The sequence below is a fragment of the Flavobacterium sp. TC780 genome (genome assembly GCF_056783245.1).
On the sequence record NZ_JBXBAV010000102.1, the window covers coordinates 1 to 46821 of the forward strand.

At 32.6% G+C, this 46821-nt stretch carries 46 protein-coding genes and 17 pseudogenes; 61 read left to right on the forward strand and 2 right to left on the reverse strand.

Going from position 1 to position 46821, the window contains the following annotated elements:
• Nucleotides 1-278: 278 nt before the first annotated feature.
• Nucleotides 279-1067, reverse strand: coding sequence for a hypothetical protein (locus AC1RYN_RS10750; RefSeq protein ID WP_481806987.1), 789 nt, complete (start codon nt 1065-1067; stop codon nt 279-281).
• Between the two features lie 501 nt (nt 1068-1568).
• Here AC1RYN_RS10750 and rpsL point away from each other — a divergent pair.
• From rpsL to ctlX, 37 genes and pseudogenes are all read left to right on the forward strand, one after another.
• Nucleotides 1569-1952 (forward strand): 30S ribosomal protein S12, encoded by a 384-nt coding sequence (gene rpsL / locus AC1RYN_RS10755; protein ID WP_022828353.1) that lies wholly within the window; start codon nt 1569-1571, stop codon nt 1950-1952.
• A 22-nt stretch (nt 1953-1974) separates the two neighbouring features.
• Nucleotides 1975-2451 (forward strand): 30S ribosomal protein S7, encoded by a 477-nt coding sequence (gene rpsG, locus AC1RYN_RS10760; protein ID WP_007803600.1) that lies wholly within the window; start codon nt 1975-1977, stop codon nt 2449-2451.
• Nucleotides 2452-2461: 10 nt separating this feature from the next.
• A pseudogene (gene fusA / locus AC1RYN_RS10765) lies at nt 2462-4615 on the forward strand (elongation factor G).
• Nucleotides 4616-4626: 11 nt separating this feature from the next.
• A complete protein-coding gene (rpsJ, locus tag AC1RYN_RS10770) occupies nt 4627-4932 on the forward strand; it encodes a 30S ribosomal protein S10 (protein ID WP_011963470.1) in 306 nt (101 codons plus the stop codon).
• A 154-nt stretch (nt 4933-5086) separates the two neighbouring features.
• Entirely contained in the window at nt 5087-5704 is a 618-nt protein-coding gene (gene rplC, locus AC1RYN_RS10775; protein ID WP_481806988.1) for a 50S ribosomal protein L3, read from the forward strand.
• A pseudogene (gene rplD / locus AC1RYN_RS10780) lies at nt 5704-6334 on the forward strand (50S ribosomal protein L4). The gene rplC and the pseudogene rplD overlap by 1 nt, the downstream one beginning before the upstream one ends.
• A 7-nt stretch (nt 6335-6341) precedes the next feature.
• Nucleotides 6342-6632 carry a 50S ribosomal protein L23 gene (gene rplW, locus AC1RYN_RS10785; RefSeq protein ID WP_039111739.1) on the forward strand — a complete coding sequence of 97 codons (291 nt, stop codon included), beginning with the start codon at nt 6342-6344 and terminating at the stop codon, nt 6630-6632.
• A gap of 9 nt (nt 6633-6641) precedes the next feature.
• Nucleotides 6642-7490 (forward strand): 50S ribosomal protein L2, encoded by an 849-nt coding sequence (rplB, locus tag AC1RYN_RS10790; protein WP_481806989.1) that lies wholly within the window; start codon nt 6642-6644, stop codon nt 7488-7490.
• Nucleotides 7475-7753 (forward strand): 30S ribosomal protein S19, encoded by a 279-nt coding sequence (gene rpsS, locus AC1RYN_RS10795; RefSeq protein ID WP_481806990.1) that lies wholly within the window; start codon nt 7475-7477, stop codon nt 7751-7753. Before rplB ends, rpsS begins: the two co-directional genes overlap by 16 nt.
• A 6-nt stretch (nt 7754-7759) precedes the next feature.
• A pseudogene (gene rplV, locus AC1RYN_RS10800) lies at nt 7760-8175 on the forward strand (50S ribosomal protein L22).
• A 5-nt stretch (nt 8176-8180) separates the two neighbouring features.
• Nucleotides 8181-8956 (forward strand): annotated as a pseudogene (gene rpsC / locus AC1RYN_RS10805) (30S ribosomal protein S3).
• Between the two features lie 6 nt (nt 8957-8962).
• On the forward strand, nt 8963-9391 hold the full coding sequence (gene rplP / locus AC1RYN_RS10810) for a 50S ribosomal protein L16 (RefSeq protein WP_481806991.1): 429 nt from the start codon (nt 8963-8965) through the stop codon (nt 9389-9391).
• Nucleotides 9392-9404: 13 nt separating this feature from the next.
• Nucleotides 9405-9597 (forward strand): annotated as a pseudogene (gene rpmC / locus AC1RYN_RS10815) (50S ribosomal protein L29).
• 16 nt (nt 9598-9613) lie between these two features.
• A pseudogene (gene rpsQ, locus AC1RYN_RS10820) lies at nt 9614-9871 on the forward strand (30S ribosomal protein S17).
• Nucleotides 9872-9873: 2 nt separating this feature from the next.
• Nucleotides 9874-10242 (forward strand): annotated as a pseudogene (gene rplN, locus AC1RYN_RS10825) (50S ribosomal protein L14).
• An 11-nt stretch (nt 10243-10253) separates the two neighbouring features.
• Nucleotides 10254-10568 carry a 50S ribosomal protein L24 gene (gene rplX, locus AC1RYN_RS10830; protein ID WP_481806992.1) on the forward strand — a complete coding sequence of 105 codons (315 nt, stop codon included), beginning with the start codon at nt 10254-10256 and terminating at the stop codon, nt 10566-10568.
• 2 nt (nt 10569-10570) lie between these two features.
• Nucleotides 10571-11122, forward strand: coding sequence for a 50S ribosomal protein L5 (gene rplE / locus AC1RYN_RS10835; RefSeq protein WP_035619635.1), 552 nt, complete (start codon nt 10571-10573; stop codon nt 11120-11122).
• Nucleotides 11123-11125: 3 nt separating this feature from the next.
• Nucleotides 11126-11395 (forward strand): 30S ribosomal protein S14, encoded by a 270-nt coding sequence (rpsN, locus tag AC1RYN_RS10840; RefSeq protein ID WP_007803655.1) that lies wholly within the window; start codon nt 11126-11128, stop codon nt 11393-11395.
• Between the two features lie 104 nt (nt 11396-11499).
• Nucleotides 11500-11898 carry a 30S ribosomal protein S8 gene (gene rpsH, locus AC1RYN_RS10845; protein ID WP_195735572.1) on the forward strand — a complete coding sequence of 133 codons (399 nt, stop codon included), beginning with the start codon at nt 11500-11502 and terminating at the stop codon, nt 11896-11898.
• Between the two features lie 18 nt (nt 11899-11916).
• On the forward strand, nt 11917-12459 hold the full coding sequence (rplF, locus tag AC1RYN_RS10850; protein ID WP_481806993.1) for a 50S ribosomal protein L6: 543 nt from the start codon (nt 11917-11919) through the stop codon (nt 12457-12459).
• Between the two features lie 11 nt (nt 12460-12470).
• Nucleotides 12471-12821: a 50S ribosomal protein L18 gene (rplR, locus tag AC1RYN_RS10855; RefSeq protein WP_229988493.1), complete on the forward strand. Its 351-nt coding sequence runs from the start codon at nt 12471-12473 to the stop codon at nt 12819-12821.
• 3 nt (nt 12822-12824) lie between these two features.
• Nucleotides 12825-13349, forward strand: coding sequence for a 30S ribosomal protein S5 (gene rpsE / locus AC1RYN_RS10860; protein ID WP_085950271.1), 525 nt, complete (start codon nt 12825-12827; stop codon nt 13347-13349).
• Between the two features lie 12 nt (nt 13350-13361).
• Entirely contained in the window at nt 13362-13544 is a 183-nt protein-coding gene (gene rpmD, locus AC1RYN_RS10865; RefSeq protein ID WP_017495010.1) for a 50S ribosomal protein L30, read from the forward strand.
• A gap of 11 nt (nt 13545-13555) precedes the next feature.
• The gene (gene rplO / locus AC1RYN_RS10870) at nt 13556-14008 is read left to right on the forward strand and encodes a 50S ribosomal protein L15 (protein WP_481806994.1); all 453 of its coding nucleotides are present in this window, start codon (nt 13556-13558) and stop codon (nt 14006-14008) included.
• A 12-nt stretch (nt 14009-14020) separates the two neighbouring features.
• A pseudogene (secY, locus tag AC1RYN_RS10875) lies at nt 14021-15360 on the forward strand (preprotein translocase subunit SecY).
• Nucleotides 15361-15367: 7 nt separating this feature from the next.
• Entirely contained in the window at nt 15368-15583 is a 216-nt protein-coding gene (gene infA / locus AC1RYN_RS10880) for a translation initiation factor IF-1 (RefSeq protein ID WP_007136545.1), read from the forward strand.
• Between the two features lie 12 nt (nt 15584-15595).
• Entirely contained in the window at nt 15596-15712 is a 117-nt protein-coding gene (gene ykgO, locus AC1RYN_RS10885) for a type B 50S ribosomal protein L36 (protein WP_072945378.1), read from the forward strand.
• A gap of 2 nt (nt 15713-15714) precedes the next feature.
• Nucleotides 15715-16091 (forward strand): annotated as a pseudogene (rpsM, locus tag AC1RYN_RS10890) (30S ribosomal protein S13).
• 8 nt (nt 16092-16099) lie between these two features.
• On the forward strand, nt 16100-16483 hold the full coding sequence (rpsK, locus tag AC1RYN_RS10895) for a 30S ribosomal protein S11 (protein ID WP_007803677.1): 384 nt from the start codon (nt 16100-16102) through the stop codon (nt 16481-16483).
• Nucleotides 16484-16572: 89 nt separating this feature from the next.
• A pseudogene (gene rpsD / locus AC1RYN_RS10900) lies at nt 16573-17179 on the forward strand (30S ribosomal protein S4).
• 21 nt (nt 17180-17200) lie between these two features.
• Nucleotides 17201-18194: pseudogene (locus AC1RYN_RS10905) on the forward strand (DNA-directed RNA polymerase subunit alpha).
• A gap of 36 nt (nt 18195-18230) precedes the next feature.
• Complete coding sequence (gene rplQ / locus AC1RYN_RS10910; protein WP_035619618.1) at nt 18231-18719, forward strand: 50S ribosomal protein L17; 489 nt, start codon at nt 18231-18233, stop codon at nt 18717-18719.
• A gap of 195 nt (nt 18720-18914) precedes the next feature.
• Nucleotides 18915-20018, forward strand: coding sequence for a glutamine-hydrolyzing carbamoyl-phosphate synthase small subunit (carA, locus tag AC1RYN_RS10915; RefSeq protein ID WP_481806995.1), 1104 nt, complete (start codon nt 18915-18917; stop codon nt 20016-20018).
• 116 nt (nt 20019-20134) lie between these two features.
• Nucleotides 20135-21425: pseudogene (eno, locus tag AC1RYN_RS10920) on the forward strand (phosphopyruvate hydratase).
• A gap of 154 nt (nt 21426-21579) precedes the next feature.
• Nucleotides 21580-22858 (forward strand): annotated as a pseudogene (locus AC1RYN_RS10925) (citrate synthase).
• 68 nt (nt 22859-22926) lie between these two features.
• Nucleotides 22927-23842 (forward strand): annotated as a pseudogene (locus AC1RYN_RS10930) (dimethylarginine dimethylaminohydrolase family protein).
• Nucleotides 23843-23918: 76 nt separating this feature from the next.
• On the forward strand, nt 23919-24854 hold the full coding sequence (ctlX, locus tag AC1RYN_RS10935; protein WP_481806996.1) for a citrulline utilization hydrolase CtlX: 936 nt from the start codon (nt 23919-23921) through the stop codon (nt 24852-24854).
• A gap of 64 nt (nt 24855-24918) precedes the next feature.
• Here ctlX and AC1RYN_RS10940 read toward each other — a convergent pair whose 3' ends face one another.
• Nucleotides 24919-25548: a MarC family NAAT transporter gene (locus AC1RYN_RS10940; RefSeq protein WP_129539779.1), complete on the reverse strand. Its 630-nt coding sequence runs from the start codon at nt 25546-25548 to the stop codon at nt 24919-24921.
• 155 nt (nt 25549-25703) lie between these two features.
• Between AC1RYN_RS10940 and AC1RYN_RS10945 the strand changes: the two genes are divergently transcribed.
• The 24 genes and pseudogenes from AC1RYN_RS10945 to AC1RYN_RS11060 all read left to right on the forward strand — a co-directional run bounded on the left by AC1RYN_RS10945 (nt 25704) and on the right by AC1RYN_RS11060 (nt 46760).
• On the forward strand, nt 25704-26069 hold the full coding sequence (locus AC1RYN_RS10945) for a CoA-binding protein (RefSeq protein ID WP_229988482.1): 366 nt from the start codon (nt 25704-25706) through the stop codon (nt 26067-26069).
• A gap of 227 nt (nt 26070-26296) precedes the next feature.
• On the forward strand, nt 26297-26917 hold the full coding sequence (gene recR, locus AC1RYN_RS10950) for a recombination mediator RecR (RefSeq protein ID WP_481806997.1): 621 nt from the start codon (nt 26297-26299) through the stop codon (nt 26915-26917).
• Nucleotides 26918-26990: 73 nt separating this feature from the next.
• The gene (locus tag AC1RYN_RS10955) at nt 26991-27788 is read left to right on the forward strand and encodes a polysaccharide biosynthesis/export family protein (protein ID WP_481806998.1); all 798 of its coding nucleotides are present in this window, start codon (nt 26991-26993) and stop codon (nt 27786-27788) included.
• Between the two features lie 15 nt (nt 27789-27803).
• Nucleotides 27804-30212, forward strand: coding sequence for an exopolysaccharide transport family protein (locus tag AC1RYN_RS10960; protein WP_481806999.1), 2409 nt, complete (start codon nt 27804-27806; stop codon nt 30210-30212).
• Between the two features lie 58 nt (nt 30213-30270).
• Entirely contained in the window at nt 30271-31248 is a 978-nt protein-coding gene (locus tag AC1RYN_RS10965) for an SDR family oxidoreductase (protein WP_481807000.1), read from the forward strand.
• Between the two features lie 54 nt (nt 31249-31302).
• Entirely contained in the window at nt 31303-32694 is a 1392-nt protein-coding gene (locus AC1RYN_RS10970; RefSeq protein ID WP_481807001.1) for a UDP-glucose 6-dehydrogenase, read from the forward strand.
• Nucleotides 32695-32762: 68 nt separating this feature from the next.
• On the forward strand, nt 32763-33227 hold the full coding sequence (locus AC1RYN_RS10975; RefSeq protein ID WP_481807002.1) for a UpxY family transcription antiterminator: 465 nt from the start codon (nt 32763-32765) through the stop codon (nt 33225-33227).
• Nucleotides 33228-33530: 303 nt separating this feature from the next.
• Nucleotides 33531-34814, forward strand: coding sequence for a nucleotide sugar dehydrogenase (locus tag AC1RYN_RS10980; RefSeq protein WP_481807003.1), 1284 nt, complete (start codon nt 33531-33533; stop codon nt 34812-34814).
• Between the two features lie 43 nt (nt 34815-34857).
• Nucleotides 34858-35865: a mannose-1-phosphate guanylyltransferase gene (locus AC1RYN_RS10985; RefSeq protein WP_481807004.1), complete on the forward strand. Its 1008-nt coding sequence runs from the start codon at nt 34858-34860 to the stop codon at nt 35863-35865.
• Nucleotides 35866-35874: 9 nt separating this feature from the next.
• Nucleotides 35875-36921, forward strand: a complete 1047-nt coding sequence (gene rfbB / locus AC1RYN_RS10990) for a dTDP-glucose 4,6-dehydratase (protein ID WP_481807005.1) — start codon at nt 35875-35877, stop codon at nt 36919-36921.
• A gap of 69 nt (nt 36922-36990) precedes the next feature.
• Complete coding sequence (locus AC1RYN_RS10995) at nt 36991-39459, forward strand: SLBB domain-containing protein (RefSeq protein ID WP_481807006.1); 2469 nt, start codon at nt 36991-36993, stop codon at nt 39457-39459.
• Between the two features lie 15 nt (nt 39460-39474).
• On the forward strand, nt 39475-39798 hold the full coding sequence (locus AC1RYN_RS11000) for a Wzz/FepE/Etk N-terminal domain-containing protein (RefSeq protein WP_481807007.1): 324 nt from the start codon (nt 39475-39477) through the stop codon (nt 39796-39798).
• A gap of 189 nt (nt 39799-39987) precedes the next feature.
• On the forward strand, nt 39988-40545 hold the full coding sequence (locus AC1RYN_RS11005; RefSeq protein ID WP_481807008.1) for a hypothetical protein: 558 nt from the start codon (nt 39988-39990) through the stop codon (nt 40543-40545).
• A gap of 176 nt (nt 40546-40721) precedes the next feature.
• Nucleotides 40722-41576: pseudogene (locus AC1RYN_RS11010) on the forward strand (lipopolysaccharide biosynthesis protein).
• Between the two features lie 13 nt (nt 41577-41589).
• Nucleotides 41590-41751: a hypothetical protein gene (locus AC1RYN_RS11015; RefSeq protein WP_481807009.1), complete on the forward strand. Its 162-nt coding sequence runs from the start codon at nt 41590-41592 to the stop codon at nt 41749-41751.
• Nucleotides 41752-42153: 402 nt separating this feature from the next.
• Nucleotides 42154-43235 (forward strand): annotated as a pseudogene (locus tag AC1RYN_RS11020) (DegT/DnrJ/EryC1/StrS family aminotransferase).
• A gap of 1 nt (nt 43236) precedes the next feature.
• Nucleotides 43237-43497: a WbqC family protein gene (locus AC1RYN_RS11025; protein WP_481807010.1), complete on the forward strand. Its 261-nt coding sequence runs from the start codon at nt 43237-43239 to the stop codon at nt 43495-43497.
• Nucleotides 43476-43900 (forward strand): annotated as a pseudogene (locus tag AC1RYN_RS11030) (WbqC family protein). The gene AC1RYN_RS11025 and the pseudogene AC1RYN_RS11030 overlap by 22 nt, the downstream one beginning before the upstream one ends.
• Before the next feature lie 82 nt (nt 43901-43982).
• On the forward strand, nt 43983-44138 hold the full coding sequence (locus AC1RYN_RS11035; protein WP_481807011.1) for a hypothetical protein: 156 nt from the start codon (nt 43983-43985) through the stop codon (nt 44136-44138).
• A 227-nt stretch (nt 44139-44365) separates the two neighbouring features.
• Nucleotides 44366-44764, forward strand: coding sequence for a hypothetical protein (locus AC1RYN_RS11040; protein WP_481807012.1), 399 nt, complete (start codon nt 44366-44368; stop codon nt 44762-44764).
• Nucleotides 44765-44837: 73 nt separating this feature from the next.
• Nucleotides 44838-45308 carry a GNAT family N-acetyltransferase gene (locus tag AC1RYN_RS11045; protein ID WP_481807013.1) on the forward strand — a complete coding sequence of 157 codons (471 nt, stop codon included), beginning with the start codon at nt 44838-44840 and terminating at the stop codon, nt 45306-45308.
• Nucleotides 45309-45645: 337 nt separating this feature from the next.
• Nucleotides 45646-45981, forward strand: coding sequence for a hypothetical protein (locus AC1RYN_RS11050; RefSeq protein ID WP_481807016.1), 336 nt, complete (start codon nt 45646-45648; stop codon nt 45979-45981).
• A 112-nt stretch (nt 45982-46093) separates the two neighbouring features.
• Nucleotides 46094-46432 (forward strand): 3-oxoacyl-ACP synthase III family protein, encoded by a 339-nt coding sequence (locus tag AC1RYN_RS11055; protein WP_481807014.1) that lies wholly within the window; start codon nt 46094-46096, stop codon nt 46430-46432.
• Nucleotides 46433-46448: 16 nt separating this feature from the next.
• Nucleotides 46449-46760, forward strand: coding sequence for an SDR family oxidoreductase (locus AC1RYN_RS11060; RefSeq protein WP_481807015.1), 312 nt, complete (start codon nt 46449-46451; stop codon nt 46758-46760).
• The last annotated feature ends 61 nt before the right edge of the window (nt 46761-46821 follow it).

A 46821-nucleotide genomic window follows, 5' to 3' on the forward strand; every position in this document is an offset into this window, starting at 1 on the left:
GTGTAGTGTCTGGTTCAGTTACGTATTGCTAAGGTTAATACATGCTCCTGTTGTTAGGGAGGCAGCACCTTGAAAAATACTGTCTTGTTTGAAGATTTCTAACTCAGCTCTTAGGCTGGTGGGGGTTTTAAATAGATAAGGGATTTCTAGTTTTGTTCTGAATGTGGTTTGTTTGTTTCCGTCGCTTTTCCAGTATAGAGAGAATTCTTCTCCACTATGAAGGGTGTTTTCCTAGATTGATGTCAAGATATCCATTTAGAGTCATTTTTTTGTTTTCATCATTGGAGAAGCCTATGTAGCCATCGAAAAGTGTTGGCTTTTCTTTTTTCAAGGTAGATGTAGATTTTTGTTGAATCCTTTGTGAATAGTATTTCTGGGAGTTTGTTTTGTTTTATGAAGGAGAATTTTTCAAAATCATTGTAGATTTCTGTTGCTGTTTCTTGGTTGAATGTTTTTCCTGTGTATTTTCTTTTAACTTGTTTTAGGTGTCCTTTTGGAAAAATGTTAGATTGGTTTTTTTGTGCGTAGTTTAATATGATTGAATTTATTTCTCTCTTTTTTTCGCTTTTAAAATCTAGATCTGCATAAAGAGTGTTTTTTCTTCGCTGAATGTTTGTGAGTTTTAGTTTTGTAAAAGCATATCCTTGGTTTTCAAGTTGGTTGAGTTTTTTATTTAAGAGAAGTTCTATTTCTTTATAAGGAGTTGTTAGGGTATCATTTTTTAGGTCTGAGAATATAGTTTTGAGAATGGGGTTTTTATTGTTTATATATATATGTATGGAGTTTATTTTTTCTTTTAGGTTGAATTTAACTGTAAATAGGCTATCGTTTATACGTTTGTTTGAAGTTATTCTGTTGTCAATGTAGCCTCTTGTGGATAGTTTATCTGAGAATGATTGTATTTCATCATTGAGGGATTTTGTTGTTTTGTGTTTTTTTAAATAGGGTATAGAGTCTATGGTTTTGTCTTCTGAATTGTTTTCTCCAGCTATCTTTAATTCAAAATGCTGAGCATGACATTGCATGCTTGATATGATTGTTAAAAAAAGATATAAGAGTGTTTTCAAGTTTAAAAAGTGTTTTATTAAATGTAATGCAAATATCTAATCTTTAGTATAAAAATAATGTAGCTGGCTGAAAGTTTTATTTAATATGAAAAAAAAAACATTTGAATTCTTTTTAGGTAAATGTGGTTTTAGAGATATTTACTAGTTATGGAGTTTTGTTGTGATTGATGAGTGTTTTTTGTTGTTGTGTAAGATGTAGTCAGGTATCAGGGGATAGGTGGAGTTTTTTTTTTTTTTTTTTTTTTTTTTTGAAATATGAAAATAATTTTGTGTTGCTTGAAGGGGCTTTTTAGGTGTTGTTTGTTTTGTTAAATTAAAAGCGTAGGATTTTGAGGTATTTTTTGTTTTAAACTTTCAGAGGGCTGAGGCAGAAAACATAAGGCTAAATAATCTTATTGAAAATTAATGCATTAACGTTTGTATAGTGAAAAATATTTTATACATTTGCAACCCCGTAAAAAGCGGGAATTTAATATACATAATAAATTTTTAGTATTAATTATGCCAACAATTCAACAATTAGTAAGAACAGGAAGAACTCAGATGACTAAGAAGAGTAAATCGGTTGCTTTAGATTCTTGTCCTCAAAGAAGAGGGGTTTGTACGCGTGTTTACACTACTACACCAAAAAAACCAAACTCTGCAATGCGTAAAGTTGCGCGTGTACGTTTGACAAATGGTAACGAAGTAAATGCTTACATCCCTGGAGAAGGACACAATTTACAAGAGCACTCGATAGTATTAGTTAGAGGCGGAAGGGTAAAAGATTTACCAGGTGTTAGATATCATATCGTTCGTGGAGCGCTTGACACGTCAGGAGTTGCAGGAAGAACGCAAAGAAGATCTAAGTACGGTGCTAAACGCCCAAAAGAAGCAAAAAAGTAATTTAAACTTTTAAAAAAAAGACATGAGAAAAAGAGCGGCAAAGAAAAGACCACTTTTACCAGATCCGAGGTTTAATGACCAATTGGTAACGCGTTTTGTGAACAACTTAATGTGGGACGGTAAGAAATCTACAGCTTTCAAAGTATTTTATGATGCAATTGACATCATTGAATCTAAAAAGCAAGATTCAGAAAAATCATCATTAGAAATCTGGAAAGATGCTTTAACTAATGTTATGCCTCACGTAGAAGTACGTAGTCGTAGAGTTGGTGGAGCTACATTCCAAATTCCAATGCAAATCAGACCAGATCGTAAGATTTCTATGGCAATGAAGTGGTTAATACTTTATTCTAGAAGAAGAAATGAAAAATCTATGGCTCAAAGGTTGGCTTCAGAATGTTTAGCTGCGGCTAAAGAAGAAGGAGCGGCTGTTAAAAAGAGAATGGATACTCATAAGATGGCTGAAGCTAATAAAGCATTCTCTCACTTTAGATTTTAATTCATAAGAAATGGCTAGAGATTTAAAATATACAAGAAATATGGGATTGCTGCTCATATTGATGCTGGTAAAACAACAACTACAGAGCGTATCCTTTTTTATACAGGGAAAACACATAAAATTGGTGAAGTACACAATGGTGCTTCTACAATGGACTGGATGGAGCAGGAAGCGGAAGAGGTATTACAATTACTTCTGCAGCTACAACTTGTGAGTGGAGCTTTCCAACAGAGCAAGGTAAAGCTTTACCAGAATCAAAACCATATCATTTTAATATTATTGATACTCCGGGACACGTTGATTTTACTGTAGAGGTAAATCGTTCTTTACGTGTGCTTGATGGGTTGGTTTTTTTATTTAGTGCTGTTGATGGTGTTGAGCCTCAGTCGGAAACTAACTGGAGACTTGCTGATCAATATAGAGTTCCTCGTATGGGATTCGTTAATAAAATGGATAGACAAGGTTCTAACTTTTTGAATGTATGTCAACAAGTTAGAGATATGTTGAAATCTAATGCAGTTGCGATCACTTTGCCTATTGGTGAAGAGAATGATTTTAAAGGTGTGGTTGATTTAGTTAAGAATCAGGCTATTATTTGGCATGATGAAACTCAGGGAGCTACTTTTGATATCGTGCCTATTCCAGAGGATATGCTTGCAGAGGTAAAAGAGTATAGATCGATACTTATCGAAGCAGTTGCTGACTACGATGAGAATCTTCTTGATAAGTATATGGAAGATGAAAGTTCTATTACTGAAGAAGAGATTAATAATGCTTTAAGAGCTGCTACTATAGATATGGCAATCATTCCGATGCTTGCAGGTTCTTCTTTTAAAAATAAAGGAGTTCAGTTTATGTTAGATGCTGTATGTAAGTATTTGCCGTCTCCAATGGATAAAGAAGGTATCGAAGGGATTCATCCTGATGATGTTGATTTGTTAGAGGAAGATCAGACAAAAATTCTTCGTCGTCCAGATGTGAAAGAGCCATTCGCTGCTTTAGCATTTAAAATTGCTACTGATCCTTATGTTGGGCGTTTAGCTTTTTTCCGTGCTTATTCAGGTCGTTTGGATGCGGGTTCATACATTTTGAATACTCGTTCTGGAAACAAAGAAAGAATTTCTCGTATCTATCAAATGCATGCTAATAAGCAAAATCCTATCGATTATATCGAGGCTGGGGATATTGGAGCAGCAGTTGGTTTTAAGGATATTAAGACAGGGGATACAATGTGTGATGAAAAACCCCAATTATTCTTGAATCGATGAAATTCCCTGCACCGGTAATTGGTATTGCTATTGAGCCTAAAACTAAGGCTGACGTAGATAAAATGGGTATGGCTTTGGCTAAATTAGCTGAGGAAGATCCAACGTTTACTGTTAGAACAGATGAGGCTTCAGGGCAAACTATTATATCGGGTATGGGTGAGCTTCACTTGGATATCTTGATTGATCGTATGAAACGTGAATTTAAAGTTGAAGTAAACCAAGGTGAGCCTCAAGTTGAGTATAAAGAAGCGTTTACAAGAAGTGCTACGCACAGAGAAACTTACAAAAAACAATCAGGAGGTCGTGGTAAATTCGGTGATATCGTATTTACACTTGAGCCAGCTGACGAAGTTGATGGTAAGGTTCCTGTAGGATTGCAATTTATTAATGCTGTAAAAGGTGGTAACGTTCCTAAGGAATATATTCCATCTGTAGAAAAAGGTTTCCGTGAAGCTATGAAAACTGGTCCTTTAGCAGGATACCAGGTGGATAGTTTGAAAGTTACTTTAACTGACGGATCTTTCCACCCTGTCGATTCAGATGCGCTTTCTTTTGAGTTAGCGGCTAGAATGGGGTATAGAGAAGTAGCTAAAGCTGCTGGGGCAATCATTCTTGAGCCAATCATGAAAATGGAGGTTATTACACCAGAAGAAAACATGGGAGATATCGTAGGAGATATTAACCGTCGTAGAGGTCAGGTTAATGACATGGGTGATAGAAATGGTGCTAAAACTATCAAAGCTGATGTGCCTTTGTCGGAGATGTTTGGTTATGTAACAACATTAAGAACACTTTCGTCTGGTAGAGCAACGTCTACAATGGAATTTTCACACTACGCTGAAACGCCTTCTAATATTTCAGAAGCAGTTATCAAAAAAGCAAAAGGAAACGCTTAATCTTTAAGAAAATGAGTCAAAAAATCAGAATAAAACTAAAATCTTACGATCACATGTTGGTAGATAAATCTGCTGAAAAGATTGTAAAAACAGTTAAGAGTACCGGTGCTGTTGTAACAGGTCCAATTCCGTTGCCAACACATAAAAAACTTTTCACTGTACTACGTTCTCCACACGTTAATAAAAAAGCGAGAGAACAATTTGAAGTAATGTCATATAAGAGATTAATTGATATTTATTCATCTTCATCTAAAACTATTGATGCTTTAATGAAACTTGAATTGCCAAGTGGAGTAGAAGTTGAAATCAAAGTTTAAGTAGTTCAAGAGTAAAAAAGGACGCTGTTTTTAGGCGAAAAATATTTTTTTTGGTTTGTGTGTAAATAAGTTATACTTTTGCACCTCTTAAAAAATAGGATTCGGTTAAAAGCTGCGTTCTATATTTATATTTAATAATTAATAATTAATATTTATGTCTGGGTTAATTGGTAGAAAAATCGGCATGACTAGTATTTTTGATGAAAACGGGAAAAATATTCCTTGTACAGTAATCGAGGCTGGTCCGTGTGTTGTTACCCAAGTCAGAACCAAAGGTGTTGACGGGTATGAAGCGTTGCAACTTGGTTTCGATGACAAAAACGAGAAACATTCCACAAAAGCGGCTTTAGGTCACTTTAAAAAAGCGGGAACTGTAGCTAAGAAAAAAGTCGTTGAATTCCAAGATTTCGCAACAGAGCAAAAATTAGGAGATCTTATTGATGTTTCTATTTTTTCTGAAGGAGAATTTGTAGATGTGCAAGGTGTGTCTAAAGGTAAAGGTTTTCAAGGGGTTGTAAAACGTCACGGTTTTGGTGGTGTTGGTCAAGCAACTCACGGTCAACACAACCGTTTAAGAGCGCCAGGTTCTGTGGGAGCTTCTTCTTATCCATCTAGAGTATTCAAAGGAATGCGTATGGCTGGAAGAATGGAGGAGACACATGTAAAAGTTCAAAACCTTAGAGTTTTAAAAGTGGTTGCTGAAGAGAACCGACTAGTTATCAAAGGATGTGTTCCTGTCTATAACAACTCTTATGTAATCATTCAGAAGTAATGGAAGTAAAAGTATTAGATTTCAACGGAAAAGATACTGGAAAGAAAAGTTCAACTTTCTGATTCAGTATTCGCAATCGAACCAAATAATCACGCTGTATATCTTGATGTTAAACAATATTTAGCAAATCAAAGACAAGGTACTCATAAGGCTAAAGAAAGAGCTGAAGTAGCGGGAAGTACACGTAAGATTAAGAAACAAAAAGGGACTGGTACTGCTCGTGCGGGTAGTATTAAGAATCCTTTGTTTAAAGGTGGTGGAACGGTTTTTGGACCAAGACCAAGAGTTATTCATTTAAATTGAATAAAAACTTGAAGAGATTGGCTAGAAAATCAGCTTTCTCTATTAAAGCAAAAGAGGCAAGTATAGTTGTTTTGGAAGACTTTAATTTTGAAACACCAAACACTAAAAATTTCATTAACGTTTTGAAAGCTTTAGGGTTAGAAAATAAAAAATCTCTATTTGTGTTGGGAGAGTCAAATAAAAATGTATATTTGTCGTCACGCAATTTGAAGGCTTCTAATGTTGTAAGTAGTTATGAATTAAGCACTTACGCTATTCTAAATGCTAATAATTTAGTGCTTTTAGAGAGTTCTCTTAGAGGTAATTGAAGAAAATTTAAGTAAATAATAGGAATATGAGTATCATAATTAGACCTATAGTAACTGAAAAAGTAACCAAGGAAAGTGAAGTTTTGAATCGCTTCGGTTTTGTTGTTGACAAAAAAGCAAATAAAGTTCAGATTAAGAAAGCTGTTGAGGCTGCTTATGGAGTAACTATTTTGAGTGTTAACACAATGAATGTAAGACCGGATAGAACTACAAAATACACAAAAAGTGGTTTGATCAGCGGAAAGACAAATGCAATCAAAAAAGCAATTGTTCAAGTACAAGAAGGAGAAACAATTGATTTTTACAACAATATCTAAGATAGAAAAATGTCAGTAAGAAAATTAAAACCTATTACCCCAGGTCAGCGATTTAGAGTTGTGAATGGTTATGACGCCATTACAACTGATAAGCCGGAACGCTCTTTGATAGCGCCGATAAAAAACTCTGGAGGTAGAAATAGTCAAGGAAAGATGACCATGCGTTATACGGGTGGTGGTCACAAGCAGAGATATCGTATTATTGATTTCAAACGTACAAAAGAAGGAATTCCGGCTACAGTGAAATCGATCGAATATGATCCAAATCGTACTGCATTTATCGCTTTATTAGCTTATGCTGATGGAGAGAAAACTTATATTATCGCTCAAAATGGATTGAAAGTTGGTCAGAAATTAGTTTCTGGACCAGAATCTCAACCAGAAATCGGTAATACATTGCCTTTAAGCAGAATTCCTTTAGGAACTGTTATTTCTCGTATCGAATTGAGACCAGGTCAAGGAGCAGTAATTGCTCGTTCAGCTGGAACATTTGCTCAATTGATGGCAAGAGATGGAAAATATGCTACAATTAAAATGCCATCAGGTGAAACAAGATTAATTTTGTTAACTTGTGCAGCTACAATTGGAGCAGTATCTAATTCAGACCACCAATTAGTTGTATCTGGTAAAGCAGGTAGAACAAGATGGTTAGGAAGAAGACCTAGAACAAGACCTGTTGCAATGAACCCTGTTGATCACCCAATGGGTGGTGGAGAAGGACGTTCTTCTGGTGGACATCCACGTTCAAGAAATGGAATACCAGCTAAAGGTTATAGAACTCGTTCTAAGAAAAACCCGAGTAACAAGTATATCGTAGAAACGAGAAAAGAAATAATTAAGATATGGCACGTTCATTAAAAAAAGGACCTTTCGTTCATTATAAGTTAGACAAGAAAGTTCAAGAAAACGTAGAAAGTGGTAAAAATGCAGTTGTAAAGACTTGGTCTAGAGCTTCAATGATTACTCCAGATTTCGTTGGACAAACTATCGCAGTTCATAACGGTCGTCAATCTGTACCAGTTTACGTAACAGAAAACATGGTAGGTCACAAATTAGGAGAATTTTCACCAACTAGATCTTTTAGAGGTCATGCTGGAGCAAAAAATAAAGGTAAAAAATAAGAAGCAATGGGAGTTCGTAAAAGAGAAACAGCAGATGCGAGAAAAGAGGCTAATAAGTCTATTGCTTTCGCAAAATTGAATAACTGCCCTACTTCACCTAGAAAAATGCGCTTAGTAGCGGACTTGGTAAGAGGTCAAGAAGGTAGAAAGAGCACTTAACATTTTAAGATTTAAGTTTTAGAGAAGCTTCAAGAAAATTAGAGAAACTATTATTATCTGCAATCAATAACTGGGAGCAAAAAAATAGTGAAGGTAATTTAGAAGAAGCTGCATTATTTGTTAAGGAGATCAGAGTAGATGGTGGAATGATGTTGAAAAGACTTCGTCCAGCTCCACAAGGTCGTGCACACAGAATAAGAAAACGTTCTAATCACGTAACAATCGTGCTTGGAGCTATCAATAACACACAAAGCAATTCTTAAGCAGCATGGGACAAAAGACAAATCCAATTGGAAGGAGACTTGGTATCATCAGAGGGTGCAGACAACTCGTTGGCAATGGTGGAAATTATTGACGGTGGCAAACTTGCCAATATCTACAAAATCAGAAGTATATCCACGCGCTCGTTTATCAAGCTAGTGTATCAAAAGTAATCATCGAGAGAACTTTGAAACTTGTAACCGTTACTATCACTACTGCTAGACCTGGGATTATTATCGGAAAAGGTGGTCAAGAGGTAGACAAGTTAAAAGAAGAACTTAAGAAAATTACAGACAAAGAGGTTCAAATTAACATCTTTGAAATTAAAAGACCTGAATTAGATGCTTATCTTGTGGCGACAAGCATCGCGCGTCAAATTGCAGAAAGTCGTATTTCTTACAGACGTGCAATCAAAATGGCTATTGCTGCTTCTATGCGTATGAACGCTGAAGGTATCAAAGTTTTGATTTCTGGTCGTTTGAATGGTGCTGAAATGGCACGTTCAGAAGGTTTCAAAGAAGGTAGAATTCCTCTATCAACTTTCAGAGCTGATATTGATTATGCGCTTGCAGAAGCTCATACTACTTATGGTAGAATGGGAATCAAAGTGTGGATCATGAAAGGTGAAGTTTATGGAAAAGAAGAGTACTTTTCTCCGCTTGCTGGAATGGATAAGAAAAACAAGCTGGTGGTGGAAAAGGTGGAGATGCTCCTCGTGGCAAATCTAACTTTAATAAAGGTTCAAAACCAGACGCTCGTAAAGAAAGTAAATTTTTAAACTAAAGAAAAATGTTACAGCCTAAAAGAACAAAATACCGTAAGGTACAAAAAGGTAAAATGAAAGGGAATTCTCAAAGAGGATTTGAACTTTCTAATGGAATGTTTGGTATTAAATCTGTACATGAAGATGGAATGTTCTTAACCTCTCGTCAAATCGAAGCTGCGCGTATCGCTGCAACTCGTTACATGAAAAGAGAAGGACAATTATGGATCAACAGATTTCCAGACAAACCAATTACTAAGAAACCTCTTGAAGTACGTATGGGTAAAGGTAAAGGTGCAGTAGAATATTGGGCTGCAGTTGTTAAACCCGGAAGAATAATGTTTGAAGTTGAAGGATTCGATTCCTCGTCAGTTGCAAAAGAGGCATTACGCCTTGCAGCGCAAAAACTTCCAGTAAAAACTGAGTCTGTTGTTGCTAGAGATTTCGAAGCATAATTTATAATATATTATGAAACAATCAGAAATAAAAGATCTTTCTGCAGCGGAGTTGCAAGAAAAACTTAGTCAAACTAAGAAGATATATGCTGACCTAAAAATGGCCCACGCTATTTCTCCAATTCTAGAACCCACTTCAAATTAGAAGTGTAAGAAGAACAGTTGCAAGATTGGCTACAGAGTTAACTAAAAGAGAGTTACAATAATTGTATTCTGCTAAAGATGGAAGAAAAAAGAAATTTAAGAAAAGAAAAAATTGGTGTTGTTACTTCAAATAAAATGGACAAGTCTATTGTTATTGCTGAAGTAAGAAAAGTAAAACACCCATTATACGGTAAGTTCGTGTTGAAAACAAAGAAATACGTTGCACACGACAAAACAAACGAGTAACATTGGAGATTATGTAAGAATTAGCGAAACGCGTCCTTTAAGTAATCAAAATGTTGGAGATTAGTTGAAATCTTAGAAAAAGCTAAATAATTATGGTACAACAAGAATCAAGACTAAAAGTAGCAGATAACACGGGAGCAAAAGAGTTTTAACTATCCGTGTTTTAGGAGGTACCAAAAGAAGGTATGCCTCTGTTGGTGACAAGATTGTAGTTTCTATCAAAGATGCAATTCCAAACGGAAACGTTAAAAAAGGAGCTGTTTCAACTGCAGTTGTTGTACGTACCAAAAAAGAAGTGAGAAGAGCTGATGGTTCTTATATCCGTTTCGATGACAATGCCATTGTTCTTTTGAATGCTGCAGGAGAAATGAAGAGGAACTCGTTTTTTCGTCCGGTAGCAAGAGAACTTCGTTGAAAAACAATTCATGAAAATTGTATCATTAGCACCAGAAGTGCTTTAATTCGTTTTAAGATGATAAAGCTAAAAATAAAACCAGGAGATATCGTAAGAGTAATTGCTGGAGATCATAAAGGTTCAGAAGGTAAAGTTTTACGTGTTTACCGTGAGAAAAATAAAGCGATAGTTGAAGGCGTAAACATGGTTTCGAAACATACAAAACCAAGTGCTAAAAACCCTCAAGGTGGTATCGTTAAGAAAGAAGCTTCTATACAAATATCTAACATTTCACTAATTGATCCTAAAACTAAGGAAACAACTAGAGTTGGTATTAGAGTAGAAGGAGATAAGAAAGTAAGATTTTCAAAAAAATCTAATCAAGTACTATAGTAATGGCATATACACCTAGACTAAAAGAAGAATATAAGAGTAGAGTAATCTCTGCTCTTAAAGAGGAATTCGGATATACAAACGTAATGCAAGTTCCTAAATTGGAAAAAATCGTTTTGAGCCGTGGAGTTGGTGCAGCTGTATCTGATAAAAAACTTATTGACTATGCAGTTGATGAGTTGACAAAGATCACTGGACAGAAAGCAGTATCTACTATTTCAAAGAAAGACGTTGCGTCATTCAAATTGAGAAAAGGGATGCCGATTGGTGCAAAAGTTACTTTGCGTGGTGAAAGAATGTATGAGTTTTTAGATAGACTTATTACATCTGCTTTACCGCGTGTAAGAGATTTTAGTGGTATCAAAGCTACTGGTTTTGACGGAAGAGGTAATTACAACCTTGGAGTTTTAGAGCAAATCATTTTCCCGGAAATTGATATTGATAAAGTAAACAAAATTTCAGGAATGGATATTACTTTTGTTACAACTGCTCAAACAGACAAAGAAGCAAAGTCATTATTGGCTGAATTAGGTTTACCTTTTAAAAAGAATTAAGACATGGCTAAAGAATCAATGAAAGCCCGTGAGGTGAAAAGAGAGAAAACGGTAGCTAAGTATGCTGAGAAAAGAAAAGCTTTGAAAGAAGCTGGAGATTTTGAAGGTTTACAAAAATTACCTAAAAATGCTTCACCAGTTCGTTTGCACAACCGTTGTAAATTAACAGGTAGACCAAGAGGTTATATTCGTCAATTTGGTATTTCACGTGTAACTTTCCGTGAGATGGCTAATAATGGATTAATTCCTGGAGTTAAAAAGGCATCTTGGTAATCTCGCAATAAGTTATTACTTTTGCAAACCAAAAAATAATTTTAATTGATTAAAGGTTCGGGAGACGAGTGTCTCCCGAAAACCATAATCGCAATCAAATACATATGTATACAGATCCTATTGCAGATTATTTGACTAGAGTTCGTAACGCTGTGGCTGCAAACCACAAAGTTGTTGAAATTCCAGCATCTAATCTAAAAAAAGAAATAACCAAGATCTTATTTGATCAAGGTTATATCTTGAGTTACAAATTTGAGGACAACGCTGTTCAGGGTTCAATCAAAATCGCTTTGAAGTATGATAAAGATACTAAAGAGCCAGTAATTAAAGATATCCAAAGAATTAGTAAACCAGGTTTGCGTAAATATGCAGGTGCTGCTAACCTACCTAGAATCCTTAACGGATTAGGAATTGCTATTGTTTCTACGTCAAAAGGTTTAATGACAGGAAAACAAGCTAAGCAATTAAATGTAGGTGGTGAAGTAATTTGTTACGTATACTAATTATAAAGACTATATAAGATGTCAAGAATAGGTAAAAATCCAATTGTAATCCCTGCTGGTACAACTGTAGAAGTTAAAGACGGTATCATTACAGTAAAAGGAAAGAATGGTCAACTTACACAGGAGTTTTCGGATGTAACTGTAACGGTTGAAGGCGATCAAGTTCAAGTAGATAGATCGTCTGATCACAAAGATCACAGAGCGAAACACGGACTTTACAGATCATTAATCAATAACATGATTGTTGGTGTAAACGAAGGGTTTACTAAATCTTTAGAGTTGGTAGGAGTTGGTTATAGAGCTTCAAATCAAGGACAAAAGTTAGATTTAGCTCTTGGATATTCTCACAATATTGTTTTAGAAATTGCTCCAGAAGTAGTTTTAGAGACAATATCTGAAAAAGGTAAGAACCCTATCGTAAAATTAACATCAATTGATAAACAACTTTTAGGTCAGGTTGCGGCAAAAATTAGAGGTTTCCGTAAACCAGAACCATATAAAGGAAAAGGTGTTAAATTTGTAGGTGAAGTATTAAGAAGAAAAGCAGGTAAATCAGCTTAAAAAATAAGATTATGTCATTAACAAAATCTGATAGAAGACAGAGAATTAAATTCAGAATTAGAAAAACGATTAGTGGTTATGCTACTAAGCCAAGACTATCTGTATTTAGAAGTAACAAAGAAATTTACGCACAACTTATTGATGATGTAAATGGAGTTACTTTATTAGCTGCCTCTTCAAGAGAAAAAGAAATAGGTAAAGGTACGAACGTAGAAATTGCTAACGCAGTTGGAAAACTAGTTGCAGAAAAAGCGTTAAAAGCTGGAATTGATGCAGTAACTTTCGATAGAGGAGGATACTTATATCACGGTCGTATTAAATCATTAGCAGAAGGCGCAAGAGCGGCTGGACTTAAATTCTAATATATTATGTCTAAATACAAAAATGTAGAATTGGTAAAACCAAGTGGTCTTGAACTTAAAGATCGTCTGGTAAGTGTTAATCGTGTTACTAAAGTTACAAAAGGTGGTAGAGCTTTCGGTTTTTCTGCTATTGTAGTTGTAGGTGATGAAAATGGTGTTGTTGGACATGGATTAGGAAAATCTAAAGATGTTTCTGAAGCAATTGCGAAAGCAGTAGAAGATGCTAAGAAAAATTTAGTAAAAATTCCTTTGAATGGACAATCAGTTCCTCACGAACAAAAAGGTAAATTTGGTGGTGCACGTGTATTCTTAATTCCTGCCTCTCATGGTACTGGAGTTATTGCTGGTGGAGCTGTTCGTTCAGTTCTTGAATCAGTAGGTATTCACGATGTATTATCTAAATCTCAAGGATCATCAAATCCTCATAACGTAGTTAAAGCAACTTTTGATGCTTTATTACAAATGAGAAGCGCTTACACTGTTGCAAAACAAAGAGGTGTTTCTTTAGAAAAAGTTTTTAAAGGTTAATTCAAGGAAATTATGGCTAAATTATTAGTAAAACAAGTAAGAAGCAAAATCAACTGTCCTCTTTCTCAAAAAAGAGGTTTGGAAGCTTTAGGTCTACGTAAAATGGGACAAGTTGTAGAGCATGATTCAAATCCTGCTATCCTTGGGATGATAAACAAAGTTAAACACTTAGTTTCTGTTGAAGAAGCTAAATAACAAATACTGTTATGAATTTAAGTAACTTACAACCAGCTGAAGGGTCAACACACAATCAAAATAAAAGATTAGGTAGAGGAGAAGGTTCTGGAAAAGGTGGTACTTCTGCAAGAGGTCACAAAGGAGCAAAATCTCGTTCTGGTTATTCTAAAAAGATTGGATTTGAAGGAGGGCAAATGCCACTTCAAAGACGTGTACCTAAGTTCGGTTTCACAAACATCAACCGTAAAGAATACGAAGGTGTAAATTTGGATACGCTTCAATTATTAGTAGACAATGGTATTGTTACAGATTCTGTTGATATGACAGTTTATGTAGCAAATCGTCTAGCTACCAAAAATGAAATCGTTAAGATTTTAGGTAGAGGAGAATTGAAAGCAAAATTAAAAGTAACTGCTCACAAATTTACTGCTACTGCAAAAGCTGCTATTGAAGCTGCTGGTGGAGAGGCTGTAACAATATAATTTTTCTATTGTATGAAGAAATTTATTGAATCAATAAGTAATGTTTGGAAAATCGAAGAACTAAAAAATAGAATCTTAATCACATTGGGACTTCTTTTAGTATATCGTTTTGGAGCACACGTTACGCTTCCTGGAATTGATGCAACGCAATTGACTGGTTTAGCGGGACAAACAAAAAATGGTTTAGGATCTATTCTAGACATGTTCACCGGAGGTGCATTCTCTAAAGCTTCAGTTTTTGCTTTAGGTATTATGCCTTATATTTCTGCGTCTATTGTTGTACAGTTAATGGGAATTGCGATTCCGTATTTACAAAAACTTCAAAATGATGGAGAGAGCGGTAGAAAAAAAATTAATCAGATAACACGTTGGTTGACTATTGTTATTACACTAGTCCAAGGACCAACTTACATCTATAATTTATATAGAACATTACCTAGTATGCATTTTTTACTAGGTTTTAATTATTTTGAGTTTTTATTTTCTTCTGTGATAATTTTGGTTACAGGTACTATTTTTGCCATGTCGTTAAAAAGACCGATAAAGGTATTGGGAAATGGAATTTCATTGTTGATTATGGTTGGTATATTAGCTCGTTTTCCACAAGCTTTTATTCAAGAATTTACAACCAGAGTTACCAATAACAATGGAGGGCCAATGTTATTAGTTATCGAAATTATTATTTGGTTATTAGTTATTATTTCTTGTGTACTGTTAATTATGGCAGTTCGTAAAATCCCTGTTCAATACGCTCGTCGTACGACTTCAGGAGATTATGAGCAAGATTTGATGGGAGGAAATAGACAATGGATTCCACTTAAGCTTAATGCTTCTGGGGTTATGCCAATTATTTTTGCACAAGCAATTATGTTTATTCCTGCAGCTGTAGCTGGATTGTCAAAATCAGATACATCACAATCAATTGTTGGTGCTTTTAGTAATATGTTTGGATTCTGGTATAACTTTGTATTTGCAACTTTAATTGTTGTATTTACTTTCTTCTATACTGCAATTACAGTACCTACTAACAAGATGTCTGATGATTTAAAGAGAAGCGGTGGTTTTATTCCAGGTGTTAGACCAGGAGTTGAGACTTCAGATTTTCTAGATAAAGTGATGTCTTTAATAACTTCCCAGGATCTTTATTCCTTGCTTTGATTGCTGTGTTCCCAGCTATTGTTGTAAGTTTTATGGATGTACAACAATCTTGGGCAATGTTTTTTGGAGGTACCTCGTTAATAATTATGGTTGGAGTTGCAATAGATACTATTCAACAAATCAACTCATATTTGTTAAACAAACATTATGATGGTTTAATGAAGACTGGTAAAAATAGAAAAGCAGTAGCTTAATTTTTATATGGCAAAACAATCAGCAATAGAACAAGACGGATCAATCATCGAAGCATTATCAAATGCGATGTTCCGTGTAGAATTAGAAAATGGACATATTGTAATCGCTCATATTTCTGGTAAGATGCGTATGCATTACATCAAATTATTACCTGGTGATAAAGTGAAACTAGAAATGAGTCCTTACGACTTGTCAAAAGCAAGAATTACTTATAGATATTAAAGGATATTCACTATGAAAGTTAGAGCATCAGTAAAAAAGAGAAGTCCCGAGTGCATCATTGTGCGTAGAAAAGGGAGATTGTACGTAATAAACAAAAAGAATCCTAGATTTAAACAAAGACAAGGATAATTATGGCAAGAATAGCAGGGGTAGATATCCCAAAAAATAAGAGAGGTGTTATAGCACTTACCTATATCTTTGGATTAGGAAGAAGTAGAGCTATTGAGATTTTAGAAAAAGCTCAAGTTAGCCAAGATAAAAAAAGTTCAAGAGTGGAATGATGATGAGATCGGAGCAATTCGTGAGGCAGTATCAACTTTCAAAATTGAAGGAGAATTACGTATCTGAAGTTTCTTTAAACATCAAACGTTTAATGGATATTGGTTGTTACAGAGGTATCCGTCATAGATCTGGTCTTCCGTTAAGAGGACAAAGAACTAAAAACAACTCTAGAACAAGAAAAGGTAAAAGAAAAACTGTTGCTAACAAGAAAAAAGCAACTAAATAATAAGTAATATGGCTAAAGCAACTGCAAAAAAACGTAAAGTTATCGTTGAATCAACGGGTGAAGCTCATATTTCTGCCACTTTCAACAACATTATCATTTCTTTGACAAATAAGAAAGGTGAAGTTATTTCTTGGTCTTCAGCTGGTAAGATGGGTTTCAGAGGTTCTAAAAAGAATACTCCGTACGCAGCTCAAATGGCAGCAGAAGATTGTAGTAAAGTAGCTCTTGAGGCAGGACTTAAAAAAGTTAAAGTTTATGTAAAAGGACCAGGAAACGGACGTGAGTCTGCTATCCGTTCTATTCATAACGGTGGAATTGAAGTTACAGAGATTATCGATGTTACTCCAATGCCTCACAACGGATGTCGTCCTCCTAAAAGACGTAGAGTTTAATACTCAAAAATTATAGTATAACCTAGATTGAAAATAGATTATCGAAGGATAAGACCTGAATTCATAATCTCAATCTTAAACAATTTAAAATGGCAAGATATACTGGTCCAAGCACAAGAATCGCTCGTAAATTTGGCGAAGCAATCTTCGGAGATGACAAATCTTTCGAAAAAAGAAATTACCCACCTGGACAACACGGGATGGCTAAAAAAAGAGGAAAAAAATCTGAGTACGCTGTTCAGTTAATGGAAAAGCAAAAAGCTAAATATTCTTACGGAATTTTAGAAAAACAATTCAGAAATTTATTCGAAAAAGCATCAGCTACTAAAGGAGTTACTGGTGAGGTTTTATTACAATTATGTGAAGCAAGATTAGATAACGTAGTTTTTAGAATGGGTATCGCTCCTTCTAGAAGAGGTGCACGTCAAATTGTATCTCACAGACACGTTACTGTAAACGGTGAAGTTGTTAATATTCCTTCTTACCACCTTAAGCCTGGTGATAAAGTTGCTGTTCGTGAAAAATCTAAATCTTTAGAGGCTATCGAACGTTCTTTATCAAATTCAAGTCATGTTTATGAATGGATTACTTGGAACAATGATCTTAAAGAAGGGAACTTTCGTTTCTGTACCTGCAAGACTTCAAATTCCAGAAAACATTAAAGAACAATTAATCGTAGAGTTGTACAACAAATAATAATTGACTTAGTCGAAATTTATGGCAATATTTAATTTTCAAAAGCCCGATAAAGTTATCATGATCGATTCAACCGATTTTGAAGGTAAATTCGAATTTAGACCTTTAGAACCTGGTTATGGATTGACTGTTGGTAATGCACTTAGAAGAGTTTTGCTTTCAGCATTAGAAGGTTATGCAATTACATCTGTTCGCATTGAAGGTGTAGATCATGAGTTTTCTACTATCTCAGGTGTTGTTGAAGATGTTACCGAAATTATCCTTAATCTTAAGCAAGTTCGTTTCAAACGTCAAATTGAAGATATCGATAATGAAGCAGTTACTATTTCTGTTTCTGGTAAAGATCAATTAACAGCAGGTGATTTTCAAAAATTTATTTCAGGTTTCCAAGTACTGAATCCAGAACCTTGTTATCTGTAATTTAGATAGTAAAATTAAACTGAATTTCGATTTAACAATCGAAAAAGGTAGAGGATACGTTCCTGCTGAGGAGAACAAAAAACAGAATGCTGCAATTGGAACTATTTTTACAGATTCAATTTTTACTCCGGTAAAAAATGTAAAATATGCAATTGAAAACTTCCGTGTTGAGCAAAAGACAGATTACGAAAAATTAGTTTTTGAAATCAAAACTGATGGATCTATTAATCCTAAAGATGCTCTTACAGAAGCTGCAAAAGTTTTAATTCACCACTTCATGTTATTCTCTGACGAAAGAATTACACTCGAGGCTGACGAAATTGCACAAACAGAATCGTATGATGAAGAGTCATTACATATGAGACAATTGCTTAAAACTAAGCTTGTTGATATGGATTTATCTGTGAGAGCATTAAATTGCTTGAAAGCGGCTGAAGTTGATACACTTGGTGATTTAGTATCGTTCAATAAAAATGACCTAATGAAATTCCGTAATTTTGGTAAAAAATCTTTAACTGAACTTGATGAACTTGTTGCAGTTAAGAATTTAACTTTCGGAATGGATTTAGCTAAATACAAACTAGATAAAGAATAATCTAATTCGCTTAGGCGAGTTAAATTTAACATAGCAATGAGACACGGAAAAAAATTCAATCACTTAAGCAGACAGACTGGACATAGAAAAGCTATGTTGGCTAATATGGCTTGTTCTCTTATTGAGCACAAACGTATTAACACTACTGTTGCTAAAGCTAAAGCGCTTAAACAATTCGTTGAGCCTTTAATCACAAAATCAAAAGAAGATACGACTCACAATCGTCGTATTGTTTTTGCATACTTACGTAGCAAATATGCTGTAACTGACTTGTTCAGAGATGTAGCTGCTAAAGTAGGAGACCGTCCAGGTGGATACACTCGTATCATTAAAGTTGGAAATCGTTTGGGAGATAACGCTGATATGGCGATGATCGAACTTGTTGATTTCAATGAACTTTACAACGGAGGTAAAAAAGAAGTTAAAAAAGCAAAAAGCCGTCGTGGTGGAAAAGCAAAGAAAGCTGAAGAGACTTCTGAAGCTCCTGCTGCTGATACAGAAACGACAACTGAAGCTTCTGAATAATTATGAAAATAATCATTCAATAAGAATTAAGGATAAACTAGTTACTAGTTTATCCTTTTTTTTGTTTTTTTGAAACTAAAAACACAATAATCTAACACTTTCCCTTCTTAGGGTTTTATTTTTAAAGATGAATTTTTTAAAAAATCTTGCACTCGCTCTTTTAAAAAATTAAATTTGCAAAATATCTAATTACAAATGAAATACACAACACGACAAAGCGCCATTCTTTTGCTAAGCGACGGAACAATTTTTCACGGAAAATCAATCGGAATTAGTGGTACAACTTTTGGCGAAGTTTGCTTTAATACAGGAATGACAGGATATCAAGAAATCTTTACAGATCCTTCTTATTTTGGTCAAATTATGGTTGCAACCAATGCGCATATTGGGAATTATGGTGTGAATGAATCAGAAGTTGAATCTGATAGCATCAAAATATCAGGATTGGTTTGTAAAAACTTTAGCTTTAATTATTCTCGTGAAGATGCTTCAGAGAGTTTAGAGTCTTATTTTATAAAAGAAAATCTGATTTGTATCTCAGATGTTGATACAAGAGCGCTGGTTAGTTATATACGTGATAACGGAGCGATGAATGCCGTTATTTGTACTGATGGTACTTCGATTGAAGATTTAAAAATTGCCTTGGCAAATGTTCCAAATATGGAAGGATTAGAACTTGCTTCAAAAGTTTCGACAACCGAACCGTATTTTTATGGAGATGAAAACGCAACTTATAAAATCTCAGCATTAGATTTGGGGATTAAGAAGAATATTTTGCGTAATTTGGCTAAAAGAGATTGTTATATAAAAGTGTTTCCATATGATTCAACTTTTAAAGATTTATCAGCATTTAATCCAGATGGATATTTCTTGTCAAATGGACCTGGTGATCCAGATCCATTATTTGGTGCAATCGAAGTTGCTAAAGAGATTTTGGCAAATGATAAGCCTTTATTTGGTATTTGCTTAGGTCATCAAGTTATCGCTTTGGCAAATGGAGTTTCTACTTATAAAATGTTTAATGGGCATCGTGGAATAAACCACCCAGTTAAAAATATTATCACTGGAAAAGGAGAGATTACATCTCAAAATCATGGTTTTGCTGTTAATAAAGAGCAATTGGATAATCACCCAGATTTAGAGATTACACATTTACATCTTAATGATGAAACTGTAGCAGGTATGCGAATGAAAAATAAAAATTGTTTTTCAGTACAATATCATCCAGAAGCAAGTCCAGGACCTCATGATTCTTCTTATTTGTTTGATCAATTTATTGAGAACATAAAAGGAAACTAAACTAAAACGATTGAGTTAATAAATAAAAGTATTTTATTGCTAAGGAACTTAATTAGTGTCAAGTATTTTTATAAATTCGGAAAATATTTATAATTTAATAATAAAAAACAAAAATAATGAGTATTATAATAAAAATTCACGCAAGACAAATTTTTGATTCTAGAGGTAATCCTACTATTGAAGTTGATGTAGTTACAGATAACGGAGTTTTAGGAAGAGCAGCGGTTCCATCTGGAGCTTCTACTGGAGAGCATGAAGCGGTTGAATTACGTGATGGAGGAAAAGCTTTTCTAGGTAAAGGAGTTTTAAATGCAGTGAAAAATGTAAATACTATTATTGCTGAAGAATTAGTTGGTGTTTCTGTTTTTGAACAAAATGTAATCGATCAGGCAATGATTGATTTAGATGGGACTCCAAATAAATCTAAATTAGGAGCAAACGCTATTTTAGGCGTTTCTCTTGCGGTTGCAAAAGCAGCTGCTAATGAGCTAGGATTGCCTTTATATAGATATGTAGGTGGTGTTTCGGCAAATACATTGCCAGTACCAATGATGAACATCATTAACGGAGGTTCTCATTCTGATGCTCCAATTGCTTTTCAAGAATTTATGATTTTTCCTGTAAAAGCAACTTCTTTCTCATTCTATGCAAATGGGAACAGAAATTTTCCATAGTTTGAAAAAAGTTTTACATGACAGAGGATTAAGTACAGCTGTAGGTGATGAAGGTGGTTTTGCTCCGAATTTACCAGGTGGTACTGAAGATGCTTTGGATACTATAAAAAAAGCAGTTGAAAATGCAGGATATACTTTCGGTGACGAAATTATGATTGCTCTTGATTGTGCTTCTGCTGAGTTTTATGTAAACGGAAAATACGATTACTCTAAATTTGAAGGAGAAACAGGTAAAGTAAGAACTTCTGCTGAGCAAGTTGATTACTTAGCTGAATTAGTAGCTAAATACCCAATCATATCTATTGAAGATGGAATGGATGAGAATGACTGGGATGGATGGAAATTGCTTACTGAAAAAATTGGACACAAAGTACAATTAGTAGGTGATGATTTGTTTGTAACTAATGTGGAGCGTTTGTCTACTGGAATTGAAAAAGGAATTGCAAATTCTATTCTTATTAAAGTAAACCAAATTGGTACTTTAACTGAGACTATTGCGGCAGTAAATATGGCTAAAAATGCAGGTTATACTTCAGTAATGTCTCATCGTTCAGGGGAAACTGAAGATAATACAATTGCAGATTTAGCAGTAGCATTAAACTGTGGTCAAATTAAAACAGGTTCGGCTTCACGTTCAGATCGTATGGCAAAATACAATCAATTACTAAGAATTGAAGAAGAATTAGGAAGTACAGCTTACTTCCCAGGATTAAATGCATTTAAAATAAAATAATTGTAAGATTATATATTGCTTTGAGCCATTCGTGAAAACGAATGGCTTTTTTTTTGAGTTTTAACAAATTCATAGCAAGATTCCTTTTTTAGTTAGTCTTAAATTCCTTAGATTTGATAAATTATTATTTAAAAGATTTATTTCCGATTATATTATGTCAAAAATAGCTACCCTAGAAGTAGATGGTAAGAAAATTGAACTTCCGGTTATAACTGGAAGCGAAAATGAATCTGCTGTCGATATTAACAAATTACGTGATTTAACTGGTTTCATTACTCTTGATCCAGGATATAAAAATTCAGGTTCTTGTACAAGTGAGATTACTTTCTTGGATGGAGAATTAGGGATTTTACGTTACAGAGGATATTCAATCGAAGATTTAGCTGAACAAGCAAGCTTTCCTGAAGTATCTTATCTATTAATTTTTGGAGAATTACCAACTGCTCAACAATTAGCACAATTTGATGCTGATATTAAAAAGCATACTTTGGTAAACGAAGAAATGAAAAACATCATTGATGGTTTTCCAAAAACTGCTCATCCTATGGGGGTTTTGTCTGCATTAACAAGTGCATTGACAGCTTTTAATCCTAAGTCGGTAAATGTAGAAAATGAAAAAGAAATGTATGAGGCTGTTTGTAAAACAATAGCTAAGTTTCTTGTTATTGCTACATGGACTTATAGAAAAACAATGGGCTATCCATTAAATTATTATGACAATACGATAGGATATGTAGAGAACTTTATGCAATTAATGTTTAAATTGCCTACAGGGCCTTATGCAGCAAACCCTATTGTTGTTAATGCATTAGATAAATTATTCATTTTACATGGTGACCATGAACAAAATTGTTCTACATCTACAGTAAGAAATGGTTGGTTCTTCACATGCTGGATTATTTGCTTCGATTTCTGCTGGAGTTTCTGCACTTTGGGGGCCACTTCATGGAGGTGCAAATCAAGCTGTTCTTGAGATGCTAGAAGAGATTAATAAAGATGGTGGAGATACAGATAAGTTTATGGCGAAAGCCAAAGATAAAAATGATCCATTCCGTTTAATGGGATTTGGTCATAGAGTTTACAAAAACTTTGATCCGAGAGCTAGAATTATTAAGAAAGCGGCAGATGAAGTTTTGAATACATTAGGTGTTGATGATCCAATTTTAGCAATTGCTAAAAAATTAGAAGCAGCAGCTCTTGAAGATGAGTACTTTAAATCAAGAAGCTTATATCCTAACGTAGATTTTTACTCAGGAATCATTTACAGAGCATTAGGAATTCCTACTGATATGTTTACAGTAATGTTTGCTATCGGAAGATTACCAGGATGGATTGCACAATGGAAAGAAATGCGTGAAAATAAAGAACCAATCGGTCGACCTAGACAAATATATACTGGTCATCCTTTAAGAGAATTCAAATCGAATAAATAAAATTCAATTTAAAGCTTCACTTAACTGTGAAGCTTTTTTTTATCTTTGTTGAAATCAAATAATAGAATATGTTACAATTAAATGTAAAGAACGAAACATCAAGATTACGGGCTGTAGTTTTGGGATCTGCAGTTCATAACGGACCTACGCCAACCATTGAGGAAGCGTATGATCCGAAAATCATTGGAGCATATTAAGGCAGGAACTTATCCAGTAGAGTCTGATATGGTTGCCGAAATGGAAGCTTTTAATGCAGTACTTCAAAAATACAATGTGACAGTTTTTCGTCCTGAAATGATTGAAAATTACAACCAGATTTTCGCTAGAGATATTGGCTTCGTAATAGATGATGTTTTTGTGAAATCGAATATTTTACCTGATAGAGAACGTGAGTTGGATGCAATCCAATACATAATAGATCAAATGAATCCTAACAAAGTTGTTCGTCCACCTGTAGAAGTGCATATTGAAGGAGGAGATGTTATGCTTTGGAATGATTATATTTTTATAGGGACTTATAAAGGGAGTGACTATAAAGATTATATTACCGCAAGGACAAATATGGAGGGGGTTGAATTCATTAGAAATTTGTTTCCGAATAAAATAGTTAAAGAGTTTGATTTAGTTAAATCTAAAATTGAAGCTCGCGATAATGCTTTGCATCTTGATTGTTGCTTTCAACCAGTAGGAAAGGATAAAGGAATCATTTATAAAAGAGGATTTCGAGAAGAAGCAGATTATATGTATTTAGTGAATCTTTTTGGTAAGGAGAACTTATTTCATATTGAGAGAGAAGAAATGTATTATATGAATTCGAATGTTTTCTCAATAGATACAAATGTTGTTGTGTCAGAGAAGAATTTTACGAGACTAAATAATTGGTTAAGAGGTAATGGGTTTGTTGTGGAAGAAATTCCTTATGCTGAAATAGCTAAACAAGAAGGATTGTTAAGATGCTCAACATTACCATTAATTAGAGACTAAAAATAGTTTTTAAGTTTTAGTTTTCAAGTTTATTACAAGCATGAAACCTGAAGTTTGAAACAAAAAAATAAGTAAAATGAAACAAACTACAAACGCAATAGTAATGATTCGCCCAGTGGCATTCCGTATGAATGAACAAACGGCAGTAAACAATTATTATCAAAAAGTGTTAGATGGGCTTTTGCCAGCTACAGTAAATGCAAAAGCACAACAAGAGTTTGATGCTTTCGTTGAGAAGTTAAGAGCAGTTGGAGTAGATGTAACAGTTGTAGAAGATACTCTAAATCCAGATACGCCTGATAGTATATTCCCAAACAACTGGGTTTCTTTTCATGAAAATGGAGATGTGGCGTTATATCCTATGTTTGCCGAAAATCGTCGTCAGGAGCGTCGTGAAGATATCTTAGATATTTTAGAAGAAAAAGGATTCGAAATCAATAATATAGTCGATTATACATCGGCAGAAGAGGATGGTTTTTTCTTAGAAGGAACTGGAAGTTTACTTTTGGATAGAGCAAATGGGAAAGCATATTGCGCCTTGTCACCAAGAGCTGATGAAGAATTATTTATAGAATTCTGTGAAGATTTTGATTATGCACCAGTTATTTTCGAAGCATTTCAAACAGTTAATGGAGAACGAAAACTAATTTATCACACTAATGTTATGATGTGTTTAGGAGAGACTTTTGCTGTGATCTGTGCAGATTGTATTGATGATAAAAAAGAGCGTAAAATGGTTCTTGAAAACCTAAAAGCGGATAAAAAAGAAGTTGTCTTAATTACAGAAGCTCAAGTAAATAATTTCGCAGGAAATATGCTTGAAGTTCGTGGCACAAATGATAAAAAATATATTGTAATGAGCGCTTCGGCACATCAAAGTTTAACGCCAAAGCAAATTTCGCAATTAGAAAACCATGCCGAAATTTTAAGCTCAAGTTTAGATACTATCGAAGCTTGCGGTGGAGGAAGTGCAAGATGTATGATGGCAGAAGTATTTTTGCCAAGAGCATAAGCTAAATAGAATTCTAAAAAAAGGGATAATTTATCCCTTTTTTTTATTTTTAGCGAAATCAAAATTACATTAAATTCACTTTAATTATATTGATAATAGCACTCACTATATATTGTATTCCAATTGCAATTACAATAAAACCAACTATCCTAGATATTGCAACAATTCCAGATGCTCCAAGTATCTTAGCAAGATAATGTGCGCTTCTAAGAATAATAAAAATTACAACAGCAATTGCTAAAATAGCAAATGAACCTATTATTACTTCGCTAGTTTGGTGGTGTTCTTGATAAAAAGCAATTAATAAAGATATCGATCCAGGACCTGCAAGCATGGGGATTGCAAGTGGGGTAAGAGCAATATCATTTCTTTGTTGCGCATCTGTTTCTATCTTTTTGTTTATCCCTCTTTTCTTGTTGAATTTTCCTGAAAGTAGAGAGAATCCTGAATTTACAATTATAATTCCTCCAGCAATACGAAGAGCATCGATACTAATTCCGAAGAAAGTTAGCATATATTGCCCTACAAAAAACGAAACAATTAAGATTAGGAAAACATTTATTGCAGTCCATAAAGAAATTCTGGAACGCTCTTTCTTAGAGTCATGTTGTGTTAATCCTACAAAGATTGGAACTGTTCCAATTGGGTTTAATACCGAGAAAAGAGCGGCAAATAAGTAAATAAATAGATCCATAAAGTCTGGTTTAGTACTGTAAAAATAGTCTTTTTTGAAAGATATGATTGCGGTTTAATCAGTATATTGTTGATTTTATTGAAAAATAACTAAACTTTTTAAATAATCGAAGAGCTAAACCTTTTTGATTACTTTTGTGGTATATATTAAAGACAATGAAAAATAAAAAAACAGTAGTGCTTGGAGCAACTACTAAGCCTGATAGATATGCTTTTTTAGCTATAAATAAATTAGTAGAAAAAGGACATACAGTTTTGGCAATTGGTCAAAATGCTGGAGAAGTTGCTGGAGTGAAGATTCATACAAAGGCTATTCCGCTTAAAAATATTGATACAGTTACTTTGTATTTGAACCCAGCGCGTCAGCGCGACTACTATAATTACATTGTTGAAGCTAAACCTAAGCGAGTAATTTTTAATCCAGGAACTGAAAACCCAGAATTATATCAATTATTAGAACTTAATAATATCAAGGCTCAAGTTGCTTGTACTTTGGTTTTGCTTACTACAAATCAATATTAGGTATATAAAATAAATCAATTATTGTTTTTAGAAGCTATTTCCAGCTATCCGCTATATCTTTTTCTGATAGAAAAAACCAGAAAAAGGATGCCGCTTTTATCTGGGCTAGACTCTAAAATAAATAATAGTAATAATTAGTTTTAAAATGTAATAATTGAAGTATTTTAAAATTCTGATTTTTATAAACAAAAGTCGAGTAAACCCGCAAATTTAGTATTTTTGCCCTCATGGAATTTTCTTCAAAATTAATAGAAAAAGCAGTCAACGAAATGTCGCAATTACCAGGTATTGGTAAGCGCACAGCTTTGCGATTGGTTTTACATTTATTAAAACAACCCAAAGAGCAAACCGGATTTTTAGCCGAAGCACTTACAACAATGCGTGCCGATATTAAATTTTGCGAAAGCTGTCATAATATTTCCGATGTTGCAGTTTGTGAAATTTGCGCCAATACATCCAGAAATCACCAGACTATTTGTGTAGTAGAGGATATTCGCGATGTAATGGCTATAGAAAATACAGGGCAATATAAAGGGATTTATCATGTTTTAGGTGGGAAAATTTCTCCAATAGAAGGCGTCGGGCCAAGCCAGTTGAATATAACTACTTTAGTCGAAAAGGTAAAGTTTGGGGGGGTAAACGAAATTATATTTGCTTTAAGTTCAACCATGGAAGGTGATACTACTAATTTTTATATCTATAAGCAAATAGCTGATGTCGAAATTATAATCTCAACTATTGCACGCGGAATTGCAGTAGGCGACGAGTTAGAATATGCAGATGAAGTTACTCTTGGACGAAGTATATTGCAAAGAGTTCCGTTTGAGAAAACGTTCAAGAATAATTAATCGAGTTTATAATAAAAATCGATATTTTCTAAATAATAAATGAAAAGCTATATTTACTGTTAAAATTCTACAAATGAATAAAAACTCTTTTTATCTGTTGATACTTATTGGCATCCTTTTTACATCATGTATTCCGCTAAATGATTTGGTTTATTTACAAGATAAAGGGGCGACAGGTACAGAAAGTAATATTGCTGCTGTAGAATCAAAACCGTATCGTTTACAAACGAATGATGTTTTAAGTATTAATATAAAAGCTATCGATCCAAAATTAGTAGCGATTTTTAATACTACTGATAAAGGAACTGGTCAAAGTTCTTCTAATTCTGAAGCGGGTTTATATTTTGATGGTTTTACTGTTGATGATCATGGGAATATAAGAATGCCTGTTTTGGGAGAAATAAATGTTATGGGGTATACGCTAGAAGAGGTACGTATTAAAATTGAGAAACAATTATTAGACGAACATTTTAAATCAGAGGCAAATATATTTGTAACAGTTAAGTTGGCAGGTTTTAGATATACTATAAATGGGGAAGTAAATTCTCCAGGTACAAAAACACTTTTTCAACAACAGGTAAATGTAATGGAAGCCATTGCTAATTCAGGTGATATTACGATTACAGGAAATAGAAAATCAGTTACTATTATTCGTCAATCACCCACTGGATCCGAAATGCATGATATAGATCTTACCGATCTTAATGCAATGAAATCTCCTTACTACTATTTACAACCAAATGATTATATTTATGTGAAACCACTCAAGCAGAAAACCTGGGGAACTGGTAAAACAGGAATAGAATCTATGGGAACAATAATTACAATAATTTCTTTGGCAACAACTACATTTTTACTTTTAAAACTTTAAAAACCTACTCAGAAAATGTTAGATATAAAAGATTTTTCAATTTTTGACAATCAATCCAATTTTGATTTTAGAGGGTTTTTATTGAAAATTGGAGGATACTGGAAATGGTTTTTATTGAGTTTAATCATTGCTTTTGCAATTGCTTATCAAGTAAATATTCGCAAAGAAAAAATATATGGAATGGAAACGTTGATTTCTATAAAAGAAGAAAACAATCCATTTTTTACTTCAAATACAAGTTTAGTTTTTAATTGGGGAGGGACTTCCGATCAAATTAGTAGTACTACTACAGTATTGCAGTCTAGATCCCACAACGAGCTTGTTGTAGATAAATTGCAATATTATATTGATTATTTAGAACAAGGAGAATATAATCTAGTAGATTCTTATGGGGCAGTTCCTTTTTATGTAAATATAGATAAATCGAAGGGACAGCTTGCTAGTTCATTAATTAGTATTAAGTTTTTGAATGCTAATGAATATGAAATTAGAATTCCTTTTGAGAATAATTCGGTTTCATTAATTACTTATGCAAATAATTCATATAGTAATACAGCAGTAGAGATAGGAGAGTTTGTAAAAAAGTATAAAGTTGGAGAACAAGTTTCGTTGCCTTTTTTAAATTGGAAATTGCAAATAAATGATAATCCTGGTTTTTATAAAGACAAGGAATATTTTGTAAGATTTAATAATTTTGATGGAACAGTTGCAAGATATCGTGGAGTTAGTGTGCAATCTGATGAAAGAGGAGGTTCTATACTTACATTAGGAATGCAAGGAACTAATAAGGCAAGGATGGTTGAATATTTAAATTCGACTGTGAAAATGCTAATAAAAATCCAATTGGATAGTAAGAATCAGTTTGCAACAAATACGATTAATTTTATCGATAGTACGCTTGTAGCAATGGAAACTCAGTTAAAGCAAACTGGAGATGAATTGAAGTCATTTAGAAAAGGCAAAAATGTTTATAATATAGAAGAAGGTGGTAGTAAGTTCTCAGACAAAATTATGGATTTTGATGTCGAAAGAGATGAAGTTACCCGTAAAATTGCCTATTATAATTCGTTAAAAGCCTATTTAAATAATAGTGTCGATTATTCTAAATTGCCTGCGCCATCAGTAGCAGGGATTGAAGATCCAAATATTGTTGTGAATGTTTCTAAATTGATATCGCTTTCTACACAAAGATCAGAAATGGCTTATGCTGTAAAAAGTGATAAAATTTTTAAGGATTTTGACAATCAAATGATGGCTGTCAAAAATGTTTTGTTAGAAAACATTGTTTCAGCAAAAACTTCTTTACAGTATGATTTGGCAATGGTTAATAGTAAAATTGGACAAACTGAAAGTACAATAAAAAAATTACCAGAAGAACAGCAGGAATTATTAAAGATTAAAAGAAAATATGATTTAAGTGATAATATCTATAGTACATTCCTTCAAAAAAGAAGTGAAGCTGATATTGTAAAAGCAGCTAATTTATCTGATATTCACTTTATAGATCCAGCTAAAGATGTTGGAGGAGGATTAATAGGACCCAAAACATCGGTTAATTATGTTTTAGCGTTATTCTTGGGATTATTAATTCCGTTGTTAGCTATTTTTGTTATTTTCTTTATTAATAATTCAATTCAGAATATAGAAGATGTTAGTAAGCAAACGCAGATTCCATTAATTGGAGTGGTTGGTGTAAATAATGAAGCTTCGAGTTTAGCAGTATTTGATAAACCAAAATCGGCATTGTCGGAATCATTTAGAGCAATTCGTTCTTCCTTGCAGTTCTTGTATAAAAAACAGCAAGTAGATGGAGCAAAAACATTAATGATAACTTCATCGGTTAGTGGCGAAGGAAAAACATTTTGTTCTATTAATATAGCTACCGTTTTTGCCTTGAGTGAAAAAAGAACAGTTATTGTTGGTTTGGATTTAAGAAAACCAAGATTAGCAGAAGAATTTGAATTGATTAATGAAGTAGGAGTAGTTAATTATTTGATTAAGAAAAAAAGCCTAGCAGAAATTACTAATACAACCAAGATTCCGTATTTAGATGTTATTCTTTCAGGGCCAATTCCTCCAAATCCTTCTGAATTGATTTTAGGAGAAACGATGAAAGAATTTATTGATGAGTTAAAAACGAAATATGATTACATAATTTTAGATACCCCTCCAGTTGGGCTCGTTTCAGATTCTTTAGAATTGGCACAATATAGTGATGTGATCTTATATATAGTGAGGCAAAATTATACCAAAAAAGATATGATAACGTTGTTAAATAATAGGGTAAAAAGAGGGGAACTTACAAATACGAGTATTGTTTTGAACGGATTTGAAAATAAGGCCAAATATGGAGCTACTTATGGATATGGTTATGGAAATTATTCTAATGGATATCATGAAGAGACAAAAAAGAGAGTTTCTTAAAAACGATTTTCAATAAATTGAATAAAAAATAATATCGAGTAATTTAAAAGTATTAATTATGGAATCACAAAACACGATATTAATTACGGGAGGAGCTGGTTTTATAGGCTCTAATCTTTGTGAGTATTTTTTGGGACAAGGGCATAAAGTTATTTGCTTAGATAATTTTTCGACAGGTCACCGACATAACTTAAAAGATTTTATTTCTAATATTAATTTTAAATTGATAGAAGGGGATATTCGTAACATCGCAGATTGCATTCTAGCAGTCCAAGGAGTTGATTATGTTTTACATGAAGCTGCTTTAGGTTCAGTACCAAGGTCAATAAATGACCCGATTACAACCAATGATGTTAATGTTTCTGGTTTTTTAAATATGCTAGTAGCTTCAAGAGACGCTAAAGTAAAGCGATTTATTTATGCAGCAAGTTCATCTACTTATGGTGATTCAGAAGGACTTCCAAAGGTTGAAGAAGTAATTGGTAAGCCATTGTCTCCTTATGCCATTACAAAATATGTAAATGAATTATATGCTGAAATCTTTAGTAAAACTTATGGCTTAGAAACAATAGGATTGCGTTATTTTAATGTTTTTGGAAGGAAACAAGATCCACAAGGAGCTTATGCGGCAGTTATTCCAAAATTTGTGAAGCAATTAATGGAATTGGAAAGTCCTTTGATTAATGGTGATGGAAATTTTTCACGAGATTTTACTTATATTGATAATGTGATTCAAATGAATGCTTTGGCTATGGCGACTAAGAATCCAGAAGCAGTTAATACAGTATATAATACTGCGTATGGGGATAGAAATACCTTAAATGATTTAGTTGGTTATTTGAAAAAATATTTATCTGAGTATAATCCAAAAATAGCTTCGGTAGAAGTAACGTACGGTCCAAATAGGGCAGGAGATATTCCACATTCTTTGGCAAGTATAGATAAAGCAAAAAAAATGCTAGAATACAATCCAAAATATTCATTACAAGAAGGTTTAAAAGAAGCTGTAGGTTGGTATTGGAATAATTTAAAATAAGAACATTCTTTTGATATAGAATGAAAAAATATAAACATTAGTAAATTTAATTAGATGAAAATCACAAAGATTTGTTGTATTGGTGCGGGTTATGTAGGAGGGCCAACAATGGCAGTTATTGCGCAAAAATGCCCTCATATACAAGTTACAGTAGTTGATTTAAATGAAGATAGAATCAAAGCATGGAATGATGAGAATACTGATAATATACCAATTTATGAACCAGGTCTTGATAAAATTGTAGCTGAAGCCAGAGGACGAAATTTATTCTTTTCTACAGATGTTGAAAAAGCTATAGATGAGGCTCAAATTATCTTCATATCTGTAAATACACCTACTAAAACCTATGGAAAAGGGAAGGGAATGGCTGCGGATTTAAAGTATATTGAATTGTGCGCAAGACAAATTGCAAAAATTGCAAAAGACAATAAAATTGTAGTTGAAAAGTCGACATTACCAGTACGAACAGCTGAGGCTATTAAAAGTATTTTGGATAATACAGGAAATGGAGTGCAATTTCAAATCTTATCAAATCCAGAATTTTTAGCAGAAGGGACTGCAGTTACTGATTTATTAAATCCGGATAGAATATTGATTGGTGGAGATTCTACATCAGAAGGTAAAGAAGCAATAGATGCTTTAGTAGAAGTGTATTCAAATTGGGTATCATCAGATAAAATACTAACTACAAATGTTTGGTCATCGGAGTTGTCGAAGCTGACTGCAAATGCATTTTTGGCTCAAAGAATATCCTCAATCAATGCCATGTCTGAATTGTGTGAGAAAACTGGGGCAGATGTGAACGAAGTCGCTAGAGCAATTGGAATGGATACCAGAATTGGTTCTAAATTCCTTAAAGCTTCAGTTGGGTTTGGAGGATCATGTTTTCAAAAAGATATTCTAAATTTAGTTTATATTGCTAAAACATATGGATTGCACGAAGTTGCTGATTATTGGGAACAGGTAATTATTATGAATGATCATCAGAAGAGAAGGTTTTCAAATAAAATAGTTCAGACGTTATATAACACTGTTTCGGGTAAAAAAATAGCATTCTTAGGTTGGGCGTTTAAAAAAGATACAAACGATACAAGAGAATCGGCAGCAATTTATGTGGCGGATGATTTAATCAATGAACAAGCTAAGATAGCTGTTTATGACCCTAAAGTTTCTAGAGAAAAAATGCTAAGTGATTTAAATTATTTAGAAACTAGAAGTTTAGAGAAAAACACTAAAGCTGTTGCAACTTTTGAAAATGCTTATGATGCTTGTAATGGAGCCCATGCAATTGCAGTTTTGACTGAATGGGATGAGTTTGTGACATATGATTGGGCGAAGATTTATGATTCAATGCAAAAGCCAGCTTTTATTTTTGATGGAAGAAATATATTAAACAAGGAAGAATTAGAAGAGATCGGATTTGTATATCTAGGTATTGGGTCATAAAATAAGTATTGCAATTAATTAAGAGTTGTTAATGTTTATAGGTAAATTTCATAACAAAATAAGTAGTAATGAATTGGTATGTAGTTTATACGAAACCCAAATGGGAAAAAAAAGTTGCGGATCAATTAAATAAAATAGGAATAAGATGTTATTGTCCATTAATTATTCAAATGCGACAGTGGTCGGATAGGAAAAAGAAAGTTGAAGTACCGTTGTTTAATTCTTATGTTTTTGTTCAATTAGAAGATTTAGATAGGAATTTAGTATTTCAAATTCCAGGAGTAATCCGTTATTTGTTTTGGTTAGGTAAACCAGCCGTAGTACGTGATGGAGAGATTAAAGCGATTAAAAACAGTTTAGAATCCCCAACTATTGATGAGATTTCAGTTACTCCATTTAAAATAGGAGATAAAATAAAGTTAGATTCTGGAGCTTTTAGCAATCAGGATGCCATCGTACAAGAGATATCTAATACTCATTATATATTGGTTTTAGAGTCATTGGGATGTGTGTTAAAGATAAAATTTAAATAAATTAACAAGACAAATTTTGAATATAAGTAAGAATTTGCGGAAAAAAGAGTCACTAATTTTAGTGATTTTTTTGTTTAATGTTTTGATTTAATAGTTTTTTTTAAATTGATTTTTAGTTCATTGTGTTTTTTTAGGTTGGATAATATAGATTTTTACTATTTCGATGATTTTTACTATTGAATTAATAGCCTTATTATGGTATATTTGCCGAAATAGTATGTTCGTTTATCTGAGTCAAAATGTGACTTGGATAAGCGAAGCTGTGTTGATAAATGATTAAAATAATTAAAAAAAGTAGTAATAATGGATGAAAACGTAAAAATAGCAGTTATAGGCTTAGGTTATGTTGGCTTGCCATTGGCTAGATTATTTGCTACAAAATATTCGGTTGTTGGGTTTGATATTAATCAATCAAGAATAGCTTCTTTACAATCAGGAACGGATACAACTTTTGAAGTTGATGATGAAACTTTACAAAAAGTTTTAGTCGATAAAACAGGAGAGGCTATTGGTTTGTATTGTAGTTCAAATATAGTAGATATAAAAGATTGTAATTATTATATAGTAACAGTTCCTACTCCAGTTGATAAGAATAATAGACCAGATTTAACGCCTTTATACAAATCAAGCGAAACAGTTGGTTCTGTTTTAAAAAAAGGAGACATAGTTATTTATGAATCTACTGTTTATCCAGGGGTAACCGAAGAAGAATGTGTGCCTGTCTTGGAGAAAATATCAGGATTGAAATATAATGTCGATTTTTATGCGGGGTATTCACCAGAACGAATTAATCCAGGCGATAAAGAACATACTGTTGAGAAAATTTTAAAAGTTACGTCGGGTTCAACCCCAGAAATAGGGAGAAAAGTCGATGAATTATATAGAACGGTTATTACAGCTGGAACACATTTAGCCCCAACAATAAAAGTAGCTGAGGCAGCTAAGGTTATCGAGAATTCACAAAGAGATATTAATATTGCATTTGTAAATGAGTTAGCTAAAATATTTAATTTAATGAATATTGATACTCAATCAGTTCTAGAAGCAGCAGGAACAAAATGGAATTTTTTACCATTTAAACCAGGATTAGTCGGTGGTCATTGCATAGGTGTTGATCCTTATTATTTGGCACAACGAGCTCAGGAATTTGGGTATCATCCAGAAATTATTTTAGCAGGACGTCGTTTAAATGATAGTATGGGAGAATACATTGCTTCACAAATAGTAAAGTTAATGTTGAAAAAAGGGATTTATGTGTATGGAGCTAATCTTTTAATGCTTGGTATTACATTTAAAGAAAATTGTCCCGATGTTCGCAATACCAAAATTGTAGATTTAATTCTGGCTTTGAAAGAATATGGTATTGCAATTACAATATTTGATCCATTAGCTAGTTTTGAAGAAGTATATAAAGAATATAAATTAGATATAACCAATATTATCCCGAATCAAAAATTTGATACTGTTGTTCTAGGAGTAGCTCATACTGAATTTTTGAGTTTAAATTTTTCGGAATTACAAAAAGAGAATAGTTTGTTGTACGATGTAAAAGGAATATTAGGAAATATTGCAGATAGTAGACTGTAAAATTAAGTGATTATCACTTTTTTTTATTAGTAAAAGATTAATTATGAATACAGAGAATTCAATTATACATGTTATTTTAACAGGAGGAATAGGAAGTAGACTATGGCCGCTTTCTCGTAAAAGTATGCCCAAACAATACTTAGAAATATTTGAAGAGAAATCATTGTTTGAAATGACTGTGGAACGAAATGCTAATTTAGCAGATAAAGTTATGGTTGTAGGAAATGTTGATAACTGTTATCTGAGTGAAAAGGTAATGAAGAAGTTAGGAAAAGATTATATCAATATTGTTGAGTCAACTCCTCGAAATACAGCAGCGGCTATTGCTTTTGCCGCATTTGCTTCACAACCTGACGATATTTTAATTGTAACACCGTCGGATCATATTATTGATGAAATGGAGAAGTACAATCAAGCTATAAAAACTGCAATTACCAAAGCTAGAGAAGGATATATTGTAACTTTTGGGATTGTACCTACAAAACCAGAAACAGGATATGGATATATCGAATCAAAAGGTGATGATGTAATTTCTTTTCGTGAAAAACCCAATAGTGTTACTGCTAAGGGCTTTATTGCAAGAGGTAATTTTTTGTGGAATAGCGGAATGTTTTGTTTTAAAGCAGGTGTGTTATTAGATGAATTAAGAGCATATCAGCCTGAAGTATATGAGAAGTCTAAAAAAGCTTGGGAGAATAACAAAAATGGTAATCTAGATTTGGATTTATCACTAGACATTCCTTCTATAAGTATTGATTATGCTGTTATGGAGCGTAGTAAAAAAATAAAAGTAGTGCCTGCATCTTTTACTTGGTCTGATTTAGGATCTTTTGAATCGGTGTATGATTATTTAATTTCAAAAGGACACTATGTTGATAAAAGTGGTAATATGGTAATTGGTTCTGATAAACATACAACATTTTTAGGATTGAAAAATACTATTTTTGTGCACACAGATACAGCTAATTTGATTTTGCAAAAGGAAAATTCACAAGATGTAAAAGATTTGTATGGTGAATTAGAGCGCCAAAATTCGGAATTATTGAATTAAATGATTAAAATGAAAAAAATACTTATAACAGGAGGTGCAGGATTTATTGGTTCGCACGTAGTGAGACGTTTTGTGACAAAATATCCACAATATCATATTTTTAATTTAGATGCACTGACTTATGCGGGGAATCTTGAAAATATAAAAGATATCGAAGATAAGTCAAATTATACTTTTGTTAAGGGAGATATTGTTGATGAAACTTTTATAAATTATCTTTTTTCAGAAAATGAGTTTGAAGGAGTGCTGCATTTAGCAGCCGAGTCTCACGTAGATCGCTCAATAGAAGACCCGCTTTCGTTTGTAAAAACGAATGTTATTGGTACAATGAATTTGTTGAATGCTGCAAAAAATCAATGGAAGAATAACCAAGAAGGGAAGAGGTTTTATCATATTAGTACGGATGAAGTATATGGATCGCTTGGAGCTGAAGGATTATTTACAGAAAAAACGGCATATGATCCTAATTCCCCTTATTCAGCCTCAAAAGCTAGTTCAGATCATTTTGTAAGAGCATATGGAGAAACTTACGGTTTACCTTATGTTTTAACAAATTGTTCCAATAATTATGGATCCTATCATTTTCCAGAAAAATTGATACCACTTTTTATTAATAATATTATCAATAATAAACCACTACCAGTATATGGAGATGGTAATTATACTCGTGATTGGCTATTTGTTGAGGATCATGCTATTGCTATTGATTTAGTATTTCATGAAGGGAAAAATCATGAAACATACAATATTGGAGGTTTTAATGAATGGAAGAATATTGATTTGGTGAAATTATTATGCCAAATCATGGATGAGAAATTAGGAAGAGATAAAGGAACTTCTCAAGAATTGATAACTTACGTAAAAGACAGACCAGGACATGATTTGCGTTATGCAATCGATGCTTCAAAAATTAATATTGAGTTAGGGTGGAAGCCTTCAGTTACTTTTGAAGAAGGATTAGAAAAAACTATAAATTGGTATTTAGGTAACGAACAGTGGTTGCAAAATGTGACTTCTGGAACTTACAAAGACTATTATAAAAAACAATATTCTTAATATTTGTAATTTTTAATTCAAGATATTGAATTAGTAATTTTCTAAATAAATCTTATTAAAATAAACTATATGAAAAAGATAACGGCAGTACTCATATTATTTTTTACTCTTTTGGTATCATTAAATATGTCAGCTCAGGATATTTTAAAATCTAAGGACTTAAGTACTGTTAAGGTCGATTACTTATCTGATAGTGATATTAATAAAATCAAGATTCAATTAGAATCCAAAGATCTTACTATAGATGATGCAGAGGAGGCAATTTTATCAAAAGGAATGAGTAAATCTGAGTTTTCTAAATTGAAAGCCAGATTGGAAGAAGCTTCTAGAAAAGACTCCAAAAAGAAGGATTCGAAAGATAAAGATTCAAAGGATAAGAATTCAAATAATGAAGATTCAAAGGATAAAAATAAAAAGACTGAGTTTGGAAGGAAACAACAAGAAATTGTTAATAATAAAATAAAAGATTCTATAAATGCTTTAATCTTTGGCTCTGAATTATTTGATAATCCAACATTAAATTTTGAACCCGATTTGAAATTAGCGACACCAATGAATTATATTCTAGGACCTGGTGATGAATTACAGATTAGCGTTTATGGTGTTCAGGAATTTGAAGATAATATTCCAGTAAGTGTTGAAGGAAAGATTACAATACAATATGTTGGGCAAATCGCTGTTTCGGGAATGACAATTGAAGCTGCTACGCAAAAAATCAAAGCAGCTATAGCAAAAGTATATAGCACAGTCCGATCAGGTCAATCACAGGTAAGTGTTAGTTTAGCACAGATCAGAACTATTAAAGTTACTATTGTTGGTGGGAAACAACCAGGTAACTATTCTGTATCTTCTTTGGCAACAGTATATAATGCTTTGCATTTAGCAGGTGGGCCAGGGAAAAATGGAAGTTATAGAAATATTGAATTGATCCGTAATAACAGAGTTTATAGAAATATTGATATCTATAAGTTTTTAGTAAAAGGGGATCAATCCGATAATGTGAATTTAAAGGAAAATGATGTAATTCGAATTCCAGCCTATAGTCAGAGAGTGACAGTAGAAGGTGAAGTAAAACGTCCAGGAGTTTTCGAGATGAAAAAAGGAGAAAGTTTTGCTGATTTATTATCTTTTGCTTCAGGATTTAATGAATTTGCTTATACAGCTTCTGTAAATATTTTGCAAAAAACAGGAAAAGAGTTTAAAGTGCATGATGTGAATGAAAGTGAATTTAAAATATACCAACCGCAATCAGGGGATGTTGTTAAAGTAGCGAAAATTTTAAATCGATTTGAAAATCGTATTCAAATAGAAGGAGCAGTTTTTAGACCAGATTTTTATTCTTTTACAGAAGGAATGCGTATATCTGAATTAATAACCCGTGCAGAAGGGTTAAAAGAAGATGCTTATACTAAAAGAGCTAGAATTATTCGTTTAAAATCGGATTTAACAACAGAAATTGTAAATGTTGATTTAGCAAGTGCTTTATCGGGTGACTTAAACTCTGATGTACTTTTAAAAAGAGAGGATATTGTAACTGTATATTCTATTTTAGATTTTAGAGAAGAATATAAAGTTACAATTGATGGTGAAATTAAAAATCCAGGGGAGTATGAGTTTTATGAAAATCTAACTTTAAATGATTTGGTAGTTCAGGTTGGCGGATTAACAGGCTCAGCATCAAAACGAGTTGAGATTGCAAGAATGAAAAAATCAGATGCAATTGATGATGCAGATCCTAAAAGAGTAGATGTTTTTGAGTTGGAAATTAATGAAGGAAATAATGAACAGATAAAGAACTTTGAGTTAATGCCATTTGATGTGATTAATGTACGAAGAATTGCTGTTTATGAAAAACCAGAAATGGTTAAGATCAGTGGTGCAATTTCTTATCCTGGTAAATATGTTTTGGCTAATAAAAAAGAAACAGTTTATAATGTGGTAATGCGTGCTGGAGGATTAACATCTATTGCGAATTTGGATGGGATGAAAATTAAGAGGCCTATCAAAGAAGAGCAAATAGAAAAATTACAGAGCATCGACTTAAATTTAAGAAAAGATGATTCTTTAAAGGAGAAACAATTAGTTAAAAGATTAAAAGACGAACTGAAATACGCAACTATTCCTGTGGATTGGGAAAGAATTGTAAAAGATAAAAATCATTACTCAAATGTTACTTTATTTCCTGGGGATGAAATAGAAGTTGCAACTTATAACGAGGGAGTTAAAGTAACAGGAAATGTATTGTTGACTTCGGAAATTCCATACAGAAGTGGTAAAAGTTTTAAGTATTATTTAAATGCTGTTGGAGGTGTTGATAATATGGGATGGAAGAAAAAGGCATATATAATTTACCCGAATGGGAAAGCTGCTGTAGCAAGTTCTTTTTTATTCTTCAGATCATACCCCAAGGTAACTCCGGATTCTCAAATTGTAGTTCCTGAAAAACCAGTGACTAAAAAAATGACTGCAGGAGAATGGGTTGGTATTGGTAGTGTGATTTCTAGTTTGGCATTGTTAGTTATAACTGCTTTTAAATAAAAATAATTTCTAAGAATGGATAATAGGCCTATTGAAAACGATGAGATTTCGTTAAAAGAATTATTAGCAAAAGCAAAGGAGTGGTATGACTATTTATTATCACAATGGAAAATTATAGTATTGGCAGGAATAGTAGGAGCCTCTTTGGGGGTAGCCTATTCATTTATAAAAAAGCCAGTTTATACAGCTACTTTATCTTTTGCCTTAGAAGATGAAAAGTCTGGAGGAGGTGGTTTAGGTAGTGCATTGGGTTTAGCAGGTTCGTTAGGATTAGACCTTGGAGGGGGGGGGGAGTATTTTTACAGGTTCCAATCTGACAGAGTTATTCAAATCCCGTAGAATGGTTGAACAAACTCTATTGACTCCAGTTGATTATAATGGCAAAAGAATATCTCTAGCTGAAATGTATATAGAGATTAATGAATTAAGAAAAAGTTGGGAGAAGAAACCTAAATTGTTTAATATTGAGTTTCTACCGAATACAAATCGTAGTATTTTACAAGAGTTCATGACAGTATTTTAGGTACAATGTATCAGGAGTTATCTAAGAAAGGATTAATTGTTGGACAAAGGGACAAAAAAATTGCAATCACTACTATTGATATGTCTTCTAATAATGAATTGTTTGCTAAATACTTTTGTGAAGCTTTGGCTAAAGAAGTATCCAGTTTTTATGTAGATACTAAGAGTAAAAAAGCAAGGATGAACATGGCTATTTTGCAAAGGCAGACAGATTCTATTCGAAGTGAACTTAATGGAGCAATTACTGGGGTGGCAGTTGCTAATGACAATACTTTTAATTTAAATCCCGCATTAAATGTACGTCGTGCACCTTCAGTTCGAAGACAGGTAGATGTACAGGCAAACACAGCGATATTAACAGAATTGGTCAAACAATCAGAACTTGCAAAAGTTACTTTGCGAAAAGAAACACCTTTAATTCAAGTAATTGATAGGCCAATTTTACCTTTACCTAAAGAGCGTTTTGGCAAAGCTAAAGGTATCTTAGTTGGAAGCTTTTTAGCAGGTTTTTTTGTCATTATAGTATTGATAGTTAGAAGATTTTTGAAAGGTTTTGGAGTGTAGGATTATATGTAAAACAATTTGTTAAATTGTAAGATGGTTATTTATTCATTAGTTTTTAAATAATGCTATCACAAGAGATAAGTATTGCTTTGATCTTGGTTAAATTCTATTTCTAATTAAGCAATTATTCTCATCTTTTAAAAATATTAATTTAATATGTGTATTTTTTCTGATATATGTCTTTAAGAAAGCAAGCCTTAAGAGGTTTTATTTGGTCTTTTTTACAACAATTTTCTACTCAATTGATTGCTTTTTTAGTTCAAATCGTTTTGGCGAGGATTCTTTTACCATCTGAATTTGGTTTAATAGGGATGTTGGCAGTTTTTATTGGTATTGGAACTGCATTATTTGAAGGTGGAATGACAAGTTCATTAATTAGAGTTTCAAAGATTGATTCAAGGGATTATTCAACTGTTTTTTTTTTTAATCTAGGAGTTAGTTTAATAATATATGTTTTGTTCTTTTTCTTGGCTCCTTATATAGCCTTGTTTTATAGACAGCCTATACTAACAGATATAGCTAGAATATATGGGCTTTCTTTTATCTTTTTAGCTTTTGGAACAGTTCAGAATACGATTTTAACAAAAGAAATGAAATTTAAAAAACAGGCTATAATAACATTTCCAGCTTTACTGATTGGTAGCTTTTTAGGTGTTTTTCTTGCATATAACGATTTTGGTGTTTGGTCTTTAGTATATTCAATGCTTTTGACAAATTTATTAACCTCAGTTTTTTTGTGGTTTTCGTCTGATTGGTATCCAGAGTTTATTTTTGATATGGATTGATTCAAAAATTCGTTTTATTTCGGATACAAAATGACGATTTCTTCACTTTTAGATACTATTTTTACAAATATTTATCAAATAGTCATCGGTAGAATTTATACTCCTGTAACTGTTGGCTATTATACTAGGGCTAATTCTTTAATGATGCTGCCTGTAGGAAATATTTCAGCTGCATTGAATAAAGTTGTTTTTCCTCTTTTTGCAAAAGTGCAAGATCGATATATCTGCTCTAAAAGTTGTTTATAAAAAAATCATGTTGATGGTTCTTTTTATTATAACTCCAATAAATTGTATATTGGCATTATTAGCAAACGAACTTGTTATTTTTTTATTTACAGAAAAATGGCTGCCAATTGTTCCAATATTTCAAATTATTTCATTCTCTGGTATTTTGTTTCCTTTTTACATCTTTATAATTTGATGATACTTCAGGTTAAAGGTAGAAGCATTTATTTTTTAAAATTAGAAATAATAAAAAAAATTATTTTAGTATTTATAATAATAGTTTCTGTTTTATTTGGTTTTAAAGCTTTATTAATAGGATCTGTTGTTGCTTCAATTATAGCACTTTTTATTAACACTCATTATGCTGGTTCTATAATTGGTTATCGATCTTGAAACAACAATTCTAGATATAACACCTATCTTTATTATTTCTATTTTTATGGGGTTAGCAGTTTTTTTTGTTAATGTTTATTTGATTGATTATAATAATATTTCCCGACTTATCATATCTAGTATTGTTGGTGTAGTGATTTATATTTTTTTGGCATTTATATTTAAATTTCAAACAATAAAAGATTCGAAACATAATTTAAAAAATATGATACCAGTTACTAAACCATTTTTACCTCCACAAGAAGAATACCAAAAATTAGTTAATGGAATCTGGAAGAGACAATGGTTGACCAATATGGGCCCCTTGGCAAGTGAACTTGAAATGAATCTCAAAATCTATCTTAAAGTAGATCATTTGTTGTATGTGACCAATGGAACTGTGGCCTTACAGATGGCTATTAAAGCTTTAGGAATAAGTGGAGAAATAATTACTACGCCTTTTTCATTTGTTGCAACAACTTCTTGTATTGTTTGGGAAGGCTGTACTCCAGTTTTTGTTGATATAGATGAGAAAACTTTAAATATTGATGTTTTAAAGATTGAAAGTGCAATTACTGATAAAACTGAAGCAATCTTAGCGACTCATGTATATGGTAACCCATGTGATGTAGTAGCTATTGAGAATATTGCAAAAAAACATAATTTGAAAGTAATTTATGATGGAGCTCATGCTTTTGGGGTAGAAATTAATGGTAAATCTATTTTTGAGTATGGAGATATTAGTACTTGTTCTCTTCATGCTACCAAATTGTACCATTCAATTGAGGGAGGTTTAATTATTACAAATTGCTCAGACCTATTAAAGAGACTTGCATATATTCGTAATTTTGGAATTTCAAGTTATGATACTTTTTCTGAACTAGGAATCAATGGTAAGAACTCTGAGTTTCACGCTGCAATGGGCTTGGTTAACTTGAATTATATTCAAGCGATCCATGATAGTAGAAAGCTATTGGTATCTCGTTATGATGAGAAATTGAAGACATTAAAAGCATATCGCCCAATTTGGCATAAAGATTCTGAGCAAAATTTTGCATATTATTGTGTGATACTTGAAAGTGAAGAATTGTTAATTAAAATTAAATCGAGTTTAGATGGAAACGAAATTTTTACCCGACGTTATTTTTACCCCTCTTTAGCTAGTGCCTTGCCATACCTTGAGGCTGAAAATTTTATTATAACTGATGCATATCTAAACGCGTTTTGTGTTTGCCTCTATATTATGATTTAACAGTGGAAGAAGTGGATTTGATCTGTAGATTGATTTTAAGAATTCAAAATAATTAAGATGAAATTAGCTATAATGCAACCTTATATTTTTCCTTATATTGGTTATTTCCAGTTAATTTCGGCTGTAGATATAATTTTTGTTATTTATGATGATGTGAATTTTATAAAAGGAGGGTGGATAAATAGAAATAACATTCTTGTTAATAAGAAAAATACTTTGTTTACTGTTCCGTTAGATAAGCCAAGTTCGTATTTGTTAATAAATGAAACCAAGATAAACTTAAAGTTTATTATAATATTTGGAAGGTTAAATTTTTAAGATCTGTAGAACAATCTTATAAAAAAGCTCATTACTATAATGAAGTATATCCTTTAATTGAAAACATTTTAGATAATCAAGAAGATTACTTAATCAGTAGATTAGCCATTAAGAGTATTAAAAAAGTGTGTAAATATCTTCAAATTCAGACTGAAATTACTGAAACTTCAGAAATTTATAATAATAAAAAATTTACAGGTAGAGAGAGAGTTTTGGATATTTTCGTATTGAAAAAGCAGTACAAATATATCAATCCGATTGGCGGATGAAACTTTATTCTAAAGAGATCTTTAATGAAAATGGCGTGATGTTAAATTTTATCAAAGCAAAGCCAATAACATATATGCAATTTGATAATGAGTTTCAGCCTTGGCTCTCAATTATTGGATGTATTAATGTTTAATTCAATTGAGGATATAAGAGAAATGCTTAATCAATATGAATTGTTGTGAAGGCTATAGGAGGATATTTTGAAATGGAATTAAATGATGGTAATATTTATCGATAAAAATGCAATAGCCTTAAATACAGGAAGAAATGCACTAGAATATATTCTAAAAGAAATAAAAAGTATAAAAAAATATATTTACCTTATTTCACTTGTGATGTTTTACTACAGCCGATTAAAAAACTCGATTTAGAATATCAATTTTATTCAATTAACGAACAATTAGAGCCTATTTTTGATTTTTCTAAATTAAATGATGATTCTTGTTTTTTATATACAAACTATTTTGGGTTAAAAGACTGTTTTATAAAGGACTTAGTTAGAGAGTGCAAAAATCTGATTATTGATAATGCACAATCTTTTTATTCGGAACCAATAAAAAATATCGACACATTTTATTCTCCACGAAAGTTCTTCGGTGTGCCTGATGGGAGTTATTTATATAGCGCCAAAAAAAGTAAAGAAAATTTAGAAATAGATCTTTCTTTTGAAAGATTTGAACATTTACTGAAAAGAATTGATCAAAATGCGGAAAAAGGTTACGCAAAATTTGCTGAAAATGATAGTAAATTAGATAATCAACCAATTTTTAAAATGTCAAATTTAACAAAGAGAATATTAAAATCAATTGATTATGATTCAATTGCTCGCAAACGAATTGACAATTTTTTGTACTTAGACCATAAATTAAAGTCATTAAATATGTTGAAATTAGATTTTACAGGTCATGTTCCACCGATGGTTTACCCTTTCTGGGGTACGAAAGAATTAAGGATAAAGTTATTGGAAAATAAAAAAGTAGATGTAGCCAAATATTAGGCCTAATGTTTACGATTGGGCTAAGGAAGGTAGTTTAGAAACACGATTAACAGATGAACTTATAATCTTCCAATTGACCAAAGACAAAACAAAAGTAGAATTAGATAAAATTTTAAAAAATAATAATGGAATGGAAATAGATATATTTTTTAGAGCTTTTGAATTAAGCGATGCAGAACTTGTTAGTAAATTAAGAAAAATTGATGAGTTTGAAAATTTAGTTGGGGGGAATAAACGATTTGTCGCCTTAGCTAGAGAAGAAAAATGGCTTGAAAGTTTGATTTATAATGATTATCAAGACAGATTCTACGTAGCAATTTGTGAAAAAGAAAGTAAAAAAATAATTGGTTATACTTCTGTCTCTGATATTGATCATGTTAATAAATCATGTTTTTGGAGTGGAATCAAAATAGATCCTGATTATAATGGAAAAGGTTACGGAACTCAAACTGTATTATTAATTTTAAAATTTGTTTTTGAAGAATTAAATATGGAAAGATGCACAGGCCAGTGTTTGGAAGATCATGTTGTAGCAAAAAATTAATGTTGAAAACAGGTTTGAAGTAGAAGCATTACAGCGACATTCAATCTTTAAAAATGGGAAATATCATAACCAGTTTGTTTTAAGTATTGTAAAAAGGAAGAATATCCATCTATAAAAGAAATTTTTAATATCTAGATATGAGACAACTTGTTCGTAACGTAAAAATAATTGGTACTGGTTCTTATACTCCATTAAAAGTTTTAACAAATGAAGATCTATACTGAAATTCTTCCAACTACACCTGAATGGATTGAAGATAACTTAGGAATAAAAGAAGAAAATCGCAAGAAAAGATGAATTCACTAGTGATTTAGCATCTAAGGCCGCAAAAAAAGCAATTGAAAACGCGGGGTTACAAAAAGAAGATATTGATTTGATAATTGTTGCAACTGCAACTCCTGATAGATTAGCACCTTCAACTGCAGCTATTGTTCAAGATAAAATTGAAGCTTATAATGCGGTTGCTTTTGATATTTCAGCAGTTTGTAGTGGTTTTTTATATGCAATGTCTGTTGCATCACAATTTATTGCCTCAGGAGTTTATGATAATGTTTTGGTAATTGGTGCTGATACGTTCTCAAAGATTACTGACTGGACAGAAATGCGGTATTTTTTTGGAGATGGAGCAGGTGCAGCAATACTTTCCCATGGTGATGAGAAAGAAGGTTTGTAGACTAGACTTTATACTAATGGTAAAGGAAAATGGAATTTTACAATTCCTGCCGGAGGATCAGAAATGCCTGCTAGTGAAACTACTTTAAAAGATCAAATTGCATTATTTTCAGATGAATGGAAAAGCTGTATATGAAACTGCAACTGAAGTCTTACCGATAGCAATACAACAAGTACTTACTGATACTGGATTAACAATAGAGGATATAGATTATATGGTTCCGCATCAACCGTCTATCAAAATATTACAAAAAACTGCAGAAAAAATTGGTCTTCCATTTGAAAAAGTAATGACAAACATGGATAAGTATGCCAATACAAGTGGTGGTACTATTCCTACTCTATTAGATGAATTAAACCGGTCAAAAAAAATAAAAAGAGGTGATATTTTACTTTTTGCAGCTGTAGGTTCTGGATGGACTTATGGTGCTTCAATCTTAAAATGGACATAGACTTAAAATTAAAAATATGATTATTATTACAAGTGCTTCAAGAGGAATTGGAAAGTTTTTATTTGATAAATTTAGAAATGAAGGTAAAGATGTTATTGGTTTTTACAATAATACTATACCAGAGGGACATGTAACTGGAATGTATAAAGTTGACCTAACGAAAAAAGAAGAACAAGTTTCTAATTTTTTTGAAGAAAATAAAAATTTGTTAAAAAATATAATTTTAATCAATACTGCTGGAATATCCTATAATTCATTTGGACACAAAGCGGATTTAGATTGTTGGAGAGATGTCTTTGATGTCAATTTGATGGAAGTTTCAATATGATTCGATTGTCATAGGTGCTGCCTCCCTAACAACAGGAGCATGTATTAACCTTTAGCAATGA

Excerpts from the sequence above, each read along its gene's own strand:
- rpsG (WP_007803600.1), top strand. The coding sequence starts at position 1,975 with ATGAGAAAAAGAGCGGCAAAGAAAAGACCACTTTTACCAGATCCGAGG.
- rpsH (WP_195735572.1), top strand. The coding sequence starts at position 11,500 with ATGTATACAGATCCTATTGCAGATTATTTGACTAGAGTTCGTAACGCT.
- rplX (WP_481806992.1), top strand. The coding sequence starts at position 10,254 with ATGATAAAGCTAAAAATAAAACCAGGAGATATCGTAAGAGTAATTGCT.
- rplC (WP_481806988.1), top strand. The coding sequence starts at position 5,087 with ATGTCTGGGTTAATTGGTAGAAAAATCGGCATGACTAGTATTTTTGAT.
- AC1RYN_RS11025 (WP_481807010.1), top strand. The coding sequence starts at position 43,237 with ATGAAATTAGCTATAATGCAACCTTATATTTTTCCTTATATTGGTTAT.
- rplW (WP_039111739.1), top strand. The coding sequence starts at position 6,342 with ATGAGTATCATAATTAGACCTATAGTAACTGAAAAAGTAACCAAGGAA.
- AC1RYN_RS10985 (WP_481807004.1), top strand. The coding sequence starts at position 34,858 with ATGAATACAGAGAATTCAATTATACATGTTATTTTAACAGGAGGAATA.
- rpsJ (WP_011963470.1), top strand. The coding sequence starts at position 4,627 with ATGAGTCAAAAAATCAGAATAAAACTAAAATCTTACGATCACATGTTG.
- AC1RYN_RS10940 (WP_129539779.1), bottom strand. The coding sequence starts at position 25,548 with ATGGATCTATTTATTTACTTATTTGCCGCTCTTTTCTCGGTATTAAAC.
- rfbB (WP_481807005.1), top strand. The coding sequence starts at position 35,875 with ATGAAAAAAATACTTATAACAGGAGGTGCAGGATTTATTGGTTCGCAC.
- AC1RYN_RS11060 (WP_481807015.1), top strand. The coding sequence starts at position 46,449 with ATGATTATTATTACAAGTGCTTCAAGAGGAATTGGAAAGTTTTTATTT.
- AC1RYN_RS11035 (WP_481807011.1), top strand. The coding sequence starts at position 43,983 with ATGATGGTAATATTTATCGATAAAAATGCAATAGCCTTAAATACAGGA.
- AC1RYN_RS11000 (WP_481807007.1), top strand. The coding sequence starts at position 39,475 with ATGGATAATAGGCCTATTGAAAACGATGAGATTTCGTTAAAAGAATTA.
- AC1RYN_RS10975 (WP_481807002.1), top strand. The coding sequence starts at position 32,763 with ATGAATTGGTATGTAGTTTATACGAAACCCAAATGGGAAAAAAAAGTT.
- recR (WP_481806997.1), top strand. The coding sequence starts at position 26,297 with ATGGAATTTTCTTCAAAATTAATAGAAAAAGCAGTCAACGAAATGTCG.
- rplF (WP_481806993.1), top strand. The coding sequence starts at position 11,917 with ATGTCAAGAATAGGTAAAAATCCAATTGTAATCCCTGCTGGTACAACT.
- rpsL (WP_022828353.1), top strand. The coding sequence starts at position 1,569 with ATGCCAACAATTCAACAATTAGTAAGAACAGGAAGAACTCAGATGACT.
- rplP (WP_481806991.1), top strand. The coding sequence starts at position 8,963 with ATGTTACAGCCTAAAAGAACAAAATACCGTAAGGTACAAAAAGGTAAA.
- rplQ (WP_035619618.1), top strand. The coding sequence starts at position 18,231 with ATGAGACACGGAAAAAAATTCAATCACTTAAGCAGACAGACTGGACAT.
- AC1RYN_RS10945 (WP_229988482.1), top strand. The coding sequence starts at position 25,704 with ATGAAAAATAAAAAAACAGTAGTGCTTGGAGCAACTACTAAGCCTGAT.
- AC1RYN_RS10970 (WP_481807001.1), top strand. The coding sequence starts at position 31,303 with ATGAAAATCACAAAGATTTGTTGTATTGGTGCGGGTTATGTAGGAGGG.
- AC1RYN_RS10955 (WP_481806998.1), top strand. The coding sequence starts at position 26,991 with ATGAATAAAAACTCTTTTTATCTGTTGATACTTATTGGCATCCTTTTT.
- rplE (WP_035619635.1), top strand. The coding sequence starts at position 10,571 with ATGGCATATACACCTAGACTAAAAGAAGAATATAAGAGTAGAGTAATC.
- rplR (WP_229988493.1), top strand. The coding sequence starts at position 12,471 with ATGTCATTAACAAAATCTGATAGAAGACAGAGAATTAAATTCAGAATT.
- rpmD (WP_017495010.1), top strand. The coding sequence starts at position 13,362 with ATGGCTAAATTATTAGTAAAACAAGTAAGAAGCAAAATCAACTGTCCT.
- AC1RYN_RS10980 (WP_481807003.1), top strand. The coding sequence starts at position 33,531 with ATGGATGAAAACGTAAAAATAGCAGTTATAGGCTTAGGTTATGTTGGC.
- AC1RYN_RS11005 (WP_481807008.1), top strand. The coding sequence starts at position 39,988 with ATGTATCAGGAGTTATCTAAGAAAGGATTAATTGTTGGACAAAGGGAC.
- AC1RYN_RS11015 (WP_481807009.1), top strand. The coding sequence starts at position 41,590 with ATGGTTCTTTTTATTATAACTCCAATAAATTGTATATTGGCATTATTA.
- rpsN (WP_007803655.1), top strand. The coding sequence starts at position 11,126 with ATGGCTAAAGAATCAATGAAAGCCCGTGAGGTGAAAAGAGAGAAAACG.
- AC1RYN_RS11055 (WP_481807014.1), top strand. The coding sequence starts at position 46,094 with ATGAATGGAAAAGCTGTATATGAAACTGCAACTGAAGTCTTACCGATA.
- infA (WP_007136545.1), top strand. The coding sequence starts at position 15,368 with ATGGCAAAACAATCAGCAATAGAACAAGACGGATCAATCATCGAAGCA.
- AC1RYN_RS10965 (WP_481807000.1), top strand. The coding sequence starts at position 30,271 with ATGGAATCACAAAACACGATATTAATTACGGGAGGAGCTGGTTTTATA.
- rpsS (WP_481806990.1), top strand. The coding sequence starts at position 7,475 with ATGGCACGTTCATTAAAAAAAGGACCTTTCGTTCATTATAAGTTAGAC.
- AC1RYN_RS10960 (WP_481806999.1), top strand. The coding sequence starts at position 27,804 with ATGTTAGATATAAAAGATTTTTCAATTTTTGACAATCAATCCAATTTT.
- ykgO (WP_072945378.1), top strand. The coding sequence starts at position 15,596 with ATGAAAGTTAGAGCATCAGTAAAAAAGAGAAGTCCCGAGTGCATCATT.
- rpsK (WP_007803677.1), top strand. The coding sequence starts at position 16,100 with ATGGCTAAAGCAACTGCAAAAAAACGTAAAGTTATCGTTGAATCAACG.
- ctlX (WP_481806996.1), top strand. The coding sequence starts at position 23,919 with ATGAAACAAACTACAAACGCAATAGTAATGATTCGCCCAGTGGCATTC.
- AC1RYN_RS10995 (WP_481807006.1), top strand. The coding sequence starts at position 36,991 with ATGAAAAAGATAACGGCAGTACTCATATTATTTTTTACTCTTTTGGTA.
- rplB (WP_481806989.1), top strand. The coding sequence starts at position 6,642 with ATGTCAGTAAGAAAATTAAAACCTATTACCCCAGGTCAGCGATTTAGA.
- rplO (WP_481806994.1), top strand. The coding sequence starts at position 13,556 with ATGAATTTAAGTAACTTACAACCAGCTGAAGGGTCAACACACAATCAA.
- carA (WP_481806995.1), top strand. The coding sequence starts at position 18,915 with ATGAAATACACAACACGACAAAGCGCCATTCTTTTGCTAAGCGACGGA.